This window comes from Acinetobacter proteolyticus (assembly GCF_000367945.1).
Taxonomy (GTDB): Bacteria; Pseudomonadota; Gammaproteobacteria; order Pseudomonadales; family Moraxellaceae; genus Acinetobacter; species Acinetobacter proteolyticus.
The window spans coordinates 779,789-837,459 of record NZ_KB849179.1 but is presented as its reverse complement, the minus strand read 5'-3'; the positions used below and the strand labels follow the sequence as shown (position 1 = coordinate 837,459).

The following is a 57,671-nucleotide window of genomic DNA, read 5'->3' as shown; positions in this document are numbered from 1 at the left end:
TCAGGAAAACTGGTACAAGTAACTTTGGATACAAAAACTGTGGAACCAAGTTATTATCTTGTCAGAAAAAGAACCTCACATTCGAATAGTACAGCCGATAAAACTTGGCAGTGGTGCATCGAATATTTAGGTACGAAGCAAAAATAAAAATAGATACTTATTTGTGATAATTCAGTTAGTTATAATCTTGAAGGGATAATTTATCCCTTCAAATTTTTATTAAAAATCATTATACAGAGCGAGTTAAGCCGCCATCTACTCGGATATTTTGTCCAGTAATATAAGCCGCACCATCCGACGCAAGGAAAGCAACTGTCGCCGCAACCTCTTCGGTTGAACCATATCGTTTCATTGGAACACTATTCGCACGTTCATCTGTCTTTGGTAGACTATCAATCCAACCTGGTAAAACATTATTGATACGAATGTTATCAATCGCATATGTATCTGCACAAATCTTAGTAAAAGCTGCTAATCCAGAACGGGCAACGGCAGACGTTGGAAATAGTGAACTAGGCTCAAATGTCCATGCACTGGAAATATTTACAATCACGCCGTGTTTTTGTTGTTGCATGATCGGAATTACTAAACGAATAGGGCGTACAGCATTGAGAAAATAAGTATCTATACCATCATGCCAATCTTGATCTGTTAATTCTAAAATGCCTTTGCGTGGGCCATGTCCAGCACTGTTGACTAAAACATCTATACGTCCCCAACGAGCAAGCGTTTCATCAATAAGGCGTTGAATATCATCTATTGATTGATTAGATCCAGTAACACCTAAACCATTCAGTTGATTAGCAAGGATTTCACCTTTGCCTGATGAAGATAAAATTGCAACTTTGTATCCATCTGCTGCTAGTTTTTTTGCAACAGCTGCGCCCATACCACTTCCTGCAGCTGTAACAATAGCGACTTTCTCAGCCATGATTTTTACCTTTTAATGTCATTCGGAATATGAAAGAGTTAGCTCATTTTAAAATCATATTAAAGTTCAACCATGTGCTGAGCAAACGATAAATTTTCGTTAAAGCCAGTAGAAAATCTACAGGCTTGATCCGCAATCAAATCAAGTTTAAAAAGATATAGAACGATTTTTAGGTATTATTCTTTATGCTAAATCGACAGGATTGCATTTCATTTAAACAAGCTCAAGCCACACAGATGAGAACTATGTGTAATCCTGAATATGTGCTGTTACAACATGTGTAAATTGCTAGATTCTCTCATGAGATTGTTCCAGTATAGATTTAGATACCCGAATTTTCAGGACAATGATCATGGCAATAAGATATCGTATATTATTAAAATATCTTGCTATTTTAGGTTTTGTGGCAAGTTCATCCGTGATGAGCAGCATAACTTTCGCAAGTTCTGAGCAGGCATGGAACAAACACGATCAGGAAATAAAAGCGGCTTGTATAAAAGCGAGTCAACTTAAAAATGCCAAGATAGTGAGCAATGTCATGCTGTTTGATGATCGTGTTGGATATTCGGCACTCCTAATTGAAGGAAAATATCCTCAAGCACATATGAAAAACAAAACAGGACAAGAGCTTTGTTTATGGAACAAAACTTCGAAGAAAGCCTATTTAACTGAAGTAAACATGAAAGTACATTGAAGTCATAGCCATGCAGAGTTTTGATCGCTACGATTTCTGTTTGGCTTTTTGGCGTAAGACATACAAATATAAACTTTCTACTTTTTCACGTGCCCATGGTGTGGTGCGTAAGAATCGCAATGATGACTTTACACTTGGATCTATGCAAAAACACCTAATTTCAATTTTACGACTTAAGCCTTCAAAGCCACCGTAATAATCCAATAACTCATCCAAAATATTAGCAAGTTTTTTGCCGTGTAGAGGGTCATTGGAGGCGTTCATAATAGATCAACTATATTTGGGGAGACCATCATTATAACCTGAACTCCTTGAAAAATGAGAGGGTTAGCATTTAAGCGTAATGAACATAGAAAATTACAGCTTATCTTCCTATTGATGTGTGCTGAAATAGCAGGAGACATTCACCTAGGTGATTCTAGGCAGCCGACTTGTAAAAATCTTCTGCCATTTAATTTGGTGTCTTAAAATCTAGACCTTTCTTTTTATGTTATGCAATGAGAACCCAAAGTCAGCAACGTGAATTATGATCATAAAGATTCGCATTGCTGAGTTGTGGCAACAAACAGTGTTGTGTAGGCCACAGTCTTGCATACTCCAATTTACTTATGTTCACCTGGAATCTAATTCACAATAAAATTTATTTTTAATAAGTAATTAAATTAATTACTTAGAGTATTAAAATAATTACTTATAAAATATTTGGTTCATGAACCTAGCTATGAATGCATATTTTCCTACTAAAAAGGTCTTAAGAATAGACAAAATATGTCTAGGAGAGTGGTTGCAGTCCACCTCTAATTAAAAGGTGTCTACAAAATCAGTGGCTATTCAAAGTGTCCAAATTGGGGAAGATATAAAGTAGTACAGATGGTAAAAATCTGCCTAATGCAATCAGAATAAGGCTTACTTTATATTTCGTTCTCATCATGGTTGGGCAATAATATGGGCTTTCAATTAAAAAAGCCAAGTCGATTTTAGTCTGCTCAACTTGGCTAAATTATAAAATTACTTTAAGTTTTTAGTAAAGAAATCAGTTAGTTTATCGAAAGGAATTAAATCAACTCGGTCATAAAGATCAACGTGTCCGGCACCCTTGACGTAATATAGCTCTTTAGGTTCACCAGCACGTTTATAGGCATCTTCACTGAACTCTTTGGAATGTGCCTGATCGCCAGTAATAAATAGCATTGGACGAGGTGAGATGGTTTCTATGTCATTAAATGGATAGAAGTTCACAAATCTAACTTCACTTGTTAAAGCTCTATTTTGAGTTTGCTCCAAAGTTTGACCTTTAGGAATAGCTGCTCCGCGCGGTGTTCGATAAAAGTTATGAAATTCACTTACAATAGGGTCGCTATTGGCATCGACTGTTTTAGGTAAATAGTTTATCCATTGTTTTCCTTTACCTTGAAACTCTGAATAACGTTGTTCTGCTGCTGTTTCTAGCATTTTTTTACGCTGCTCAAGCGTCTGCGAGTGATTTAAACCGTTACGTGTTACAGCCCCCATATCATACATGGCAACAGTAGCAATAGCTTTTAAACGAGGATCAAGTTTTGCTGCACTGATCGCAAAGCTACCGCTACCACAAATACCTAATACACCAATACGATTACGATCAATAAAAGTTTGACTACCTAAATAATCTACCGCAGCATTAAAGGCTTCTGTATAGAGTTCGGGGGCAACTAAGTTGCGAGGTTGTCCCTCACTTTCGCCCCAGAAAGGTAAATCAATTGCTAAAGTTATAAAGCCTTGCTCTGCCAATTTCTGTGCATAAAGCATTGAGCTTTGTTCTTTCACCGCTCCCATTGGATGTCCCACAATAATTGCAGGAGCTTTAGTATTCTTATTTAAATTTTTAGGAATCACTAAATTACCGACAACATTCATGTTGTATTGATTTTTGAACGTAACTTTTTGAATCGTGACCTGACTACTTTGATAAAAGTTATCTGCATCTTTTGGCATATCTGCCGCCATTGTTGAAGTTGAAGAAAATAAGCCTATTATGGCAATAAGGGTTGCTGTTAGAGTCGCATTACGAAATTTCTTTATATGTGATTGCATGATTCCTGCTTCCTGTAAAAAGATGATTCATGAATTTAGGGATTGAAATGAGTTTATCTATTCTTTCAGAGAAGTATTAGCCTAAAAAAACAGCATAGACTTATGAATAATATTCATTAATTAGAGGGCATAAATTTTAAGTGGTTGAAAATAATGTGTTTAAATAAAAATTATTTGATTTTTTAAAAGTGTAAGTGCTAAGAACTGCGAAAAATACGATGTTTATACTTTTATGATTCATGAATTATATACATAACTCTATTCGGCTTAAGCTACTTATTCCAGTTGATCCTTATTTTTATAATTACTACTCCAATTTCGAGTAGAGATAGTCAATGCTTAACCCTGAAGAAAAAGAAAGCCTCGTAGAAGCTCCTGCCTACTGGAGTGGGGTTTTTGCAATGACCTTATGTGTTTTTGCCTTGATTGCATCAGAGTTTATGCCAGTGAGTTTACTGACACCGATTGCAACAGATCTGAATGTTACTGAGGGTTTGGCTGGACAAGGAATTGCAATTTCAGGTGCTTTTGCTGTCATAACAAGTTTGACGATTTCTCGCTTAGCAGGAGATATGAATCGTAAAACACTTTTGTTAGTTTTAACGGCTATTATGGCAATTTCAGGTGCAATCGTGGCACTAGCCCAAAATTATATAGTTTATATGCTAGGTCGGGCGTTGATTGGTTTGGTAATTGGTGGTTTTTGGTCGATGTCAGCCGCAATGGCAATGCGATTAGTGCCGAGCTCACAAGTACCTAAAGCATTAGCAATTTTTAACAGCGGTAATGCATTGGCAATGGTGATTGCTGCTCCTTTAGGAAGTTATCTCGGCTCAATCATCGGTTGGCGAGGTGCATTTTTATGCTTAGTTCCTGTAGCTATCATCGCTTTTATTTGGCAATGGTTGAGTTTGCCCTCAATGCCAGCTACTTCGCGTCAAACAGAAAAGCAATCATCCATTTTGGGGTTATTGCGTAATCCAGTCGTTATGATGGGTATGTTAGCGATCAGTTCATTTTTTATGGGACAGTTTTCTCTTTATACCTATGTGCGACCATTTTTAGAAACCATAACTCGGGTTGATATTTCGACCCTGTCACTTATTTTACTGGGGATTGGGGTAATGGGATTTATTGGTACTGCCGTAATTAATACGTTCTTGAAACGTCGTTTTTATGCAACTTTGATCGTTATTCCTATTATGATGGCTGTTATCGCATTGTCACTCGTATTTTTTGGAACTTGGACGATGGTAGTTGCAGTATTACTTTGTTTATGGGGGTTCTTAGCAACAGCAGCACCTGTAGGATGGTGGGGATGGTTAGCACGTACCTTACCCAATGATGCAGAAGCAGGTGGCGGGTTAATGGTGGCGGTGATTCAACTTGCAATTGCTTTAGGTTCAACACTGGGTGGAGTTTTATTTGACCATAGTGGTTACCAGATAACTTTTGTAGCCAGTGCACTTATTTTGGTTATTTCTTCTATTTTGATATCTCGTTTGACGACAAAGTAATCCAATTGAGTCGAATATTCATAAACGAATATGAATAAAGAAATAAGCATTGTCACGAGCAGAATGTTAGATTAGAGCTTATATATTTCTTTTAATAATGAACGTGGTGAGGGAATATGCCATGTTCAAATCTCTTATAGTTTTTAAGAATCATAGATTTTTTATTTTTAACTTCAATTATTTGTCCGAAGCATAACAGATTATAGAAATACGAAAATGTATGAGCAAGGAACTAAAAGGGGATAGAGTCATGAATAGGATTAATAAATCATACGTTTCTAAGTGGTATTATTTAAATATTAACGCTTAAATTACTGAACCATAGAGGATCTAGATGATTACAAAAGAGAACTATAATGATCTATATGCCTTTCTGATGGTGACTCGTGAAGGTAGTTTTACTAAAGCAGCAGGTAAGCTAGGTGTTTCCCAGTCTGCTTTGAGCCATACCATTCGTGGACTGGAAGAGCGTTTAGGGATGTTGTTGCTCACTCGGACTACACGTAGCGTTTCTCCAACAGAGGCTGGTGACAAGCTAAGACAGACGATTGGAGCGAGTTTTGATCATATAGATAATGAATTATCATTACTGTCGAAACTAAGAGATACACCAGCGGGAAATGTAAGAATAAATGCAAGTCATCATGCTATCCGTTATGTGCTATTACCTAAATTAAAGCAATTAACGCAGCTTTATCCAGATATCAATATTGAGCTAACAGCAAATAATGGCATGGTTGATATTGTAGCGGAACGTTTTGATGCAGGTGTCCGTTTTGGTAGTCGGGTAGCGGAAGGAATGATTGCTGTTCGGATTAGTTCAGATGTCAGAATGGTTGTTGTGGCATCGCCTGAATACCTTGTACTAAAGGGCATCCCAGAAAAACCTCAAGATTTGATTCAACACAACTGTATTGGCTATCGATTGTCTACTCAAGGTGGATTATATCAATGGGAATTCTTGGTTGAAGGCATTGAAACTAAAATTAAAGTTTCTGGGCAATGGGTCTTTAATGATTCTGAGCTTATTGCTGATGCAGTATTAGCTGGAGAAGGCATTGCTTACATTCCTGAAGAGCTCATTCAGGACAATTTATTACAAGGGCAATTAATAAAAGTATTGGATGAGTATGCAATAGCATACCCAGGATTTCATTTGTATTATCCTCATCGTAGACAGCAGTCACCAGCTTTGAAACTTGTTATTGACACATTAAGAATAAATTAAATCATTGTTTGTGGCACATTAAGCTTATGGGAGTTCTTGTTATTTCTTTACGAAATGAGACTTTGAGGAAAACTTATTTAACTGAAGCAAATATAAAAGTGCATTTTAGAGGTATAAAGTTATAAAAACTAAAAACCAAGTTCATGAACTAAAAGATTCATACATTAAAAAAGAATATCTGTGTCTAGCATTATCTGACGTTTATTTGACATTTCTGGTTCATAGCAATCCACCGCCATTCCCCCTAAACGAGCAATACATTTATTGCAATACTGGCAAATTGGATAATCAAGCTCTGAATGATATAAGTTATGGTAAAGATAAGGATCTGCGATAAATGCACGGGCACACGATATAGCATCACTATGTCCATTAATTAAAGCATTTTCCATTACCTCTCTTGAGACAAACCCACCACTTGCAATCACAGGTATATCCAGTGCGCGTTTAAAGTGTTTTACATAGGGCATGTTATAACCTTCACCTTTTGGAGCTGACCAAGTGAGAAAGCTTTCAATCATGGGAGACATGGACAAGGCTATTTTCTTCCGAGTAGATGAAAAACCCATTCCCGAACCATGCTCTATATTTGTTTTTAAGAACCCATGATAAGAACCAGACAACATGGGTGGGACAGACTCATAATGAGCTCGACTGATCTCAATCGCATCAACTCCCTCATTTTGTAGAGCAACTGCAAAAGTCACTAACTCATCAGTGGTTGCGCCTCGTCGAAAAGCGAGAGCATCTGTACCATTGACTTTAGCCAAAATCGGAAAATCATCTCCAACACACTGACGAATGGCTTTAACAATCTGTAAGGGTAATCTCATTCTATTATCTAGATTGCCACCATATAAATCTTTTCGTCGGTTGGTATAGGGAGCTAAGAATTGGCTTATCAAATAACCATGAGCAAAATGCAATTGAATACCATCAAAGCCCGCCATTTTAGCCCTAACCGCAGCTCGAACAAAATCATCAATGATCTTTGGAATTTCATTTAGCTGTAAGGCACGAGGCTTTGTACCTAATGATTGTTCCATTACGTTTGATGCAGACACCACAGGATTATCTGCATCATTTGGTCTGACAACTTGACGACCACCATGATTCAGTTGTGCAATCAATTTAGTTTTTTGACCATGTGCGTGTATAGCGTCTACCCAAGTTTTTAAACCTGCGATTTTATTATCTGCATCAATGCTTGCCTGTTTACCAGCTGAATGACCTTGCTTAGAAATACAAAGATTTCCAGTAAAAATTAAAGGGGTCTTTGCTTTTGCCATAGGGAGATAGAAATCGATTAACGCATCTGTAACAAATCCTTCAGTTGTAGCTCTTGTTTCACTCGTTGCAGATTTAAAAACACGTCCAGAAACATTCATTTTACCAATCTTCAAAGGTTGGTATAGAAGCTGTTCTATTTGTTTCTCATGAGACTTATCATTGAATTGTGTCATAGAATATTATCGCTATTTGTTTTTAGTTAACTGAATCTAAAAGTTATTTGAGGGTTTCTATTTCTATCAATCTATACGCGCAAAAATTTATCTTTGATTCAATGTTAACTTTTAGAAAATCTTTAATTCTTTGAAGTAAATATATTTACATACAAGGAGTATCTAATCCTCAGAACAAAGTAGTTAGAGTGAGGATTAGAGTATCCTTCTGAATGGTTGAAATATATTAACTTGAATGGAATATTCTTGCTTTAAGCATGCGATCACGATCTGGTTGCACGTTAGGATTGAAACATCCAACACCTAACTCACCACCTGCACTTCCAATACATAAATTACAATAATCACAAACAGGGGCTTGTGGAATCGGATGGTAAAGGTGATGGAATAAATAAGGATTTGCGATCAAGCCACGCCCTATAGAAACTGCATCTATTCGTTTTTCTCGAACGGCATTTTCCATTGAAGCTTTGTCATTAAAACCACCACAACTAAATACAGGGATAGAAAGTGCCTTTTTAAACTCTTCAGCATAGCTCACATTAAAGCCTTGACGGGCAGGGTAATTATGATTGAGAAATGGTTCAAAAAATATTGCAATCACACGCATAAACAAACGTTGCCAAAATGGGAATGTGGAAGCCATCCCGACCTGAGTTTGCCTTTTTATAAAACCAGACCATTTTCCAGACAATGTACTTGGGATTGTGGAAAAATGTCCTCGAGTAATTTCAATTGCATTTAAACCCTCATTTTCAAGTTGCTTTGCCAATATGATTTGATCTTCAAGCTTAACCCCACCAGGACGATCATCGCATCCGTTTAGCTTCGCAATAATTGGATAATGAGGACCAACTCTTTCCCGAACCGCTCTATATATTTCTAAAGCCAGATTCATGCGTTTTTCAGCATTTCCACCATACTTATCCTTCCTGCGATTAGTGCCAGGCGTCAGAAACTGACTAATCAAATAACCATGAGCCATTTGAATTTGTACTCCATCGCAACCTGCTTTTTGAGCTCTTTCTGCGGCATCTGCATAAGACTTGATGAGATCAGGAAATTCTTCTATTTTTAATGAGCGAGAAATTCCCAGTAGAGTAGGATGTAAGCGGCCAGTAGATGTAACGGGATAATCAGTAATACCTTCAGCAGATGAACGCATTTGAGAGCCACCGTGATTGATCTGGGCGATTAGCTTTGTTCCGTATTGGTGGCACATATCCGCTAGTTTCTTCATCCCCGGAATTTTATCATCATGATCTAAAGCTAACTGTTTACCTCCGGATTTTCCTTGCCAAGAAACAAAAATATTTCCTGTGATGATTAAAGGTAATTTAGACTCCGCCATAGGTCGATAAAAATCTAATATTCCATCGGTCATAAATCCTTCATCAGTGGCTAGAGTCTCATGAGTTGCTGTTTTAAATACGCGTCCTGAAACTTTCAAAGACCCAAAATAAATTGGATTTTCTAATATAAAATTTGAAGACATTTGTTCGACTTCCTTAAAATATGATCGTTCTAATTACCTAAAAATAGCGGTGTCAACAGATTAACGAATGGTATTACTTCTGAAGATTAGAAATATTTAAATTAATCAAATATATGTGTTGCTTTTAATTTCATCACATACAATTTTCAATTCAATATCACTAAAACGTCGAATCTCAGACTCAGCATGTTTTGCAAGCATGTTGCCGATGAGGGGGACATTCACTTTAACTTCCCAGTCAACAATAATTGTCAACTTGCCATTTTCTATTGAGTAACGTGCTTGGTTATTAAAACTACTTGGCATATTCATTTGAAAAGTGGATTTACAAATTAAATGCTCAATATCCCAATGATCTTCACGAACAAGTTTGAATGCTCCATTTAAGAACTTTCTTGCTATTTCTGGGATATTTACATCTAGATTTTGGGACCGTTTAAGGTAATATTTCGAACCCGTAAATTCTTTATTGAGTATCTCTAAATTTTCACATGGTACTTTTGAGCAGACACTTAGATGAAACTTTTGATTTGACAGTATTTTTTGGGCCTCGGCCAATGTACAGGGTACTAACTCCTGTTTTACCGTAAAGCGATGTGCCATTTCCTAACTCCTTTAAGGCTGGGTAGACGTACTGTTCATACACAACATCATCAATGGAATTAAGTTTTACGGCTTGATGGAAAATGCCAAAGAATTGATACTTTGCGCCAAAATATAAAAATGAGTAAAGTATTTAGGAATCAATTATTTTTACGGTTTTATAATTGATTTACACTTACTTGACACCTCTCAGAAAACTATTTGATACTTTGTGCCATATTAGAATGAAACGAGATTATTGGATTGAATAAACCGTTACATAGTAGAAAGATTCCTGAAACATATGTTCGATTATTGTTTCAATATCTTGAGGCACATGGGCATGACCCAGAAAAAATTCTTGGCGAACCTTGGCCTGTAGTCGATTCAAGTGGCTTAGGTGGGATAGATGTTGATCATTGGGAAGAGTTGCTTATTATTGCAAGGGAATATTTGAATGATCCTTTAATAGGTTTACATGTTGGTCAAACGATTACGGCACAACATCTTGGAATTTTAGGTTCAGTTTTTCTAGCTTGTGATAATCTTGGAGCAGTCTTAGAACGTTTTGAACGTTATCATCGCCTTTTATATGATGTTGTTCCCGCATCTGTCCAGATGCATACTGACTATGTAGAAATTTCATGGGAAGTTCAAGATTACCAAGTGAATAGCTTATCTGATGAAACTGGTTGGGCCGTGATAATCCAGTTTTGTCGAAATCTAATAGAGGGCCAAGATAAATTAAAAGCTGTTCATTTTATTCATAAGCAACCCGCAGACATCAAGCCTTATGAAGATTATTTTGGGTGTCCTGTTTTATTTGAACAGCCTATACCTCTCATGCGTTTTGATAGGGAAATGCTAACTATACCGCTTAAAAACTCTGATGCGACTTTAGTTGCTATACTTGAGAAGCATGCGGACACTTTACTTGCAAGTTTGCCACATAATGAAGAAATTATTGAACAAGTTCGAAAGCAGATCGCGTACTTAATCCCTCAAGGTGAACCCGACGTAGAACAACTTATAGAGATATTAAATTATTCACGTCGGACTTTTCAAAGACGTTTAAAAGAGGCGGGAACAACTTTTAGAAAAGAATTAAATTTTGTTCGATACGAGTTGGCAAAATCTTATCTGAGTGATCAAAGATTACAAATTGTAGAAATAGCATTATTATTAGGTTATGCAGAGCATAGTCCATTTACTAGAGCTTTCAAAGAATGGTCTGGTAAAACCCCACAGCAAGTAAGAGATGAGATAAAGATCAGATATCAACGATTTGATTAATTTTTCTATCTAGACAACGAATAGAGCAGTAAATATAATTATAAAAACTCTATAACATGCCTAATATATAAATAATTAGAAAAGTCATTTATTACAAGATCAAGCAAAAGCTGAACAGGCTAATAACTTGAATAAAGTTCAATATATTCAAAAAGGGTTGCAGCAAGTCGGTTCAATCTTTGAATTAAATTATCTTAAAAACTAAGTATCTCTTACTTTGAATGAGTTATTTTTGGATTAAACCTATTGTTCAATCCAAAAATAAGAATATTCTATTTTTTTCAAATCATTTAACTTTATACCAAGTCTGACTTCTGCCAAGTGCAGAAATACCAATGTAACCACGACCACTGAGCTTCTTACCATCAGGAGATAGGGCAGCATTAAAGCTATAGCTCTTACCTGTCTTAGGATCTAAGATTAATCCATTTGTATATTTGTTTCCACCTGAACTTTTTAAATTTTTGACGATAGTCAGACCAACTAATGATTTGTTTTGGTAGGCTCCTTCACATTTGGTACATTTATTCGCCTCACTAGGAACTAGAATTTTTTCGATGGTCGCTGACAGGGCACCATTTTTATCTTCACTAAATCTTACAAGAGCTCTTGGTTGATTGGTTTGATCATCAATCGTTTTCCATACCGTACCATTGAGCTGGTCAGATGCAAATGAATGAACGGAGTAAGATGCTAGTAAACATAAAAATAAATATTTTTTCATAACAATGGATTCTCTACTTAACAAACAGTATGCTTTTGATAGCCTAAATTGATTTTGCCATCACTACTAAAAATATGAGATTCGATCTGATCACCAATTTTCAGATATTGGGAGCGTCGGGACTGGCTTTTGTTAAACAATTGCCATTTGAGCTTCTCAGGTAAAAGCCCTGTCATTTTTATCAGGGTTGTCGATGGTAATCCAAGCGCACATCCAGATGGCGTACCTGTCATCACTACATCACCCACTTCAAAATTAGTAATCTGAGAGAATTCAGTTAGAGTCTCAGCGGGTTTAAAGACTAGATTCTCGGTCGAATCCTGTTGACGGACTTCGCCATTTACTTTCAATTTAAGTTGTAGCTTGTTGAGATAATGCATTTCTGCCTTATTTAATAAACAAAGCACCGGACCAAGCGGACAGAAAGTACGATAGCTTTTTCCTTTATAAAATTGCATTTGTGGAATCTGGATGTCACGCGCTGAAATATCATTGCCAATACATATACCTGCAATATATTCATGTAAATTTTCTGTGGTAACGGTGACACAGCCTTGCGTTTTTTTACCTAAGATTAGTGTTAATTCAATTTCATAGTCTAGTAAATTAACGTGATTTGGTTTTTCAATCCAGCCTGTTGGTCCATGAAGTGATGCCAATGATTTGGTAAAAAACATATTAAATGACTGGGTATCAGGATTGATTCCCGAATCAAGCATATGCTGGTGGTAATTTGCACCCTGACATAATATTTGCGATGGATTGGTGATTGGACTTAGTAGCTCTATCTCATCGAGTAAGTATTTTTCTTTACTCTCCATCGCTAATTTTGCTAGTTCTAGGATGCCACATTGAATAATTTCATGGGTGCTTTCAAAGTCATACAGAAAGGATGTAATTTGATCCTCCTGCATGAGTCCCCAACGTTTTTTATGTTGAGGATCAATAAAATGAACTATATGTAAAGCCATAACAAGTGTCTCAGCAATCCTATTTCGCACGCTTTTTTTCTGCGATTGCAATAATCGGCTGGGTCATCCAGCGTTTAAATTTGTTACCCAAAGATTCATGTTGGTAAATTGGGCGAGGACTGGCTTCTTCATTTGCTTTTTTGTATTGAGGGAACAAACTAAGTGCATTTCCTCTTTGAATTTTATAATGATCTGACTCATTAAAAATGCTTAATTCGCCAAGGGTCTGTACTTGCATATGTGAAACTGGCGCAGGTGCAAATGGAAAATCACTACCAAATAAAATTCTTTCAGTCCCTACGAGTTCTTTTAATGCTGACATAGCGTAAGGAGATGGTGATAACGCAGTATCAAAATAAAAACGCTTGATGTAGGTCATGATCCCTTGAGGCGCATTTTTATTCATTTCAGTCATTAGGTTGCCTAACGAGACTCGCCATGCAATATAAGGTAGGAAACCGCCTGCATGCGCGAGAATAAACTGGATATCTGGATAGCGCTCCATCACGCCAGAAGTAATTAAATTAACTGCTGCACGTGTGGTATCAGGTAAAAATTCAAGAATAAATCCAGGCGTGGTCAATCCTAGATTTTCACTGGTCTCATGCAAATTTGGATGAATAAAAACAATGGCTTTACGTTTGTTGAGTTCAAACATGAGTTCTTCAAAGCGGCTGTCACCAAGAAAAATACCATTAGTACTTCCCAATAAGACAATGCCATCCGCTTTCAGGACTTCTAATGCATATATTGCTTCTGCACAAGCCTCTTGAGTCAATGGCATTGGAAGAACTGCAAAGAATCCAAACCTGTTTGGAAAGTTTTGACGCATTTCAGCCGTATATTCATTACATTGACGAGCCAAGCGACATGCTTCTTGTACATCACCAAAATAGACACCGGGAGCGGATAAAGAGACGAGTGCCGTCTCAGTGCCGATCTGATCCATAATGTCAATTGATTGTGATGGCGTCCAGACAGGTAAGGGAGCACCCGCGACTTTGTCGATACCTTTATTCAGCATCGCCACTCTAAAAACCGGAGGAACAATGTGATGATGCACATCAATTCTTCCTTGCTGAAATATTGTATTTGTCATATCTGATCCTCAGCAGAGCTGTTCGTTTTTAGTTGCTAGTATTTCTAGACAACAAAATATCAATATGCTTATATTAGATCAATAGTGATTAAAATTGAACAATAGTGTTTAATATTTTTGTATTGTTTTAATTGCGAGTACATTCAGTTTTTTGAAAAGATAATTTTAACGAGCGGGGGAAAACGCTTATGAAATCAATAGGGATCTTTTTTATCCAGATTTTTCTATTTAATATTTTTATAGCAAATGCATGGGCTCAAGATATTACAGGGATGTGGAAGGCGATTGATGATAAAAGTGGCTATGCAAGGGCAAAGGTGAATATTTATAAAAGCAATGAAGGACAATACGAAGGAAGAATTGAGGAGATATATCCATTGCCTGGTCACAGTACAGCATTTACCGATAAATGTTTTCGCTGCAAAGGAGACCTAAAAGATACCCCTTTGAAAGGAATGAGGATTCTGTATGGCTTCAAGAAAAATCTGAATAGACCAGATGAGTACCATGAGGGGCATGTCATTGATCCGATGAGCGGTAATATTTATAAAGGTAAAATTAGAATCAATGCGAGTGGTACAAGAATGATTTTACGAGGATATATTGGTACTTCAGCCTTAGGTCGAAGTCAGGTTTGGATGAAAGTGGACTAAGGTTTGATGGCCCAAGCCAACATGATCTTATGATATCGGCTTGGGCTATGTGATTAAAATTTATAATTTAACTGAAGTGAAAAAATATCTGCATCAGTATCAAATGAACCAGTGAGTGTCTGCATCGTTGGTTTACCTGCTACAACAGTTGGACTTTCAATTGTTGCCTCATTGGCAAAAATATGTGAATAGCCCACATCTATACCTAGGTTCTGTGTGACTTGAAAACCTGCACCCACAGAAACCCAAATTCGATCGGTATCTGGAAATCGGACCGTTCGGTCAGAGGATGACTCAACCACAGATTGATCATAGGCCATACCGAATCGGAGTTGTGTTGACGGTGTAATTTGATAGAGAGCACCAATACTTGATCTTAAACCATCTTTAAAGTTGAGTTGTTCCTCGTATACGACAGCATTATTGTTAGGGTTTACTGCACTAAAAGCAGGAAGAACAGACCAATCATACCAAGTGAGTTCTGCAAGTGCAGTCCATTGTGGTGTAAAACGATAGGCACCTGCCAAGCTCGCACTTTGTGGCATGTTAATCTCGACTGTCGCTGGATTAACCAATTTTGCTGTTGGTGTTGTGACGGTCAGAGAACCATCAAGTTTTAAACTTGTTTCAGAACGATAGGTCAAACCTATGTCTAGATTTTCTGTAGGTCTTAAAAAGAACCCTATATTTCCTGCCCAGCCATGTCCATCACCTTTTAATTCACCTTGAGCATCACCTAAATAAACGGGTGGATTGGTATTGATCAGTGGCGCAGCCTTTCTGGTGAGGGTAGCATCAAAATCGAGATAATTTAGCCCCAATCCAATCATAAGCTTAGGATTTATCTCGTAGGCCAATGAAGTATTCACATTAACACCAGTGACTTCGGTTTTTAATCCTTTATAACGTCCAACGAAATCCTCGTTCCATTCTCCTTTGTTTCCGTATAACGGAGACACACTCATTCCCACAGCAAAAGGTTGCTCACTTCGATACACATATTGAGCACTTGGCACGGTAAATTTTCTTTCAATACTGGCTTCTACACTCCCTGTTGGAACGATGGGTGAAATTGATGTGTTTTTTTCCCCTTTGAAATTCGTTTGTGCATCAACATACGATGCTGAACCTGATAAGTAATGGCCTGAATTTAAACCCATCATCGCAGCTGGGTTATAGGCGACCACACTTGCGTTTTGTGCAAGCGCTGATGAACCGGCAAAAGCATAGCCAACGCCAGCGGCAGTCTGAGTATCGACAAAAACACCAGATGCGTAAGTTAAAGAAATAGGGCTTAAAGCAATAAGAAATATGAATTTTGATCTAAGTGGTCCGATCACAACAGTATCCTTGAAATTTACATGAATATACAATATTAAACAAAAGTGTTCAAAAATCAATTAGTCTGTAAAAATTATATTTTTTAAGGTTTTTACCGAATAATTTTTTGTAAAAATGATATCTGACTGAAATATATAGATTTAAATTAAATGAACAAACATTGATTAATTTGAACAGTTGTGTTCAAATTAAATATATAAAGTATTTGAGAAAGAAAAAATGACGAACACTCATACATTGACATCCCAAGTGGTGAAATTTGGTCAGAGACAGATTTTCTTAAGTGAACAGGGTGAAGGTTTCCCGATCCTGATGTTGCATGGCGGTGGTCCAGGTGCTTCTGGCTTATCTAACTACGCTAAAAATATTGATGCATTAGCAACTAAATATCGCGTTCTCATCCCAGATATGCAGGGTTATGGACAATCTTCAAAAGGTGTAAATCGTGATGATCCATTTGGCGATCTAGCCGAGGTCATGCTGGGATTGCTGGATGCATTAAAAATTAAGCAAGTCCATATCATTGGCAATTCACTTGGTGGCGCATGTGGTTTACGCATGGCATTGGAGCAACCAGAACGAGTAGCAAGCTTGATACTTATGGGACCGGGCGGAATTAATACCACCAAAGGTCTACCGACTAAAGGTCTGAACTGCCTATTAAATTATTACGGTGGTAAAGGTCCGAGTATGGACAAGCTCAGAACCTTTATCCGTGAATATCTGGTTTTTGATGGCAGTCAGGTTCCAGAAAGTGTCATCCGTGAACGCTTCCAAGCCAGTATTGATCCAGACGTGGTTGCAGCACCGCCATTAAGACGACCTACAGGATTGAAAGGGGCCATTCGCATGGACTTCACCCGTGATTCACGACTTAAAAAATGCAAGGTTCCAACCTTGGTGGTTTGGGGCGCGAATGATTTAGTGAACCGCCCAAGTGGCGCATTGACCTTGCAGAAAATCATGCCGAATTGTGATGTGTATTTATTTGCTAATACTGGACATTGGGTGCAATGGGAAAGAGCGGATGAATTTAATCAACTCAGTCTAGATTTCTTTGCTAGACAAGCCATGGCTTGAAAAGGTGAGCATATGAATAGCACCACATTAGACCAGAATATTTTTGGTTCAGTCCGTATGGGTTATGCAGTGATTGAATCAAACAAACTAAAACAGTGGAAAGAGTTCCTGCAACAGGGTTTAGGCCTGCATTTTAACGATGAAGAACAGTCAATAAATGAACTTAGCTTTCGTATGGATCATCATGCCAAACGCTTGATGGTACAAAAAGGTAGCGCAGAAGATTTCATTGCACTGGGTTGGCAGGTTGCAGATCAAAAAACACTGGACATTATTTTGACCCGTTTAGCCGACCGTGAAATTACTGTTGAAAAAAGTAGTCTAGCTGAAGCTGAACAAAGAGGTGTCAAGGAATTCTGGCGCATCTTGGGGCCTAAAAAACAGAATATCGAGCTATTTGTTGAAGCGAACTTAAGTGGCGAACCCTTAAATATGTTGACTTCAAGCTTTGTGACTGGTGATGCAGGCATGGGGCATGTGGCCATTACTTCTCGCAAGCCAGTAAAAATGCAGCGTTTTTGGCAGGAAATTTTTGATGCACGCGTCAGTGATTATATTGAGCAAGTCATTAGTGGCGTAACACTGGATATCACGTTCTTGCGACTAAATGAACGTCACCATTCCGTTGCGATTGCTACCACAAGGGGAGTTAATCTTGACCCGATTCGCAGCAAAGTACAACACATGAATTTACAGGGCGCATCTTTAGATGATTTATCCAATGCCTTTCAGCGTTGTAAACAACTTGGCTATGAAATGGCGCATGAGATTGGACAGCATCCAAATGACAAGGAGTTGTCTTTTTATGTGATTAGCCCATCAGGTTTCGAAATTGAGTTGGGCTGGGCACCATTGGTGGTCGATGAAAACACATGGCAAACCACCAAGTATTTTGCAATCAGTTCTTGGGGACACAAGCCCGAGAATCCAAGCAAGCTGTATATGCTCTCAACCAATTTAAATAATTTGAAACAGGGAATCGCAACTGTGATTCATCCTGAATATTCACCCATCTAGTTTTAGAGGTTCTAAACATGACAGGTCAGAAAATTAAAAAAACGACATCACAAAATGTAGATGTAGTTATTGCAGGTCTAGGACCAACTGGATTGGTGTTGGCTCATATTTTAGGAAAGCGTGGACACCAAGTATTGGTGTTGGAACGTGAACCTGTGTTTTATGGCAATGCTCGTGCTGTGTATACCGATGATGAATGTATGCGGATTTTCCAGTCAATTGATATGGCTGAGGAACTGCAAAAAGATATGCTTGTGGATACCCCTGTTCAACTGATTCGTCCAGATGGAACCGTGATTGCACATTACAAGCCGCTAAAACGTCCATTCGGTTGGTCGGTGGTGAATTTCTATTATCAGCCGTATTTGGAAACCTCTTTAACCAATGCTTTAGCCAAATATCCAAATGTTCAAATTTTGCGTGGACGAGAGCTGATTAATTTTAGTCAAGATGTAGACAGTGTCACTGTGATTCATCAGGCAACACAAGTCTATCGTTTTAGTGATGAGACTGATGTTAAAACAGAAGTGCAGGGGGATAATGACGTCCAACAAGTTATTGCACGTTATTTGGTCGGAGCTGATGGTGGGCGTAGTACTGTTCGTGCCAAGCTTGGCATTGAAATGTCAGGGAAAAACTTCCCAGAGCCATGGCTGGTTGTGGATCTAAAACAGAAAGATCGAAATAAGGGCTTACGTCATCTACCGTATTTTAATTTTGTAGTTGATCCAGATCTACCTGTGGTGAGCTGTGTACAGCCAGATGGATTCCATCGCTTTGAGTTTATGCTGAAAAAAGGTCAAACCAAAGAATATATGGAACAACCTGAAACAGTACGTATGTTGTTATCCAAATTCGTAAATCCTGATGACTTTGAAGTAAAACGTAAACTGGTCTATACCTTTAATGCCTTGGTTGCCAATCAGTGGCGAGATAAGCGTGTGCTTCTGGCTGGTGATGCTGCCCACATGACTCCACAATTTATGGGACAAGGAGCAAGTTCAGGTATCCGTGATGCAGGTAATTTAGGTTGGAAACTCAGTGCGGTACTCAATGGTCAAGCTGGAGACAAATTATTAGATAGCTATGAAAGTGAGCGTCATGATCATGCCAAAGCAATGATCCAGGGTTCTGTCTTATTAAAAGACCTTGTTTCAATGACCAATCCAGTGATTGGGAAAATCCGAGATGGTGTAATTAAAGGCGTACTTTCTACCCCAAAATTAAAAGAATGGGGACAAGAAGGTGGGTTCAAGCCAAAACCTATTTATACCAAAGGACAATATTTCGGTTTAGCACGTAAACATCGTTTAAGCCCTGAAGGTGGCTTATCTCCGCAGCCTATTGTCCGTGGTTTTGATGGTCGTCCTGTGCTTTTAGATTCTCTATTGGGTGAAAACTATTCTTTGATTGGGTTATCAGTGGATCCAACATTAGGTTTATCAGGCACATCTAAACAAGTCTTAGAACAAATTGGCTGTAAATTTATCACTTTATATCCATATTCTGATCGACCTCAAGGTCATATCAATCGAGATTTAAATCCTGATGTGCTTGAAGTGGAAGATATTGATGGCGATATGGTGTGTTGGTTTAAAAAGGCATGTAAGACATCACAATCCATTGCAATATTACGTCCTGATAAATTTACATTTGCAGTTGTTGATCAAGTCGAAATTAATTCAACCATACAGCAGTTAAAGCATCAATTGGATTTAACTTCTGATAAAACTGGTTCTCACACAGTTGGCGGGGTGAATGTATGAATGATCAAGAGCGTTTAAATTCTGCGGCTTTGGCATTGCGCCATGCTAGACAATCAGGTCAAACAGTTGGGCAAATATCCAAATCACATCATATTTCTGGCTTAGATGAGGCCTATGCTGTTGCACAAATTAATACTGATTATAAGGTCAACCAAGGTGCAAGAATTATCGGCAAGAAAGTAGGTTTGACTTCAATAGCAGTGCAACAACAGCTTGGTGTGGATCAGCCTGATTTCGGGATTTTATTCGATGATATGGAATACCTAGATGGAGACACTGTGCCTGTCAGCCAACTTATGCAGCCTAAAATTGAAGCTGAGATCGCCTTTATTGTTGGGCGTGATCTCGTTGGACCAATACCATCGTGGGGTGAGTTCATATCTGCATTGGCTTATGCCTTACCCGCTTTAGAGATCGTCGATAGCGCGATTCATAACTGGAAAATCACGTTGGAAGACACGGTAGCCGATAACGCATCTTGTGGTTTGTTCGTTTTAGGAAATCAGCCAATCGAAATAGGCAGCTTAAATCTAGCAAAAGTAAAAATGGAACTTGAACACAATAAAGTTGTGGCATCAAAAGGTAATGGAACCGCGTGTTTAGGTCATCCATTAAAAGCTGCTTGGTGGTTGGCCCGTACCATGTGTGAAAAAGGGATTGGTTTAAAAGCGGGTGAGGTCATTTTATCTGGTGCGCTAGGACCAATGGTCAATGTCAAAGCAGGTGATAGCGTGACTGCCTATATTGGCCGTTTAGGTTCTGTCAGTTGCCAGTTGGTATAGGTGGAGAACATGAATAATCAATCAAAAAATAAAATCAAGGCTGCAATTATTGGTAGTGGCAATATTGGCAGTGATCTCATGATCAAGATGTTACGTTATGGTGAACATCTTGAAATCACTGCTATGGTTGGTATTGATCCAGAATCCGATGGTTTGGCTCGTGCCAAAAGAATGGGGGTTGCAACTACGTCTGAAGGTGTTCAAGGGCTTATTCAACTACCTGAATTTAAGCAGATCGATATTGTTTTTGATGCAACCTCTGCTGGGGCACATATCAAAAATGATGCTTTATTAAGACAAAATAAGCCGAATATCCGTATGGTGGATTTAACCCCTGCAGCCATTGGCCCTTATTGCGTTCCTGTGGTGAATCTGGAACAACACATTGACCAGCTCAATGTAAACATGGTGACGTGCGGTGGGCAGGCAACCATTCCAATGGTTGCAGCAGTCTCGAAAATTGCCAAAGTACATTATGCTGAAATTGTGGCGTCTATTTCCAGTAAATCTGCAGGTCCAGGAACTCGCGCCAATATTGATGAATTTACAGAAACCACATCAAAGGCATTGGAAACAGTCTGTGGTGCAACAAAAGGCAAGGCGATTATTGTCCTCAATCCAGCCGAACCGCCATTATTGATGCGTGATACGGTTTATGTGCTGTCTGAAGCTGCAGATCAGGCTGTGGTTGAAGCCTCGATTGAGCAGATGGTTGCTGAGGTTCAAAAATATGTTGCTGGCTATCGCTTAAAACAAAAAGTCCAGTTTGAGGTGATTCCTGAATCTGCCCCACTCAATATTGCCGGATTAGGGAAATTTTCTGGTCTAAAAACCAGTGTGTTTTTAGAAGTTGAAGGTGCAGCACATTATTTACCTGCCTATGCTGGCAATCTGGATATTATGACTTCGGCAGCGTTGGCAACAGGCGAGAAAATGGCGGCATCACTCCAATCACAACGTGCATCGGATGAGGGCTAAGCGATGGATAAGATCAAAAAATTATATATTTCCGATGTGACTTTACGTGATGGCAGTCATGCAGTCCGCCATCAGTACTCCATTCAAAATGTGCAAGAAATTGCCAAAGCGTTAGATGAAGCAAGAGTAGACAGTATCGAAATTGCGCACGGTGATGGATTGCAAGGTTCAAGCTTTAACTATGGCTTTGGCGCACATACTGATTTGGAATGGATTGAAGCAGCTGCTGATGTACTTACACATTCCCAAATTGCGACTTTATTGCTGCCTGGTATTGGTACCATCCACGATCTTAAAGCTGCGTATAACGCGGGTGCCCGTGTTGTTCGTGTTGCTACGCATTGTACAGAAGCAGATATTTCCAAACAACATATTGAATATGCGAGAGAATTGGGCATGGATACCGTGGGCTTCCTGATGATGAGCCATATGACCACGCCTGAAGCCTTAGCCCAACAGGGTAAACTAATGGAATCTTACGGTGCGCAATGTATCTATGTCGTGGATTCGGGTGGTGCAATGTCCATGAATGATATTCGTGCACGCTTTAGAGTGATGAAAGATGTTCTAAAGCCTGAAACACAAACAGGAATACATGCGCACCATAATTTAAGTTTAGGTGTTGCGAACTCTATTGTTGCTGTTGAAGAAGGCTGTGACCGTATTGATGCCAGCCTTGCAGGTATGGGGGCAGGTGCTGGCAATGCACCACTAGAAGTTTTTATTGCTGCTGCTGAACGTTTAGGTTGGCATCATGGTACTGATTTATTTACGTTGATGAATGCTGCTGATGAGTTAGTGAGACCATTGCAAGATCGCCCAGTACGTGTAGATCGTGAAACACTTGCATTAGGGTATGCAGGTGTCTATTCCAGCTTTTTGCGTCATGCCGAAATCGCCTCCAAACGTTATGGCTTAAATACCGTTGATATTTTAGTGGAACTGGGTCGTCGTCGTATGGTGGGTGGGCAGGAAGATATGATTGTCGATGTCGCTTTAGACCTTCTAAAAAAACAGCAACAGGCAGGATAACAGCATGGCTCAATTTAAATTAAATGGAAAAGTGGCTTTAGTAACGGGTGCAAACTCAGGAATCGGTGCAGTTACCGCAAGAGAGTTGGCATTACAAGGTTATCATGTATTTTTGGCCTGCCGCTCGCAGCAGAAAGCGCAAGCTGTACTTCAGGAAATCCAAAGCTTAAGTTTTGGACGAGCAAAAGCGGAATTTATTGAGCTGGATCTGGCCAATTTAGATTCTGTACGTCAGTGTGCAGCACAATTTCTTTCCCGAAATCTACCATTGCATTTACTCATTGCCAATGCTGGCTTGGCCGGTCAAAAAGGTATGACACAATCGGGCTTTGAACTTACATTTGGTGTTTGCCATGTCGGACATTTTCTCCTTACCCAATTACTCACTGAAAAATTGATTGAATCAAAACCTGCACGCGTGATTGTGGTTGCAAGTAAAGCACACCGACATGCACAAGGTATTGATTTCAATGCTGTATTGAAATCAACCAAAAGTGTTGGTGGTTTAAAAGAATATGCAACAGCCAAACTTGCAAATATTCTTTTTGTGAAAGAACTCGGTCGTCGTTTATATGGTACAGGTGTCACAGCCTATGCAATACATCCTGGTGTGGTTTCGACCAATGTCTGGCGAGGTTTGCCACAACCTTTAGTTAAGCTCATTAGTCGCTTTATGATTAGCCCTGAAGAAGGTGCTAAAACCACACTTTATTGTGCTACCCAACCTCAGCTTGCTAGCGATACGGGGTTCTATTACGAAGATTGTAAGGTCAAAGTTTCTTCGCATGCTGCCCAGAATATTAATTTAGCCAGTGAGCTGTGGGAAAAAAGCCTAAATTGGGCAAAACAATAAACCAAGTTTTAAGAATACAGGGATGTCTTCTAAATTTGATGAGGAGAATAAAATGGACAACTTTGTACCCCCAGAAGAAAACTATGGCAAATGGGGACGTGATTTAGAGCGTTGGTATTTTGATCCAGTCTTTTTAAACTCGGATCAACTTAATATGTCAAAACCTGCGCTATTTGTTGGAAATCATACCTTGTATGGCCTTTTAGATGTGCCATTGTTTGTTGAATACATACGGGAGCAACATGGTATTCACTTACGGTCTTTAGGGGATCGTATGCATTTTAATGTTCCAATATGGAAAGATATACTCACAAAAGGTGGTATGGTCTTAGGATCGCCAGAAAACTGTCATGCCCTGATGGAGAGTGGGCAGTCAATCATTGTATTTCCTGGTGGTGCACGTGAAGTTATGCGTAGGAAAGGGGAAAAGTATCAACTTATCTGGAAAAAACGTACTGGTTTTGCTCGTTTAGCTATAGAACATGGTTACGATATTATTCCATTTGCTTCTGTTGGAGCAGATGACTGCTTTGATATTGTGATAGATGCTAATGATATTCAACAGAATGCAACTGCGCAGAAAGTTCTTAAAGCATTTAAACTAAATGATAAGTTAAGAGGTGGAGATATTTTGCCGCCAATTCCTGTTGGAGTTGGATATTTACCGATTCCAAAACCTCAACGTTTTTACTTTAGTTTTGGAGAGCGAATATCTACTTTGAATGTTGTGGACGATGAACAAGGTATATGGAATATTCGTGAGCAGGTTGCACAGTCTATTAAAGATCAAATCTCAGAATTGAAAAAATATAGATCAACTGATAAAAAACAGAATTGGAGTTGGTTACGGAAGAAACTCACAAAAAACTTTGATGAATAGTATAATCTGTATAATAATGGTCAAAATTGTTCAAATACTTCAATCTTGTTCAAAAGGTTTAAATTGTGCGTTTATCTTCATCACAGCAAAGAATTCATAAAACAGCATTAAAACTATTTGCTGAAAAAGGGTCTACTAATATTAGTATAAGTGAACTGGCCTCAGCATCTGGTGTGGCTCGAGGTACAATTTATAATAATCAGCTAGATCCAGATACATTATTTGAAGATATTGCATCTCAACTCGCGGAAGAAATGAATGCTCGTGTTATTAAAACGCTAGGGGATGAATCTGATGCGGCTATTCGTCTTGCCACGGGGATACGGATGTATGTTCGAAGAGCGCACGAAGAGTCAGATTGGGGACGATTTATATGCCGCTTTGCTTTTAGTTCAAAATCACTAATGGCCTTATGGTCAAGTAGTGATTCACCATTGCCTGATGTAATGGCCGGTTTAGACAGTAAACGATATACATTCCGAGAAGATCAACTACTTTCCATCATGTCTTTGATTGCAGGTTCAGTTTTAACATCTATTTTTCTCGTATTAGAAGGACATAAAACTTGGAGAGATGCAGGTACTGAAATTGCTGAGCTATTGCTATATGCAATGGGCATAGAGCGTGATGAAGCCTATGAGATTGCAAGAAGGGAATTACCACCTTTATTAGAGCTATAACCATTGCGCTAAAAATCAAAAGTCTATCATCAGATAACATTTTAGATATAAAAAGCCCATGTTACTTAATCATGGGCTTCTTTAATGCAAAAACACTTTGGGTGAAAACCATCTGAGAAAAATCGCCACCAAACCAAAATTAAAATAACAAATTCAATAACTTAATACTTAAATATTAGCATCCATTTTAGCCACTCCATATGATTATCAAAAATGCTTTTTTAATAAAATAGGTAATATAAGAAATAACACAGCTCATGGGTACTATGATCAATGATAACTACGATTTCTGTTTGGCTTTTTGGCGTAAGACATACAAATATAAGCTTTCTACTTTTTCACGTGCCCATGGTGTGGTACGTAAGAATCGCAATGATGATTTAACACTTGGATCTATACAAAAACATCTAATTTCAATTTTACGACTTAAGCCTTCAAAGCCACCATAGTAATCCAATAATTCATCCAAAATATCAGCAAGTTTTTTACCGTGTAGAGGGTCATTGGAGGCGTTCATAAATAGATCAACCATATTTTGGGAGACCATCATTATAACCTGAGCTAGTTGAAAAATGAGAGGGTTGGAATTTAAACGTAATTAACATATAAAATTACAGCTTTTCTTCCTATTGATGTGTGCTGAAATAGCAGGAGATATTCTTGGGAGGTTCTAGGCAACAGACCTGTAAAAATCTTCTGCCATTTATGGAATGGAACTCGAAGTCAGTAACGTGATGTATAATCGTAGATCATCTCGTTACTAAGCTGTGGCAACAAACAGTATTGTGTAGGCCACAGTCCTAGATATCCTATTTAACATAATATACATTATGCGAAATAGGTTAATATTAATAATATGATCTGTAAAGACTTTTATAATCACTATTTTCCCTCGAATCTTGATGTATGTTGACATGCACCTAAATATTAAACACAATGCTTTCACTATATAAATGTGTTTATACCAATAACAATGCCTTCGATTTATCAATTAAAACCAGCATTTCAGAATTTACTTCGCCCATTTGTACAATGGCTTTACGCTAAAAAAATCACGGCGAATCAAGTTACGCTCTTAGCCATGTTTATCTCTGTTGTATTAGCCGTTGCACTTTACTGCCTGCATCTTTACCAGCAACCTTTGATTCTATTTTTACTATTTCCTGTATGGATGTTGGTTCGTATGGGTTTTAATGCAATTGATGGCATGCTCGCGCGTGAGTTTAATCAACAATCAAAACTTGGCGCATATTTAAATGAAATTTGTGATGTCATCTCTGATTCTGCGCTGTATTTATGTTTTTTAGGCTTAGTCTTCATTAATTCCTATTTATTAGGTTTGGTTGTTTTTCTGGCAGTTCTGAGTGAATATGCTGGAGTTATGGCACCTTTAATTGGTCAGGAACGTCGTTATGATGGTCCCATGGGTAAAAGCGACCGTGCATTTTGGTTTAGTTTAATTGCTGTGCTTGTCAGTTTTAGTCCGTATTTAGTTAAAAATAACTACACAAATTCAATTACTTACATCTGTAACGGGCTGCTTATTTTTATTGCAGCACTATTGGTTTTGACAACTTATAACCGTATTAAAAATAGTATTCAACTTTAAGGAAAATCAAATGCAAAGCTCACAAAAACATGTATTTACCAGTCATGATGAGACTCAATTAGCCTATCAACATTGGCCAGCAACTGCAGAAAAAGAGACAAAAAAAGCAATTATCTTATTCCATCGTGGTCATGAACACTCTGGACGTATGGCGCATTTGGTCAATGAGCTTAACCTACCAGAATTTGATTTCTTTGCGTGGGATGCACGCGGACATGGAGATTCACCAGGTTTACGTGGCGATGCACCAAGTTTCTCTGCATGTGTGAAAGATATTCAATCTTTTGTACAACATGTTGAATCGACGTATAACATTGTATCAACCAATATCGCCGTCATTGGTCAAAGTGTCGGTGCAGTTTTAGCAGCCACATGGGTACATGATTATGCACCAAAAATCAGAGCTTTATGCTTAGCTTCACCCGCATTTGATATCAAACTGTATGTACCATTTGCAAAAGCAGGTTTAACTGTTTTAAGCAAACTCAAAGGTAATTTCTTTATTACCAGTTATGTAAAAGCCAATATGCTGACACATGATGTCGGGCGCGCAAAAACTTATGATACAGATCCACAAATTGCCAAAGCCATTTCTGTACGAATGCTTTTGGGCTTATATGCAGCATCTGAACGTATCGTCAATGATGCACAAAATATCTTTGTTCCCACACAAGTTTTATGCTCTGGATCAGATTTTGTGGTGTTCCGTAAACCACAACAACAATTTTATGAAAAGCTTCCTCATCCACGTAAAGAATTTCACGTTTTAGATGGTTTTTATCACGATACTTTAGGTGAAAAAGATCGTCATATTGCAATCGAAAAAATCCGCCGTTTTATCTTGCAAAGCTTTGCTGAAGATTATCAGGCACCAGATGTACTCAATGCCGATAAAATTGGTTCAAGCTGTGCAACGGCTGAGCAATTGAGTAGTCCACTTCCCGCTTCTTCAATCAAGAATTTGTTCTGGAACTTAACCAAACGTAATTTAAAACTCGGCAGTAAATTCTCCCACGGCCTTAAAATTGGTGAAGATACCGGTTATGATTCTGGTAGTACGCTAGATTTTGTCTATCGAAATCAAGGTGAAAGCAAAAACATTCTTGGCAATATCATTGATCAACAGTATTTAAATGCGATTGGTTGGCGTGGCATCCGCGTGCGTAAACAGCATATTGAGCAGCTATTGGCGAAATATGCACAGGTTCTGAATAAGCAACGTAAAGACATTCGAATTCTGGATATTGCTGCAGGTCATGGCCGCTATATTTTAGATGCAGTCAGTCAGCTTCCAACACCGCCGAAATCCGTCTTACTAAGAGATTATAGTGAATTAAATGTTGATTCTGGTTCGGCATTGATCCAAGAACGAAAACTGGAAAATATTGCTCAATTTGAACTCGGTGATGCCTTTGACACGGCGTCATTGGCCAAAATTAAACCCAAGCCAAATCTAGTCATTGTTTCTGGGCTTTATGAGTTGTTTAGTGATAATGACTTATTAAGACAATCACTCACAGGTATTCATCAAGCCATGCTACAAGGTGGCTTCCTGATTTACACGGGACAAATTTGGCACCCACAACAAGAGTTTATTGCACGTGCACTTACCTCACATCGTCAAGGTGATGCTTGGGTCATGCGTTTACGCTCACAAGCCGAAATGGATGCACTGGTTGAACAAGCTGGCTTTAAAAAAGTAGATCAATGTATTGATGAATTTGGGATTTTTACAGTTTCAGTTGCTCAAAAAATTTAAATAAAGACCTTTATGCAAAATAATATTTTAAATCGCCAGCCTGGTACTTGGAAATGGGGGCTACTCTGCTTAGTCTTTTTAGCCCCATTTTTCTTCTTAACCTATGGTTTTGCAAACCAATATGCATCTAGCCTCAGCAATGTGCCGAGTATTGTGTTTGAATGGGAGAATCATATCCCGCTTTGGCCATGGACCATTGTGCCGTATTGGTCGATTGATCTTTTCTATGGTTTATCTTTGCTATTATGTTGGAATAAATTTGAATTAAAACAACATTCACTTAGGCTATTTTTCGCCCAACTTATTTCGATCAGTTGCTTTTTAATTTATCCATTAAAGTTTAGTTTTGAACGTACTGAATTAGATGGTTTCTTTGGATTGTGGTTTGATGTGCTCATGGGCTTTGATAAACCCTTTAATCAAGCACCATCCTTACACATCGTTTTATTGGTTATTCTGTGGGATTTTTATCGCAGGCATATCAATGCCAATTACCGTTGGCTAGTTCATGTTTGGTCGTTCCTGATCGGACTTTCTGTCTTGACTACATGGCAGCATCATTTTATTGATATTCCATTAGGTTTATTGGCAGGTGGACTATGTTTATGGCTATTTCCACTTACAGTGAAAGTACCTTATCAAAAAGATGGCTTACAGCAAATTACAGGCAAACATTTTAAATTAGGGTGTTTTTATCTCATAGGTGCCTTCTTGTGTCTTGTACCTGCATTTTTCTTTAAAGGCGCTTGGTTATGGATGCTATATCCAGCCATTAGCTTATTGCTAGTTGCATTGGCTTATTTCACAGTTCGACCACACTTTTTTCAAAAACAACTAAATGGTCAAATGACAGTTGCTGCATGGTTGTTATTAGCCCCTTATTTTCTAGTGGCAAGGCTGAATAGTCGATTATGGACCCATCGTCATCCACAAGATTCTCTGATTCTACAACTCAACGGCGTGGATCTTTATCTTGGTCGTATTCCATCTGCTGAACATAGCAAACAATACAATGCCTTATTTGATTGCTGTGCTGAGTTAGCGGTAAATCAACAGGTACAACACTATGAAAAATTTAGTACACTCGATTTAATCCCTGTCCAAAGCCAGCAATTATTGGTCGCCGCAGCAGCATTCGATGGTTTTATTCAACCTGTTATAGATAGTCGTGAACAACAAAAAATACTGATTTTCTGTGCGCTCGGTTACTCACGTAGCTGTAGTATATTGATCGCATGGTTATTGCAGCAAAACCATGTGGCTAGCGCAGAAGAAGCGATTGCCTTAATCCAACGATCTCGTCCTTGGATTGTTTTAAACGAGACACATATTGCCGAAATTAAACGTTTCCAACAGTTGATCTCTCAGGAGATACAGCCATGAAAATGAATTTTGTTGTAGTGAGCCAACTGCTAAAGCAAAGTCAGACTCTTTTAAAATCAGGATATTTAGCCTTTGTTTTATCAATTGTGAGCTTATTTTTATTTTCAAGTATCCCAATCTTAATCCCACTGTTACTGGTCACTGCTCTATTGGCGATTCACCATTATCTATTTATTCGAATTGAATTTGATCGTGGCCTGTTACAGCATATGGTTGATCAACCAGAGGATATAAACAGTCTTACCCAACAATTCGATCAATCGCTGTTAAACTTGAAACTGATTCCATCCAGTAAAACGGGTCGTGATTGGTCGATACGCTTCAAAGGCTGCTTAAGACTGTTAAAAATACAGATCACCATCGTCTTACTACAATATGCTGTATTCATCATACTGTTTTATAAATTAGCGCATAGATGAAAGTTGAATGAAGAAAAATATAATCACGCAATCCGTTGCTCGTTTTATCGCATTTTTTACCCGTCGAGGCGCTCGCTTATTAACGGGTGCAAGAAGTTTATGGGTTGGTTGTGAGCCAGAACTTAAACAGCGTATCTACTATGCCAACCACAATAGTCATATCGATTTCATTCTATTATGGTCTTCCTTACCCATTCATATTCGCCGACAAACTCGGCCAATCGCAGCTTCAGATTATTGGCTGAAAGATGGGTTTCGACGCTTTCTAATTCAAGATACCTTTTCGGGTGTGACCATTCAACGTAATCGTAGTGATCAGCAAGATCCCTTACAGCCAGTTAAAGATGTCTTAGCTGAAGGCTATTCCATTATTTTCTTCCCTGAAGGAACACGTAACTTAAATGATGATATTGAACTCCTTGAATTTAAAAGTGGTCTGTATCACCTCAGCCAACAGTTCCCCCACGTTGAAGTGGTACCTGTCTGGATTTCTAATTTAAAACGAGTAATGCCTAAAGGTGCCTTTATTCCTTTACCACTACTTTCAACGGTCATTTTTGGCGAACCTTTAGTCCTCGATCAATTCTCAGATAAGCAACAGTTTTTACAACATGCTCAGCAGCAATTATTAAAATTAAAAGAGGCCGAGAATCAATGAGTTTAGACAACTTACAACAAACTTATTTATTGTTTGGCATCTTTGCCGTGATTTTGATTATTGCCTCAAGTATTGGATTTATCCTCAAACAGAAAGCAGGCATAACTCCATCCCCAGTGATTGATAATTTAAATGCGCGTATCAATGCGTGGTGGATCATGCTGATTGTCTTGGCAGCCGCCATTCTATTGGGCAAAACTGCTTTTATTGTCCTGTTTGGTCTTATTTCCTTTTTTGCACTACGTGAATTTATTAGTTTATTACCAACACGTCGTGGCGATTATCTACCTTTACTGATCGCGTTCTACTTCGTTATTCCCTATCAATACTATTTGGTCTATACCAATTGGTACGGACTATTTTCGATTTTCATTCCGTTGTATGTATTCTTACTGATTCCAATTGCCAGTTTAAAGCTGGAAGATACCACACACTTTTTAGAACGCAGCGCCAAAATCCAATGGGGTTTAATGGTCAGCGTATTCTGTATCTCTCATGTCCCTGCCCTGTTAAACCTAGATTTACCCCAATTTAAAGGGGAAAAAATTTGGTTGGCGATTTGGCTGATTATGGTGGTTCAAGCCTCGGATGTGCTGCAATATGTCTGCGGCAAACTCTTTGGAAAACATAAAGTAGCCCCTACACTTTCCCCTTCAAAAACAGTTGAAGGATTGCTAGGTGGCATCATTTTGGCAACAGCGCTGGGTGTGTTGATGTCGGCATTGACCCCATTTAGTTACTGGCAAGCGGCGTTGATTGGTTTAATTGTCTGTATCTTTGGCTTCTTTGGTGGACTAGTCATGTCTGCGATCAAACGTGACCGTGGCGTAAAAGATTGGGGACAATTGATTCAAGGTCATGGCGGTATGTTAGATCGCATCGACTCTATTTGTTTCTCTGCACCAATCTTCTTCCACATTCTACGCTATTGGTGGAGCTAAGCCTTAAAGCGAAGCATGACCAATGCTGACTTCACGATAAAACTTAGGTGTAACATTGGTCCACTTCTTAAATGCCCGTGAAAAATGAGAAATATCGGCATAGCCCAAACGTTCAGCAATCTGCTCAATCGAAAGTTTGGGTTGTTTTAATAGATGTTCGGCTTGTTTGCGGCGTACTTCAGCGACAAGAATTTGAAAAGAAGTTTGTTTGCTGTTTAATTGACGCTGTAAAGTGCGTTCGGAAAGATGGAGCTTCGTCGCAACCTGTTTTAATGATAAGAAACCCTGATGTTCGTCATAGAGTAGCACTTTGACCTGCAAGTCTAAACGGTCTTTTTGATCCCTTTTCAGCGCAAGCTTAGCAGCATCTTGTTCACATTGTTGCTTGCTTAAACGTGCCAATAGCGCATCTGCACTCTTTAAGGGAAGTGATAAAGCCGCTTTGTTAAAGATCAGGCAGTCCTTCTCCCCATTAAAGCGCATATTCTTTTCATTAAATTTTTGAGTGTTTTTATAAAAATCAGGTTTGTCTTGTTGGAACTGAAAACAGATTCCAAGTTTATCTTGGGCCAAGTTTTCCAAAATTTGCGAAAAACCTAAAATCAAAAACATCATGCCGTGTCGATTCAACTTAAACTTTGGTGATGGCTGATCAAAGTCTAAATACGCCATCTCCCCATCAATTTTGAGTTTAGGTTTAAACACAGAACAATGTAAGCCAATAAATTGCTCCAGCACTGCAATCGCCTCTCCCAAGGTTTCAGAAGCCGTTGCCGCAATCCCCACATGCCCATAACAAGACACTTTCATCTCTTCGGCAAGATATAAACTAATTGCAGCTTCATTTGTCAGCAAAGCCGCTCGTTCTAATAAATGATTAAAAATATTAAAGTCGACATACCAAAATGGCGCTGTTAAGGTTTGTTTGGAAATTCCGGTGCCTGCCAAGAGTTGTTCTGAAGGAATCCCCCATTTTTGGATAAGATCAACCAAAAGATTGACGTAACTTCCGGGTAGTTCTGGATTCATTGTCGCTCCATGATTGAAGAATAAATTGGCGTGAAATGGTAAATATTGGCGGTTAATGAACTATGACACCTTTCTTCATTTAAGCATAGTAGAACGATCTGAAAATTCACCGCGATAAGGGATTAAATCATGCATATTTTGATTGTACATGCGCACCCAGAACCATTGTCATTCACTACAGCACTGAAAAATACAGCACAACATACTTTTGAACAGCAAGGTCATAGCGTTGAGGTTTCTGATCTCTATGCCATGAATTTTAATCCTGTTGCCTCAAAGCAGGATTTTGAGAGTTTGAGTCAACCCGATTATTTTAATTATGCACTTGAGCAACGTCATGCCTTTAAACAGCAACACTTGGCACCCGATATCCAAACTGAAATCGAAAAAGTTCAACGTGCCGATCTAGTAATTTTTAGCTTCCCGTTGTATTGGACTTCTGTACCAGCCATCTTGAAAGGTTGGATTGATCGTGTATTCGTATCAGGCTTATTCTATGGCGGTAAACGTTTTTATAATCATGGCGGTATGCGTGGTAAAAAGGCCATGCTGTGTTTAACACTCGGTGGCCGTGAACATATGTTTGGTGAAGGCTCTGTACATGGGCCTTTGGAGCATTATTTATCACCATTGCAACGTGGTACGCTTGCCTATGTTGGTTTTGACGTCCTTCCTCCATTTATTGCCTATCATGTGCCTTATATCAGTCAGGAAGAAAGACAGAAGATTGTGGTTGATTTTGAGCAATATTTGCAAAATATAAATGATCTACAGCCCTTAGCATTTCCATTGCTGGAAAATTTTGACGATAGAATGAATCCACTTTGATCGTTTAATAATAGAAGAAAAAAACACAACTCTCTTTGGACAGTCAAAGCCACTAGACTGTCCTTTCTCTTCCAAATCTCAGTACATTGCTTCCTGCTTCCATTTTGGATTTTCTATTCATATTCATATGAAACGTCAATGAATCGTCATAAAGATGACACGGTGCTGTCATAAGTGCTGTCTAGTGTGTTGACATCTTTAATATGGATGAAGCAGATGTTGAAAAAAATGAAACGATGGCTCTCATGTCTTTATGTGGTTCCCATTTTATTAGCACTCACCGCCTGTAATGATTCAAATGACGATCAGGTCGCAGTGAAACCTGATGATACCAAAAAGCCAGTCATGCGCTGTGCACCATAAACATAAAGAACAATAAGAGGAAATCGCGTGATTAATCGTCGTCAATTTTTAGCAAACACACTTAAAACAGGTTTTGGTGCTGCCGCTTTAACAACTTTTCCAGCAAGTATTCAAAAAGCATTAGCAATTCCAGCCAACAATAAAACAGGAACCATCCAAGATGTTGAGCATGTGGTGATCCTTATGCAGGAAAATCGCTCATTTGACCATTATTTTGGAACTTTAAAAGGTGTTCGGGGCTTTGCTGATCGCCTTACCATTCCTTTACCTAATGGTCGCACAGTTTGGCAGCAACAACGCAGTAATGGCGCACTGTTAACCCCATTCCATTTAGATGGCTCAAGCAATAACGCGCAACGTGCACCCGGTACCAACCATACTTGGGTGGATAGCCAAAAAGCATGGGACAATGGCCGTATGTCCAACTGGCCAACCTATAAAACAGATTATGCCATGGGTTATTTTAAGGAACAGGAAATTCCTTACCAATTTGCCCTGGCTAATGCGTTTACAATTTGTGATGCCTATCATTGTTCCATGCATACAGGGACAGATGCCAATCGTTCGTTCCATTTAACAGGAACCAATGGTGCAGTCCCAACCAGTACCGCATTTGTGAATAATGAATGGGACTGGATTGATGGAGATCCCAAAACGGTTGATGTTGGTTATACATGGAAAACCTATGCGGAACGTCTAGAAGAAGCTGGAATTAACTGGATTTGTTATCAAAATATGCCTGATGAATGGGGTGATAACATGTTAGGTGCATTCCGTACGTTCAGAAAAGCCAATATCGAGTCGGGCTATCCGGTTTCCAGTGGTGGCGCACCCAATAGTCCTTATTACAAGGCCGCGCAAAAGCTGCCTTACAAAGCCTATGATGCAACAACCGATAATGCCAACAATCCACTATATAAAGGCATCGCCAATACCTTGCCAGGTAACTCCCCAGAAGAATTCTTAAATGCGTTTAAAAATGACATCAAAACTGGCAAATTGCCTCAGGTGTCTTGGATCAATGCCCCTTCAATTTATTGTGAACATCCAGGCCCATCAAGCCCTGTTCAGGGCTCTTGGTTTATTCAAGAAATATTAGATGCGTTAACAGCAGTGCCTGAAGTGTGGAGCAAAACCGTATTCCTGATCAATTTTGATGAAAATGATGGTTATTTTGACCATGTTCCATCGCCATCAGCACCGACCTTGCAAGCGGATAATACTTATGCAGGTAAATCAACGCTAAGCCAAGCAGATATGCGCCATGAATATTATGTGCATGATGCACCATTAGGCAGTACCAGCCAACCTAAAAAAGACAATGGTGTTTATGGTCCCGGGCCTCGTGTTCCCCTTTTTGTAATTTCGCCTTGGAGTCGTGGGGGGATTGTTAACTCTCAAGTATTTGATCATACATCGGTATTGATGTTCCTTGAAAAACGTTTCGGCGTTAAAGAAAGCAATATCAGTCCTTATCGCCGTGCGGTGTGTGGAGATTTGACCTCAGCATTCAACTTTAAAAACCCGAATGAGGATGTACTACCAGAACTCAACGGCAAACAAAGTCGTGCGCAAGCAGATCAATTGCGTAACTCACAGCAAAAGTTACCCCATGTCCCTATTCCAAACAATTTACAACTGCCAATTCAAGCCAGCGGTATCCGTCGTTCCAAAGCGCTGCCTTATGAACTCCATACCAGTGCACGCTGCCTAAATGATGGAACAGTCAAACTGCTATTCTCAAATACAGGGACACAAGGTGCCGTCTTTCATGTCTATGACTCCTTAAATTTAAATCGAATTCCACGCCGCTACATTGTAGAGGCAGGAAAAACACTCGATGATGTCTGGAATGTGCAGAAAGACAATCAAGGCTTATACGATCTTTGGGTGATGGGGCCGAATGGCTTTCATCGACATTTCAAGGGTGATCTGAATCGTAATCAAGATTTGCAAATCAATCCTGAGATTCGTGTTTGTTATGATATTGCCAACGGCAATGTGTATGTCGATCTCAAAAACACAGGAACAAAGGATATTGAATTGGTGATTAGCCCCGTGGTTTATCGTACTGACCCACCACTCAAAATCACCGTGAAAGCTGGACAAAATTCTACTCAACACTGGGACTTGAATGATACGGGACAATGGTATGACTTCGCAGTAACCTGCACACAGGAATCCAAATTCTATCGTCGCTTTGCAGGTCGTGTTGAAACAGGGCAAGATTCGGTCAGTGACCCTGCAATGGTTTAGAGCTTAACACCCAATAGCAAGTTTTAATTCCTCGGTTGCAGTGAAAACCGAGGAGTTTTTCTTTTTCAGTATGAATCAACTTTTGTTCAAACTAAATATTCAATCATTCAATTTTTATGCTGTAACTTATAACACTCATCCAAGGCAAGTTCATAATATTCCAAACCTTCTTTTGCAGCCAAAAAAGCTTTTCTTTGCTGCTCAGGGTCTTTATCACACAGTCGCTTGATCAGCTCCATTGCTTCATAGGGATGGAGGTCATCATAATGTGCATGTGCTCTTAACCACGCTAAAGAACGCTTATTAATGTTCACTTCAGGATGTTGCGTATAGGTTTGAATCCCTTTGTAAACCTGAATAGTCCAGTCACCTGTGGCCCATTCAATGGCAAGGTTGGTTGCTGCAATACTTTCAGCTAAACTTCCCCGAAAATTAACGTCCCATAAAAAGTGATTCACCGCATTCATTGCCACAGGTGGTTTCACATTATTCAACATCTCAACGGTTAGACCAAAACCCCCCGCCCAGTCCTGATACCAATTCAAATGCCGTTCTTCAACCTTGATGTTTTGAATTAACCAATCTCTGGTTTCAGTCACACCATCGAGTGAAAAAGCCGTTGCTTTGGCCAAAGACCCCGCCATATAAGAAGGAAAATGTGCAACCAAAGGATAGAAGTTCAATAAGGCCGAACGAAAACATTCAAGGCTTAAAGAACCATTGGCCATATCTAAGAATAGCGGATGTTTACTCACCCGCTCTTTTGAGGGTAATAATTCATCCCAGAATCGTTGAGCCCAACCCGAATGAGGTGTAATTTCTAATTTTGTTCCATATTGATTCATAGCAGTCATTGCGATGCATCCTATTTCGTATGACTTAATCCAACCATGTTCCATGATTGCTGCTTTTTTATAAATTGTATCCTAATACCGTAAAGATACAATCGTTTGTGATTTAGTTTGTAACAGTTTTTATTTCTTGAATCTAATTTAAACTTGAATCATTATATTAGGCAATGACCCTTATATAAAAATTAATATTTTTTTATAATCTAATACACATTCTATTTAAATCAGTGTAACGTAGTAAAAAAATAATCCCTATTTTGACATTTATAAGAACATTTTGGGAGTGGTGAGAGATAAGATGAAGTTGAAAGCTTCCAATATTTTGGGACAAGAACAAATCGACTTGTTAATTTCTCGCGGGCTAAATTTAGTTTGGTTTCCTAAAGAATTAGAAGTGATCTATCGAGATCAGTATAGAAATGAGGCTGCGCATGAGTTCCGCTATCGCGCCCCTATTATTTTAGGTTTATATCTATTTCTAAGCTTCGGTATCTATCAGGTTTTGCCTACAGACCTACGTATTACTTGGATGGCAACCTACGGTTGGGTGGGTATCATCATTACATTGGCATGGTTACTTTCTTTCCTGCCAATCATGAACAAATGGTTTGATCACTACGTTTGTATTGGCTCAACAGGAGCCGTGGCGATTTCCTTCACCATCATTAACGTATTGGAACAAGGTCAGAATAATGTCCTGTTCCATGCTGCCATGATGTATGCGGTGGTTATCATTTATGGCTTTGTCGGAATGCGCTTCTATACAGCGATTATTGCAGGCTGGGTCGGCGGTTTGATTGGTATTGCAGCCAGTACCTGGCTCAGCGGTGCGATTGATTGGACCTTCTTAAATCGGACCTATACCTTCAGTAGTTTCCTCGGTATGGCACTTGCTTATGCCACCGATCGACAACATCGTGAGAACTATTTGCAGAACTGTATGATTGAACTTAACCGTTTAGAACTCATGCGCCAAGCGCAGCAGTTGTCCATTCTCTCTCAACAAGATGCTTTAACAGGTCTCGCTAACCGACGCTATCTGGATGAGGTGCTTGAGAACGAATGGAAACGCGCGACACGTCATGAAATGCCAATTACCATCATGATGATTGATATCGACTTCTTTAAGCTCTACAACGATACCTTAGGGCATATCCAAGGGGATCAGTGTTTGCGACGGATCGCGATTATGCTGGGCTCTATTGCCTCACGTAGTGGTGATCTGGCAGCGCGCTATGGGGGTGAGGAGTTTCTATTACTCTTTGCGATGACCGATCGTGATCAAGCGATTATACAGGTGCAAAGACTGATGGAATTGGTACGTAATATTGGAATTCTGCATCCACGCAGTAATGTATCAAAACATGTGACCATTAGTGTGGGAGTGGCAACTATGGTTCCGAATATCGGTGACAGTCTTTCAGAATTTATTGCACAAGCCGATCATGCATTATATATAGCGAAAAGTAATGGCCGGAATCAATATCATATTGCGACATCAGATAATATGATTTCTGAAGCCTTATAATTTCTTTATTATGATTAAATGAATATTAAACTAATATTTAATTAAATTCTTTTTAAAATGTGATGCAAGCCGCAGATATAATAAATTATATGTGCGGCTTAATATTTTTATTATGGTTCGATTGGTTTAAATGGCGGAATCACATCTGCATTTTGTGCACGATGTCTTAAGAAATGATCCATCAATACAATCGCCAACATCGCTTCAGCAATGGGTGTTGCGCGTACACCGACACACGGATCATGACGACCTTTGGTCAATACATCGGTATTTTCCCGCTCTATGGTAATGGTTTTACCCGGCGTGGTAATACTTGCGGTTGGTTTTAATGCAATCGCCACACGAATGTTTTGGCCACTTGAAATCCCACCTAAGATCCCACCCGCATGATTGGCAAGGAAACCATCTGTCGTCAACTCATCACGAGTCTCATGACCAAACTGCCCAGCAACCGCAAAACCATCACCAATTTCAACACCTTTAACGGCATTGATGCTCATCATGGCATGGGCAATATCTGCATCTAAACGATCAAATACAGGTTCGCCCCAACCCACAGGTACTTTTTCAGCAATGATTTCAAGCTTGGCACCGCAACTGGTGCCTTGCTCGCGTAATGCAGTCACAAGTTGCTCAAAGCGAGGTACCGCATCCACATCACCACAGAAAAATGGATTATTCGGCACTTCTGCCCAATCCAGCTTTTCTGCAACCTCATTGCCAATTTGTGTAACATGTCCACGAATATCAATACCAAATTTTTCAGCAAGATATTTCTTGGCAATTGCACCTGCCGCGACACGCATCGCCGTTTCGCGGGCGCTCGAACGACCACCACCACGATAGTCACGGAAGCCGTACTTTTGCGTATACGTGTAATCTGCATGGCCTGGACGGAAAGTTTGAGCAATATTGCCGTAGTCTTTTGATTTCTGATCCGTGTTACGGATCAATAAACCAATCGATGTTCCTGTGGTTTTACCTTCAAAAACACCCGAAATGATCTCTACTTGATCTGGCTCTTTACGTTGCGTTGCAAACTTCGATGTTCCCGGTTTACGGCGATCTAAGTCTTTTTGCAGATCGGCTTCACAAAGCTCAAGACCAGGCGGCACGCCATCGACAATCGCCATCAAGCCAGCACCATGTGATTCACCACAGGTTGTCACTCGAAACAGTTGCCCAATACTATTCCCTGCCATGCTTTAACCCCTTAATTTTGAACTGATTGCTGAAAGACTTCTTTATAACGGCGGCATTGTTCAGCAGTTAAAGCAAAAATACCAGTACCGCCTTTTTGGAAAGTGAGCCAATGGAAGTCAACTGTATTGAAGTTCTGACGCATTGCCCATTCAGAATTCCCCACTTCAATCACAATCAGACCATCTTCCGTTAAATAATCAGCTGCTTGGGCTAACATTTTACGGACTAAATCTAAGCCATCTTGACCTGCAGCCAGTGCAAGCTCAGGCTCATGTAAGAATTCTTCTGGTAAATCCGCCATATCTTCTGCATCCACATACGGTGGATTACTGACGATCAGGTCATATTGGTTTTCAGCAGGAATTTTTGAGAACAAGTCAGATTCAAGTAAAGCCACTTGATACTGTTTGTCGTGGTGCTCAGTGTTAATTGAAGCCACTTCCAATGCTTCTTTTGAAATATCAGTCGCATCAACTTCTGAATCTGGAAAAGCATAAGCTAACGCAATCGCAATACAACCTGAACCCGTACACATATCCAAGATACGTTGTGGTGTTTTTGGATTGTTATTTTCAGGCAAGTTGTTTAATGCTTCCAACATACGGCCATTTTCATCTAGGCAGTACGGTGCAAAACGTTGTTCAATCAACTCAGCAATCGGTGAACGCGGAATCAAGACACGCTCATCTACATAGAATGGCTTATTGAAGAAATAGGCCAAGTTCAATAAATATGACGTTGGAATACGATCATTGATACGACGTTCTAACAAGCTGAGAAATTCTGCTTTTTCGCTTGGTAAAATTTTGGCATCCAGAATTTCAGCATCCGCTTTCCATTCCAGCGAAAGCGTTTGTAGTACCAATGCAGAACTCTCTGCAAAATAATCTTGAGTACCTTGACCTAAGTGCGCGTCATATTGACGTAGTGCGGTTACCCCAAAACGAACAAAATCTCGAATGGTTACTAGGTTTTCAGCCGCTTCTTGTAAATGTTCAGGGCTGATTGTAGGTCGCTCCACTTAGGCGTCTCCAAAAGTGCTAATTGCAAAACGCTTTATTCTAACGGGATTAAGGTTGATTTAACAATAAAAAAACCGCCTCTCTACAAGAAGCAGTCTATTCACAATGAGATATTCAGTCAGAACTTATAAGCCTAGCTTTTCTGCCACATAATCTGAGTCTTTATCGCCACGTCCAGAAAGATTGACCACGATATTAATGTGCTTATCCAACTTAGGCGCTTCACGTAAAGCCCAAGCCACCGCATGCGAACTTTCCAAGGCTGGAACAATACCTTCAACACGTGAAAGCGTCATAAAGGCATCCAAACATTCCTGATCCGTCGCTGTTTCGTATTGCACACGGCCAAGCTCTTTCAGGAAACTATGTTGTGGCCCGACACCTGGATAATCCAAGCCTGATGCAATCGAATGTACTGGCAATGGTTCGCCGTTGTCATCTTCCAGTACATAGCACGCCATACCATGAATCTGCCCCGGCTTACCCAAGGTCAAAGTGGCTGAGTGTTTGTCAGTATCCAGACCATGGCCCGCAGGTTCTACACCGACTAATTGAACTTCAGGCGTATTTAAAAATGCAGTGAATGCGCCAATCGCATTAGAACCACCACCAACACAGGCAACCACATAATCTGGATTCTGACCAAAACGGTCATTAGACTGGGTTTTGATTTCATTACCAATAATCGATTGAAAATCACGGACCATTTTGGGGAATGGATGTGGACCAACGACCGAACCAATGGCATAGATATAGTTTTTAGGATCTTTTAAATATTCCTCAAAAGCACTATCTACCGCATCTTTTAAGGTCGCTGTCCCTTGGGTCACAGCAACCAGCTTCGCACCCAAGATTTTCATCTTCACGACATTCGGATGTTCTTTTTCGATATCGACTTGACCCATATGAATTTCACATGGAATACCCACCAATGCACAAGCCGTTGCCAAAGCCACGCCGTGTTGCCCTGCACCTGTTTCAGCGATAACTTTGCTCTTGCCCATATATTTGGCAAGCAACGCTTCACCCAAACAATGGTTAATCTTATGCGCACCCGTATGGTTTAGATCTTCACGTTTCAGATAAATCTGTGCACCGCCCAATTGATCAGACAAACGCTTGGCATGGAACAATGGACTTGGACGGCCAACATAGTTTTTGAATAAGTCATTCAGCTCATCCTGAAACTCAGCGGTATGACGAATCTCCTCATACGCCGTGTTAATTTCATCCATGGCTTCTTTTAAATGCGGTGGAATAAACTGACCACCAAAGTTGCCAAAGAAACCTGCTTCATTGGGCAAAGCAACGCCATTAATTTGATGTTCCATGTCTTTTCCTGTTCTTATAAAGTCTTATATAAAGTTTTAACGCGATAGATAGCGTGTCATGTCCTCAAGCCCCTTCAAGGTCATTGGAAACATATGATTCTCAAAAATTTCTTTAATCCAGTTAATGGTCTGGGTGTAATGCCAGTAACCTTCCATTTCAGGGTTCAACCAAGCGGTTTTGTCAAAATGCTGACGTAACCGTCTAAGCCACACTTCGCCCGACTCTTCATTCATATATTCAACTGAACCACCCGCAGATTTTAATTCATACGGCGCCATACTGGCATCACCGACCACGATAACCCGATAATCACGTCCATAAGTATGGAACAGATCCCATGTATTCATACGGGTTGAACTACGGCGATGGTTGTCCTTCCACACATGGTCATATAGGCAGTTGTGGAAATAAAAATATTCGAGGGTTTTAAACTCAGATTTGGCCGCACTGAACAGTTTTTCACACTCAGCGATATAGGCATCCATCGAACCACCAACATCAAACAGCATTAACACTTTAATGCGGTTACGACGCTCTGGAACCAGTTGCACATCCAAAATGCCTTGTTTTGCTGTCTCACGAATGGTGCCATCGACATCGAGCTCTTCAGCCGCACCTTGACGTGCAAATTTACGCAAGCGACGTAAAGCAATTTGCATTTGACGGGTTCCCAAAACCTGATCATCATCCAGATTTTGGTATTTACGTTGTTCCCAGACTTTGACCGCCGAACGTTTACGCCCTGGCCCACCAATACGAACACCTTCAGGATGATCACCAAATGCACCGAAAGGTGAAGTCCCCCCGGTACCAATCATACGATTGCCACCCTGATGTTTTTTATGCTGTTCACGTAAGCGTTCTTCCAGCATTTTCATCAGTTCTTCCAGAGAACCTGCTTTTTGCAATTCTGCACGTTGCTCAGGTGTAAGATGCTTCTCGAGTAGTTCAAGATCAAACCAGTCTTTAGGTAACTTGTGAACTTGTTTCAGCAGCTCATCTAAATCAAAAGTTTCAATACCATCAAAATAATCTTTCATGGCACGATCAAATTTATCAAAAAAACGCTCATCTTTGACTAAAACAGTTTTAGCCAACTGATAGAACTGTTCCTGATCTGCAAACACAAGACCTGAAGCTACCGCCTGATTAAGATCAATGAGCTCACGTGTTGTTACAGGTACGCCATATTTGCGTAAGGTGTAAAACAGTCGCACAAACATTTTTAAACACTCTTAGCGGCGTGACATAAAGGCTAAACGTTCAAGCAATTGCACATCTTGTTCATTCTTAATCAAAGCACCATACAATGGTGGAATCGCTTTGGATTTATCGTGATTACGCAACACCTCTTCTGGCATATCATCTGCCATCAACAGGCTTAACCAGTCAATGAGTTCTGATGTTGAAGGTGGTTTCTTTAAATTCGGAACTTCACGTAATTTAAAGAACACCTGTAAGGCTTCGCTCACCAATGTATTTGAAATATTCGGGAAATGGACCGCAATGATGTCACGCATGGTTGCATCATCTGGGAATTCGATATAATGGAAGAAACAGCGACGCAAGAACGCATCTGGCAGTTCCTTCTCATTATTCGAAGTAATGATCACGATTGGGCGTTGTGTTGCGGTAATGGTCTCACCTGTCTCATAAACATAGAACGACATTTTGTCGAGTTCATGCAATAAGTCATTTGGGAATTCAATATCTGCCTTGTCGATTTCATCAATCAACAATACACAACGCTCTTCGCTGGTAAATGCTTCCCACAATTTACCGGGTTTAATATAGTTTTTAATGTCGTAGACACGATCATCACCTAACTGGCTATCACGCAAACGTGATACAGCATCATATTCATACAGACCTTGCTGGGCTTTGGTGGTTGACTTGATATGCCAAGTAATCAGCTTTAAACCCAAACTTTCAGCCACTTGCTCTGCAAGCAATGTTTTACCTGTACCAGGCTCACCTTTCACCAATAATGGTTTCTGCAAAGCGCGGGCAGCTTTCACTGCAAGCTTTAAGCTATCAGTTGCAATATATTGATCTGTACCAGTGAAGTGTTGTGTATCAGCAGACATTTTAAAACCTTATTTTTCTATATTTAACGTTGTATCTAAACTGAACGTGCAGTTTTATTTGCAGTGTATTTTGACCAGCAGAAGCCGATCAGTAACCCCGTACCAATGACAAATAAAATCAATGATAAGTTAGACCAGACTAAGCCATGTTCTTTGGTGAGGACACCAAAAAGCAAACCAAAAATGGCTGGTGCTAAGGCTGAGTTGGGACCTTCTGAAATTGTTGGCGTTGCAAGAACGGCAAAAGCGACAATCCAGAGGATGCCACCAATTGGATTGGGTAAGCGTGACATCAAACGATACCAGCACCACAATGCAATGAGCGTCCCTGTAACATAAACAATGATCGCAACATTTTCTTCTGGGAATTGATCCAGAACCGAAAGAATGTTAGACCATATCGCTGTTAAAGTCTCAAGCACCACGTAAGCCCTCTGGTTCTACCGCATTCGGATTAATTAATCCTTCTGGTGGCATCTGAATAAAAAAGCCTTTGGTATTTAATGAATCTAACACATGTAAAACGTTAGCACGTGCAAGTTTACGCTCATTATGAAGTTCTAAATGCATGACAAAAGTGGCTTTGCCAAATGCTTGTAAAACGGTTTCTGGAACACCTTCAAATGGGTTTTCTTGTTCCTTGTCATCAGGATAATTTGGACGAGCAATATACATATACATTTCATCTTTTTTGCTCGATCTATAAATATCGCAGTGCATGTTGACTCACATCTATTAACAATCAAAGACAGCATACATGAAAATAAAAATGGATACATTAACGATTGTTAACGCTGGAGTCGTGTTTTGCGGTCTTCAAACAATAAGCACAAAACGAAAAGGTAAAACAACTCATCAAAATAAAAAAAAGCGAATCATTGATTCACTCTTTTATATTTATCGTGCAACTTTCATTTGTGTGGCTAGATACTCAATGTCTTCCCTTAATAGACTAATCAGGGGCTGTGTCAGAATGTCAAAGCGCCAACCCATTAAATAACTCGGTAAGGACTGCTCATCTAAATGGAATACCACATGTTCATAGATCGCATTCATCCATTTCTTACGCAATAACACTTCTTTCGGAATACCAGTTTGTAAAACCACACTTTCAATCAACGCATCAATTTTAGGTGCAACTTCTTTGGAATTACTCTTGATTGGTTTCGCCATACGTAATGGCCATTCTTCCTCTGGCGGTAAGAACTTGAGTAAATCCAAAATAGTCTTGCCATGTTCGCGTACAATATGCGGACGAATATCTTTAATGCGCGCCAACTGAAAATTATTGCGCGGATTCTTTTCCACCAAATCAATCATAGTAGAGTTTCTAAGAATAAAGCTACGTGGCTGATTCAGTGCCTTGGTAATCTGTTCTCGCCAAATGCTAAGTTGTTGCAACTGCATCAGCTCACGGCGCGAATGTCGATAATTACCGATATCGGTATACAATTCCGCTAATGGTGTTTCCATCGCAATTTCTTTGGTGAGATTTTGACAATCTTCCAATACGTATTGATACAGCCCTTTTGCTTTCAGATCTGTTTTCAGTGCATCTGCAAGTTTACTTAAATAGATCACATCATTTGCTGCATAGCACATCTGCTCTTGGCTCAATGGCCGAGCAAGCCAGTCTGAACGAGTCTGATCTTTTTCAATCTCAATATTTAAACAGGTCTTCAGTGCATTTTGATAACTGACTTGAAGGCCATGTCCGAGAAATGCCAACGCAACTTGCGTATCGAATACATTATTTAATGGTTTTTGATCTGCATAATGATAGATCAGATCAATATCTTCACCACAGGCATGAAAAATATTTTGTTGAGCCGCGAAAATCTTCGGCCAAAAATTGCTGAGATCTAATGCTGCGCCATCAAGCAACAGAATCTGACCATTCAAATTGATTTGGCAAACACCAAGTTTAGGATATAAGGTATCGACCTTAATAAACTCGGTATCAAGGGCGTAGACAGAACACTGTTCCATCTGCTTGAGGAGAACAGCTAAATCTTGTTGCTGTTGGATAAACTGAAACATGTGTGCTCAAGTAAAATAATAAAGAACCATGCGCAATAAAACTGCCCAATGCCAGTCATTGCTCAACTGAAAAATACAAAAAAATTAATTGGTATTCCATATACAAGACATGAAATTACTCCTCTTCCATTCATCAAAAAACGAAAATCCTTTTCGCCCGTCAATAGTGCCACAAATCACAATAAATAGATCTACGATAATGTTAGACAAAATGTAAAATTTAATTATTTGTTTAAATTAACAGCATGAATTTAATATAAATATAAAAAAATGCGAATGAAGCCTATTATTTCATTCGCATACGGTTGTGTACGGCTTGGCTTAAAGTATGACTATCAACATATTCCAGTTCACCACCTTGTGGTACACCTTGTGCAATTCGGGTCATGTGAATCGGTAAATGTTTGGTTGCTTCAACCAAATAATGTGCAGTCGCTTGGCCTTCCACCGTAGCATTCGTGGCTAAAATCACCTCTTGAATCTGTCCTGCACTCAGACGTTGAATCAGATAAGGAATACCAATCTCTTCTGGCCCGATACCATCCAATGGTGATAGATGTCCACCAAGCACATGATATTTTCCACGAAAACTGCCACTTTGTTCAATCGCCATCACATCGGCTGGTGATTCAACCACGCATAACAATTGTTCATCTCGCTCCACTGAGGCACAAATATCACAGATTTCATTTTCTGTTAATGAATGACAAATATGACACTCATGAATATGGCTAGATGCTTCATGTAAAGCATGAGAAAGCGCAAATGCACCTTCACGGTTTTTCATTAACAAATGTAATGCCATACGCTGTGCTGATTTTGGACCAACACTTGGCAATATACGTAATGCTTGAACTAATTGTTCAAATCGTTCACTAAACACAAATCAACTCTCATAATCTCCCCTAACCCCTCTTTAATAAAGAGGGGTACTCCTCCCTTTAAAAAAGGGAGGCTGGGAGGGATTTAAAATAAACCAGATAAACCCGGTGGCAAGCCCATACCGGTGTTCGCACCTTTTAACTTCTCTTCAGAAATGGCTTCTGCTTGACGTGCGGCATCATTCATCGCTGCAGCAATCAAATCTTCAATCATATCTGCTTCGTCTTGTAATAAATCAGGACTAATTTCGATACGCTTAACCACATTACGGCAAGTCATGGTTACTTTCACTAAACCACCGCCAGCTTCCGCATGAACTTCAGTTTTTGCAAGCTCTTCTTTGGCTTTTTTAAGATTTGATTCCATATCTTTTTGCATGCGCTGAGCTTGCTGCATGAGCATATTAATGTTCATAAGTTTCTCTCGTTAAATTAAATCTAAACCGCGTGATATGTCGCGAATAATATCATCAATGTCTTCTAAACCAACAGACACACGAATCAAACCTTCTTCAATTCCTGCAGCTTGTTTAGCTTCGGCCGACATTCTACCATGCGAGGTGGTTGCTGGATGCGTAATTGTTGACTTAACATCCCCAAGATTACTGGTAATCGACAAGAAACGGGTGTTATCGATCACAGTCCAAGCACCTTCACGCTGGCCTTTCACCACAAAAGAGACAACACCACCAAAACCTTTTTGTTGTTTTTTCGCCAACTCATGTCCAGGATGATCGACCAAACCTGCGTAGTACACCTTTTCAACTTTTTCATGTTGATGCAGCCATTCCGCAAGTTTTTGTGCACTTTCACAATGCGCTTTCATACGAATGCTCAGTGTTTCCAAGCCTTTCAAGAAAATCCATGCATTGAATGGACTCATCGAGTTACCCAAAGTACGAATCACACCATTTACTTCTTCGAGTAGGTCATGTTTTCCAACAACTGCACCACCAAGCGCACGACCTTGCCCATCAATATACTTGGTTGCTGAATAAAGCACTAAATCGGCACCAAACTTAATCGGTTGTTGTAATACTGGTGTACAGAAACAGTTATCCACTGCAAACAAAGCACCATTGGCATGGGCGATATCAGCAATGGCTTGCATATCACCCACTTGTGCCAATGGATTCGACGGCGTTTCAATAAATAAGATACGTGTGTTTGGACGAATCGCCTGTTTCCAGCCTTCAAGATCATCTAAATCGACAAAAGTCACTTCAACAGCAAATTTCGCGACATATTTTTCAAATAAAGCGATGATTGAACCAAATACCGCACGAGAACAAATGACATGGTCGCCCGCTTTTAAATAGGCCATGCACATTGCATGTACCGCTGCCATACCAGAACTGGTCGCAACTGCACGTTCTGCACCATCCAATACGGCTAAACGTTTTTCAAAAGCTTGTACCGTTGGATTGGTATAACGTGAATAGGTATTACCAGCGATTTGCCCTGAGAATTTTGCAGCAGCATCAGCCGCACTGTCGCACACAAATGATGAGGTCAGAAAGATTGGCTCACTATGCTCACCTTCAGAGGTACGATCATGCCCTGTGCGAATTGCCAGTGTTTCTAGTTGGTATTCTAAATCATCGCTTGGATTCATCGTTCTGTATGCCTTATGATCATAATGTCGAAATGTGCCAATATTTTGAGCGCCTAAGGTATTTAAGGTCAAGGCATAAGATGAAATTATCGCTTAGACTTCGTGCAATCTTGACTCATGATGAGACTTTCTAAGATGAAATCGCTTGTGGAACAGCAAAAAATAAATTTTAAACATCTGGCTATGCGTGTCTTCGATGCCGACAAACTGGTTTTATCTCAATCGACACCGTATCAAGTGATTGCTCAATTTAAACAAACTCGTGTCCGTTTCTACGCTTCAGAGAACAAACGCTATAAAGAACCATTGGTGTTCGTTGCACCTTTGGCCATTAATATGGATATCTATGATTTATATCCTTATCGTTCGTTGGTAAAGCATTTTCAAGAAAGTGGTTTTGATGTCTATCTGATTGATTGGGGTAAGCTTACATATAAGAACTACCAGATTAACTTTCTATCTTTTATAGATAACTTTATACCTAAATGTATTGAAGCGATTCAACAACATTCTAAATCTGAAAAAATTTCACTGCATGGTTGGAGTATGGCGGGGATTTTCGTCACCCTTTACACCGCACGCCATCAGCCAAGTGTAGTAAAAAATCTTGTGGTCTTAGGCAGCCCGATCGACAGCTATGCTTCGGGTTATATTGGCAAGTTATACAAAACTTTGGCTTATCTGACTAACCGCAATCCAACCATTAAAGATTACATCTATAACCGTTTACCGAAATTAATGATTCATTCACCAGGCTTCCTCAACTCGCTGGGATTCAAACTGTTAGATCCTAAAGGCTGGATTGATGGCAATATCCAGTTATTGAAAAACTTGGACAATCTAAAGCTGGTACAAGAAGATGCAACCCTGAGTCATTTCTTAAATAACATGATTGATTATCCGGGTGGTGTGAACCAAGACATGCTGTTTAATGTATGGTTGCAAAACCCATTAAAAAATGGCGCTATTCAGCTCAAAAATAAAACCATTGAACTCAAAAACATCAATTGCTCTTTATTTGTTGGCGCTGGAAAAGGTGATCAACTGGTAACTTCTGAATCTGCATTTCCGTTGACCCAGTTGACAAGTAGTCAAGATGTCACGTTTACTCTTATCCCGGGTGGGCACTTGGGTTTAATGTCCAGTCAAAACAGTTCAATAGAGTTCTGGCCAACACTGACAACATGGTTAGCCGAACGATCGACACAAATCAAAAGGTAAAGTATGACTCAATCTGTTGCATTCATCGGTTTAGGGGCTATGGGCTATCGCATGGCAGCACATTTGCCTAAATATTTCGAGAAGGTCTATGTCTGGAATCGAAATTTTAGTAAAGCTGAACAGCATGCAACAGAATATGGAACAACCGCTGTTGAGCTTACTCAAGCGGTTCAGGCCGATATTATCTTTTCTTGTTTACCGACCAGCGATGACGTTGAAGCATTAATCGAAGGTATTGAAATTAAGTCGGGCTCGATCTGGATTGACTGCACCAGTGGAGTGCCCGAAGCAGCGCGCCGTCTGGCTGTGAAATTAAAAGCTCAAAATGTGGACTTTTTGGATGCACCCGTCAGTGGACAAACAATTGGTGCTGAAAATGCAACCTTAACCGTCATGGTGGGTGGCGATGTCAATGCCTTTGAGCTTGCTTACCCTGCAATGGCAGCAGTCGGTAAATTGATTCAGCATGTCGGTGAATCTGGTGCTGGTTTCGCGGTAAAAGCCATTAACAATATGCTACTGGCTGTGAATTTGTGGTCAGTTGCCGAAGGGTTTAGTACTTTAAAAGCGCACGGTGTCAATTTGGATGCGGCACTGAATTGTATTAACGCCTCTAGTGGCAAAAGTCTAGTTACCGAAACCATTTTCCCGCAGCGTGTATTAAGTCGTGAGTTTCCTGTGACTTTTGGACTTCCATTACTCGCGAAAGATACAGGTATCGCGCTTGATTTAGTTAAAGATGCCAAGCTCCCTGCTCCGATTTTGTCCTTAACACAAAGCTTGATTCAAGCAGCAAATTTAACGGCTGAGCCCAATAGTGACTTCTCAGCAGCAGTTAAAATGTATGAGTCGTGGAGTAAAATTACGCTGAATTAGGATTTATTCTATATAAAACTTTATCTGTAAAATATTAAAAACCGCTCTATTGAGTGGTTTTTAATATCATAGGATCTTGTTATTTATAAATTTTATATATCATATTCTCTTAAAAACAACCTCATTCACTGAGGCACAAATCCTAATTTCATCACCAAGCGACCACTCTGCTGCTCTGGCTGCCATCGCAGCAGCTACACCATGCGATCCTGGCCCTGCTGGCACGTCATATGTTGCATGGGCGTCATGTGGTAACAATACGTCATAACCAAGCTCTAATGCGGCACGTACAGTTGCTGCAACACACATTTCGGATAGAACACCACATATTGCGAAAGACTTGATCTCATGATTGTCCAATATCTGTTGAAGTAGGGTTGCACTAAAACCATTATCTTGATTTTTTCTTATGACATACTCATTCGGTTGTGGCTGGAAAAAAAGCTCCCAACCACTTTGATATGGCTCATCTAAAGCACCCATCTCTCCATCATTTTGCAGGAAGATTACAAGTACATTAGCCAGACGAGCTTTATAGAGTAAAATACTGATCGATGAAGTGAGTTGTTTATAATCAGGTATAGCTTTTGTACCTGATACAAAAGCATTTTGCACATCGACCACAATCAATGCCTCTACTACATTCATTCGAGTTGAGATAGCTATCCCCTCATGATTAAAGCTTAATTCGATTATTGATCTGAATTATTTATTATTCACATCAATTTTAAAAATCATCCCATTACAGACCCAGACGGTGTATATCTGCATATCAATCTCATAGACATATTCTGCAGCCTCACATAAGCGCCGACCTTCTTTATGTATAAAATATCTTGCAGACGTGTTGCCCATTTTTCTAAGCAAATCACTTTCACTATCTCCCACGTTAATCAGCTCATAGGATGTGCGCATTGACTTTGTTTCCCTACCAAGGGTAGTTGTTGATATTAGAACTGAAATTATACCTAGTATTAAGTATTTCATTTTGTTAAGCCATTTGTTATTAGTATAAATAATTTACCAAACGGTTAAAATAAAGTCATTCATTAGAGGCTGCTAAATAAACGCCCACATCAATCTTTTAAGTCTTCTAAATTTTGTATAGCAAGCTTTACTGAATAAACACCGTCCTCCTCATTAATCACAGCGGCTACTTTCTTATCCATTGAAATTTCAGCAAATTGCTGAGCATCATTTCTACTCAAATAGCCAACATTTAAACCGTTTATTTGGACCTTAATCGCATTCTTATCAAACTTATTTGATGGCTCTGATATCAGATTTGCGGTCACTTCTATTAAATTTTCTTTAGCTTGTGAATCTACTATCTGCTTTAAGTTTTGCTGAAATGATCTGACAGCAACGATTTCAAAGGTATATAGAACATTATCAACAAATGATTCATTTTCAGATACGAAAGATGACAGATGATTTGTATTTTGAAATTTCCGAGCAAATAACAAGATCAACAAGCCAATGATTAGGGTAAGTATTAGAATCCACATACCGATACTCCTTACCCTTCGAATCAGTGCTTAACCTTAGTCAACAATCTTACTTTATGCTTTAAGCCGCCATTTTTCGGCATTCAATTGCACATTGACGACATGCTTCGGCGCATTGGAGACAATGCTGATTGTTATGTTTTCTACACTCTTCAGCACAGTGATCACAAACTCGGGCACAAAGTGTACATATATCGACTAAAAAAAATGATTCCCTTTGATTTGATCGCGCACAAAGATCACAAATTTCAGCACATGCTATACATCTTTGAATACATTCACGCATCATCTCCACATCGATTTCTTTAAGACATAGATTTGCACAAGTTGAACACGTTAAAGAACAGAAAATACATGTTTTTGTGCATTCAGAGAAATTAATTGTATTCATGTCATTCTCCTTACCAACTCAAGACTGGTTAACTACCAAGCTATGCATAAAAAGTGATATGAAACAGGAACATTAAGTTATAAAAAGTAAGAAGTGTAAGATTGAGTTAAACAAACAACGCTTTCTTTGGAGCTTTCTTACAAATAAATCTTTTAATTAATCCGTTTAAGAATCCAGCTCTATTGTATATTTTGAAATAAAGTTTGAATAAAAATGATAACTTACTCTATAGTTTTGATCTAAATTATCCATATTTTTTGCAAATTCTACATCACCTGAGCATAGATAAATATAGAATTTGTGCACACCAAAGCCACCTAAAAAGAATGCAAGTAAAGCTACTGCAACTCTACTTTTTACCTATAGTGATTGTTTGTTGTCTAACCCCACATTTCTGACAGATCTCAGCTCGACTATCAATTCCCTTCCCGCATGCAAAGCAAAATTTCGTTTGACTGATTAATTTAATCCAATCATTTATTTATTGTTCCGCGATTCTCTCACTCTACTAACCAATATTCAACATAAGGTTATTTACTCATATAAAGTTATTAATCCGAATTATATTTGATTATTATATAAGCTTCTTCAATTTTAAGGCCTTCTAGAATAGTCAATTGACCTCCCGAAGGAGGCCTCTTTAAAGTGTTGTTCCACAGATATCTTTTGTTCCTGTGGGGTAGATATTTGAAAGTTTTGTGTGATCAGTAATAAACTCTACGGATAAGTTTTGTCCAACAACTGAAGCCGATGTCGCTATAGCTCCAGTACCTCCACCAGCTATAAATGATAAAGCCAAACCACTATTGTCATAGCCAGACACATAGCCTTTGTTTACACCATTAAAAACATATCCGATCTGTTTACTATTTTGATTCACATAAAAACCTAGAGTCTGATAACCATCAGCAGTATTTTCAGGTTTTAAGGTCAATACACCAGATGACTGCGTACCACCATTAATCAAAAGCAGTATATTATTATTTGTATTTGTGCCCTGACCATTCACATGAATTAAAGCGATATTAAAGGCATTCTGATTACCATTTGTTGCAGCAATCTGAATTGGGAAAAAAGTTATTGTTTCACCTGCGGGTAGAACATAAGTTGGAATTTTTAACTTGATTTCAAAAGCAACTGTACCACCAGCAAAAATTACCTTATCTCCAGGCACATCTTGAAAAGCAAGATTTGGATAACTAATTTTATTATTCGCGAAAGCATTACTCATGGCCATATAGGATTTCACACTGCTACTTGCCTCTACATTAAAACTTGCTTTTGCACCTAGTATGTTTGGAAACCTAGTCATGGTTGAATCAATTTGTGATAGCTGGGCCTGTGTGGCATCTAAATCATAAGTACAAGCAGCAAAGCTACTCCCCGTAATCATTACATTAATAAAGGTCCCTAAAATTATCTTTTTCATATACTAATCCTTTTTATAATAGAACATTCAGTATACATTTTTTATTAAATTAGTCAGTAAAAACAGATAAATGGGTCAACTAGCGTTTTTCTGTTGTCAAAAGAAAGAATAAAAACCCACGTCTAAGCGTGGGTCAATGTCTTCAATCTATGGTAGATGAATCTACGCCGCCCCGACATACCGGTAAATACTGCCATCTTTAGGGTTTTCAAAAAGTAAATCTATATTAGGTAGAAGAATCTCCCCCTCTACTTCGATATGTTCAATTCGTTTAAAGAAGGGAATTTCTTGATCATTAACAGCTTTTACTTTGGCTGTGGCGATCTTCTCGGACTCAAATTGATCCTTTACTTTAATTTTTATAGTGTTCATTAAAAACTCCAATTTTTAAATTTTAAATACAACAGCAAAACAAAATTTAGAACGATGAAATCGCTGAATAAGCCAGAGGCATCGCAAAGAAAGTTAAAACAAATGCTGCTGAACGTTGTAGGTTGCGTTGATTCAGCCAAGAAATTTTGTTGGAAATTAGAATAGATCCAAATGCAATCCATAAAAAAGCAATTGGGGTAATCAATGCTAAGAATGTTCCCATATGAACAATATATTCATGTGGGTTGAGCCAAGCAGTGTGTGGAAAAATGGCTGAAGCGAATAATAAAGCTTTAGGATTCAGTAAAGTCGCAACAAATAAAGCCTTAGATGTGATCAAAGGTTGGCTCAAATCAAGTTCTTTTGTAGAAGTAATCCACAATTTAATTGCCAAATAGATAATAAAAGTGGCACTCAGTAGTTTGATTAACGGTGGCAACCAAGGCACATAGTGTGAAACAGACTCAAGTAAAAAGCCCCATGTTGTAATGGCAATGAAATAACCAATCACCTCCGCAGGGATCAATTTCAATGAACGTTTAATACCTGTCTGGATTCCAGATGAAGCCAATAATGTATTCGTTGGACCTGGTGTTAGCAAGATCGTAATAATCAAACCAATAAACAGAAATGACACCATAGACAAATACCTTTGCTAAGTTTCGCAAACGCAATATGGCAAACTAGATCCAGTCTTGTCGACAAAATGGTTGTAACCAAAAATATTGGTATTAATATTTTTCAATAAAAATCAACAATTTGATTTATTTTAAAGTTTATTCTAAATTTAATTTACTCTTCATAAAGTTGTGATAAAAATCACAATTTTTCAATAATTCCATATATATAGCCCTACTCCAATTATAATAATCCCTAAAAGCTCTATAAAAATTTATAGATAAAATAAAAGTATAAAAACTACTTTTCTCTTTACAGACTTAAGTATACAAGGCATTGTTTTTTCTATATAACAGGGATTCAACCTTCAAAATGAGCATATCTAATGAAGTCTGTAAGGCTTTTATACGTAAGCAAAATTAAGAATATTGACTCCAACTTAAAAACAGATTTGATTAAAATCCTCGATGAAGCTGTAGACTTTAATTATCGCAATGATATTACAGGCGTTTTATATTATGGCCATGGCTATTTTGTACAATGTCTAGAAGGTCAAAAGAGTGTGGTTGACAATTTATTTTATAACAAGATTGTCAAAGATGAACGCCACATCAATTGTGAAATTCTCTATTATACCGAATGTGAGAACAAATTTTTCTCGCAATGGTCTATGAAGTTTTCACCTATCAATCAGAACATTTCAGAATTTTTCATGAAGTACCATTTAGAAGAGTTTAATCCTTATTTGCTAACAGCTGAAACCGTCGAGAAATTCGTTTCTGTTTTAGCTGGTGAACCAGAATATAATGTCCAAGCATATGTTTCTTGAATAATTAAAATTTTTCATAGAAATGCGCTAAAAAGGTATCTATTTGGGATGCCTTTTTACCAATTGGAATAAAATTTAACAAAAATAAATTGAAGTGATCAGCTTAAAGTGTTTAGATGTTTCTTGAAGAGGACGACCTCTTTATATTCAAATTTTCAAGCTTTAGGACGACCTAAATATTAATAAAATGAGGTGTCGAAATGGCTTGGGCTTATCTTCTATTAGCTGGTATTTTTGAAATTGTATGGGCATATTCTATGAAAATGTCCGACGGTTTTACCAAGCTTACGCCTAGCATCATTACTATTGTTTTTATGATTTTAAGCTTCGGTTTGTTAGCTGTTGCAATGAAAACACTGCCTTTAGGCACTGCTTATACAATTTGGGTAGGTATCGGGGCTGTTGGTGCATTCCTAATCGGGATATTCTTTCTGCATGAACCTATGGGATTTTTACGTCTTTTAGCTGCAGCATCCATCGTATTCGGTGTGGTATTGATGAAAGTGACTACACCCTAATTTTTAATTTTATAAAGCCCTCAGCTGAGGGCTTTTTTATACTATTTTTTCAGAAATAAGGATCTTTCAACTTGGCGACGATGAATTAATCCTTTTAAAACTTTGCCACCACCTTTATTCCATACCAGAAACTGATCTGCAGCATCTTGGAAAGCTAGTGCATTCAAATACTTTAGCAGTGTCGAATTTTTAAAAGCATTGCTGCCGATATTATATGCTAATGAAACTAGAGCATCGAACTGATTTTGTGAAATTGGAACCCTTACAGCTTCATTAACAGTTTTCTCGAAGCGCCTTAAATCATATTGGAAAAAAGACTTTGCTTGTTCTAAAGTACAACGTTCACCTTTTTTAACCCTAGCCTTATTTGGATAAACTGTAGTACCAAAGCCAATAGTCCATATGCCTGTACCATCATCGTAAGCGTTTAGTTTTAAATCCTCAAAGCTTGTAATTAGATTGATACCATGAGCACTTATAGACATTTCAAAATCAAAGGCTGCACCTAACATATCGCCGGTATCATAAGCAGTTGCAACATTCATTTGCTTATCTTTAGCATGGTTCCATTTTTGAGAGTGCCTAACATCAATGAGCTTGCGGAAATAATCCAAGATAGTCTTCATGATTTCTCACTTACCATTTTCACATCATTCGATCCAACCAAATAAATCCACAATATCATTTATAAAGATTGAAAACCGCATATTAACGCTAAATACATCAAAGCACTGACAATCCTTAACGCTCAACATTTGCATTACATCATCTCTAACCAATCGATTTAAACGTATTGAATCTAACAATACTCTGAATAATCACAATGTCTCTTTAGTCAACACTACTCATAGCCTACTAATCAATCTTCATTAAATTGCTTTCAGCCAACATACTAACTAAAATTATTCTTGCGGGAGCAAGGACTTTCCGATGGATAAATTCGTACTTCACAGGGTTCCTGCCGTTGGAGCAG

Annotated in this window: 61 protein-coding genes and 1 pseudogene (1 of these 62 cut by a window edge); 29 read left to right on the top strand and 33 right to left on the bottom strand. The window is 39.0% G+C overall.

Going from position 1 to position 57,671, the window contains the following annotated elements:
- Positions 1 to 147: the 3' end of a LysR substrate-binding domain-containing protein gene (locus tag F993_RS12930; RefSeq protein ID WP_004653465.1), read on the top strand. Its footprint begins 732 nt before the window's first position; the window shows 147 of its 879 coding nt (coding positions 733-879); the start codon falls outside the window, past its left edge; the stop codon is at positions 145 to 147.
- A gap of 82 nt (positions 148 to 229) precedes the next feature.
- On the opposite strand, the gene F993_RS12935 is transcribed toward F993_RS12930, so the two are convergent.
- Complete coding sequence (locus F993_RS12935) at positions 230 to 931, bottom strand: SDR family oxidoreductase (RefSeq protein ID WP_004653464.1); 702 nt, start codon at positions 929 to 931, stop codon at positions 230 to 232.
- 352 nt (positions 932 to 1,283) lie between these two features.
- On the opposite strand from F993_RS12935, the gene F993_RS12940 reads away from it, so the two are divergent.
- Positions 1,284 to 1,625 carry a hypothetical protein gene (locus tag F993_RS12940; RefSeq protein ID WP_004653463.1) on the top strand — a complete coding sequence of 114 codons (342 nt, stop codon included), beginning with the start codon at positions 1,284 to 1,286 and terminating at the stop codon, positions 1,623 to 1,625.
- 27 nt (positions 1,626 to 1,652) lie between these two features.
- On the opposite strand, the gene F993_RS12945 is transcribed toward F993_RS12940, so the two are convergent.
- Positions 1,653 to 1,889 (bottom strand): VF530 family protein, encoded by a 237-nt coding sequence (locus tag F993_RS12945; RefSeq protein WP_004653462.1) that lies wholly within the window; start codon positions 1,887 to 1,889, stop codon positions 1,653 to 1,655.
- A gap of 744 nt (positions 1,890 to 2,633) precedes the next feature.
- Complete coding sequence (locus tag F993_RS12950) at positions 2,634 to 3,698, bottom strand: alpha/beta hydrolase (protein ID WP_004653460.1); 1,065 nt, start codon at positions 3,696 to 3,698, stop codon at positions 2,634 to 2,636.
- 335 nt (positions 3,699 to 4,033) lie between these two features.
- Between F993_RS12950 and F993_RS12955 the strand changes: the two genes are divergently transcribed.
- Positions 4,034 to 5,215, top strand: a complete 1,182-nt coding sequence (locus tag F993_RS12955; RefSeq protein WP_004653459.1) for an MFS transporter — start codon at positions 4,034 to 4,036, stop codon at positions 5,213 to 5,215.
- A gap of 334 nt (positions 5,216 to 5,549) precedes the next feature.
- Complete coding sequence (locus F993_RS12960) at positions 5,550 to 6,443, top strand: LysR family transcriptional regulator (RefSeq protein ID WP_004653458.1); 894 nt, start codon at positions 5,550 to 5,552, stop codon at positions 6,441 to 6,443.
- A 164-nt stretch (positions 6,444 to 6,607) separates the two neighbouring features.
- On the opposite strand, the gene F993_RS12965 is transcribed toward F993_RS12960, so the two are convergent.
- The 3 genes from F993_RS12965 to F993_RS12975 all read right to left on the bottom strand — a co-directional run bounded on the left by F993_RS12965 (position 6,608) and on the right by F993_RS12975 (position 10,004).
- On the bottom strand, positions 6,608 to 7,906 hold the full coding sequence (locus F993_RS12965) for an NADH:flavin oxidoreductase (protein ID WP_004653457.1): 1,299 nt from the start codon (positions 7,904 to 7,906) through the stop codon (positions 6,608 to 6,610).
- A 226-nt stretch (positions 7,907 to 8,132) separates the two neighbouring features.
- A complete protein-coding gene (locus tag F993_RS12970) occupies positions 8,133 to 9,401 on the bottom strand; it encodes an NADH:flavin oxidoreductase (RefSeq protein WP_004653456.1) in 1,269 nt (422 codons plus the stop codon).
- Between the two features lie 105 nt (positions 9,402 to 9,506).
- Positions 9,507 to 10,004 carry a DUF2505 family protein gene (locus tag F993_RS12975; protein WP_004653455.1) on the bottom strand — a complete coding sequence of 166 codons (498 nt, stop codon included), beginning with the start codon at positions 10,002 to 10,004 and terminating at the stop codon, positions 9,507 to 9,509.
- Positions 10,005 to 10,238: 234 nt separating this feature from the next.
- Here F993_RS12975 and F993_RS12980 point away from each other — a divergent pair, with 234 nt between their 5' ends.
- Positions 10,239 to 11,276, top strand: a complete 1,038-nt coding sequence (locus F993_RS12980; protein ID WP_032812448.1) for an AraC family transcriptional regulator — start codon at positions 10,239 to 10,241, stop codon at positions 11,274 to 11,276.
- Between the two features lie 286 nt (positions 11,277 to 11,562).
- Here F993_RS12980 and F993_RS12985 read toward each other — a convergent pair whose 3' ends face one another.
- The 3 genes from F993_RS12985 to F993_RS12995 are packed head-to-tail and all read right to left on the bottom strand — an operon-like array spanning position 11,563 to position 14,070.
- Positions 11,563 to 12,000, bottom strand: a complete 438-nt coding sequence (locus tag F993_RS12985) for a DUF2147 domain-containing protein (RefSeq protein WP_004653452.1) — start codon at positions 11,998 to 12,000, stop codon at positions 11,563 to 11,565.
- Between the two features lie 17 nt (positions 12,001 to 12,017).
- Positions 12,018 to 13,022, bottom strand: coding sequence for a fumarylacetoacetate hydrolase family protein (locus F993_RS12990; protein ID WP_228254112.1), 1,005 nt, complete (start codon positions 13,020 to 13,022; stop codon positions 12,018 to 12,020).
- Positions 12,991 to 14,070, bottom strand: coding sequence for an amidohydrolase family protein (locus tag F993_RS12995; protein ID WP_004653450.1), 1,080 nt, complete (start codon positions 14,068 to 14,070; stop codon positions 12,991 to 12,993). Before F993_RS12995 ends, F993_RS12990 begins: the two co-directional genes overlap by 32 nt.
- Positions 14,071 to 14,258: 188 nt before the next feature.
- Here F993_RS12995 and F993_RS13000 point away from each other — a divergent pair, with 188 nt between their 5' ends.
- Positions 14,259 to 14,723: a DUF2147 domain-containing protein gene (locus F993_RS13000; RefSeq protein ID WP_004653449.1), complete on the top strand. Its 465-nt coding sequence runs from the start codon at positions 14,259 to 14,261 to the stop codon at positions 14,721 to 14,723.
- A gap of 53 nt (positions 14,724 to 14,776) precedes the next feature.
- Here the strand turns inward: F993_RS13000 and F993_RS13005 are convergent, their stop codons facing one another.
- Positions 14,777 to 16,063 (bottom strand): OmpP1/FadL family transporter, encoded by a 1,287-nt coding sequence (locus F993_RS13005; RefSeq protein WP_004653448.1) that lies wholly within the window; start codon positions 16,061 to 16,063, stop codon positions 14,777 to 14,779.
- A 220-nt stretch (positions 16,064 to 16,283) separates the two neighbouring features.
- Between F993_RS13005 and F993_RS13010 the strand changes: the two genes are divergently transcribed.
- The 9 genes from F993_RS13010 to F993_RS13050 all read left to right on the top strand — a co-directional run bounded on the left by F993_RS13010 (position 16,284) and on the right by F993_RS13050 (position 25,132).
- The gene (locus F993_RS13010; protein WP_004653447.1) at positions 16,284 to 17,144 is read left to right on the top strand and encodes an alpha/beta fold hydrolase; all 861 of its coding nucleotides are present in this window, start codon (positions 16,284 to 16,286) and stop codon (positions 17,142 to 17,144) included.
- Between the two features lie 12 nt (positions 17,145 to 17,156).
- Complete coding sequence (locus F993_RS13015; RefSeq protein WP_004653446.1) at positions 17,157 to 18,161, top strand: VOC family protein; 1,005 nt, start codon at positions 17,157 to 17,159, stop codon at positions 18,159 to 18,161.
- 17 nt (positions 18,162 to 18,178) lie between these two features.
- Positions 18,179 to 19,927: a bifunctional 3-(3-hydroxy-phenyl)propionate/3-hydroxycinnamic acid hydroxylase MhpA gene (gene mhpA / locus F993_RS13020; RefSeq protein ID WP_004653445.1), complete on the top strand. Its 1,749-nt coding sequence runs from the start codon at positions 18,179 to 18,181 to the stop codon at positions 19,925 to 19,927.
- Positions 19,924 to 20,709 carry a 2-keto-4-pentenoate hydratase gene (locus F993_RS13025; RefSeq protein ID WP_004653444.1) on the top strand — a complete coding sequence of 262 codons (786 nt, stop codon included), beginning with the start codon at positions 19,924 to 19,926 and terminating at the stop codon, positions 20,707 to 20,709. Before mhpA ends, F993_RS13025 begins: the two co-directional genes overlap by 4 nt.
- Positions 20,710 to 20,718: 9 nt before the next feature.
- Positions 20,719 to 21,687, top strand: coding sequence for an acetaldehyde dehydrogenase (acetylating) (locus F993_RS13030; protein WP_004653443.1), 969 nt, complete (start codon positions 20,719 to 20,721; stop codon positions 21,685 to 21,687).
- A 3-nt stretch (positions 21,688 to 21,690) separates the two neighbouring features.
- Positions 21,691 to 22,719, top strand: a complete 1,029-nt coding sequence (dmpG, locus tag F993_RS13035) for a 4-hydroxy-2-oxovalerate aldolase (protein ID WP_004653442.1) — start codon at positions 21,691 to 21,693, stop codon at positions 22,717 to 22,719.
- Positions 22,720 to 22,723: 4 nt separating this feature from the next.
- Positions 22,724 to 23,572: an SDR family oxidoreductase gene (locus F993_RS13040; RefSeq protein ID WP_004653441.1), complete on the top strand. Its 849-nt coding sequence runs from the start codon at positions 22,724 to 22,726 to the stop codon at positions 23,570 to 23,572.
- A 22-nt stretch (positions 23,573 to 23,594) separates the two neighbouring features.
- Positions 23,595 to 24,452, top strand: a complete 858-nt coding sequence (locus F993_RS13045) for a lysophospholipid acyltransferase family protein (RefSeq protein ID WP_228254111.1) — start codon at positions 23,595 to 23,597, stop codon at positions 24,450 to 24,452.
- 65 nt (positions 24,453 to 24,517) lie between these two features.
- Complete coding sequence (locus tag F993_RS13050; protein ID WP_004653438.1) at positions 24,518 to 25,132, top strand: TetR/AcrR family transcriptional regulator; 615 nt, start codon at positions 24,518 to 24,520, stop codon at positions 25,130 to 25,132.
- Between the two features lie 280 nt (positions 25,133 to 25,412).
- Here F993_RS13050 and F993_RS13055 read toward each other — a convergent pair whose 3' ends face one another.
- Positions 25,413 to 25,649: a VF530 family protein gene (locus F993_RS13055; protein ID WP_003651786.1), complete on the bottom strand. Its 237-nt coding sequence runs from the start codon at positions 25,647 to 25,649 to the stop codon at positions 25,413 to 25,415.
- Between the two features lie 456 nt (positions 25,650 to 26,105).
- Between F993_RS13055 and F993_RS13060 the strand changes: the two genes are divergently transcribed.
- The 6 genes from F993_RS13060 to F993_RS13085 are packed head-to-tail and all read left to right on the top strand — an operon-like array spanning position 26,106 to position 31,901.
- Positions 26,106 to 26,741, top strand: coding sequence for a CDP-alcohol phosphatidyltransferase family protein (locus tag F993_RS13060; RefSeq protein WP_004653436.1), 636 nt, complete (start codon positions 26,106 to 26,108; stop codon positions 26,739 to 26,741).
- A 10-nt stretch (positions 26,742 to 26,751) separates the two neighbouring features.
- Positions 26,752 to 28,500: a bifunctional alpha/beta hydrolase/class I SAM-dependent methyltransferase gene (locus tag F993_RS13065; RefSeq protein ID WP_004653435.1), complete on the top strand. Its 1,749-nt coding sequence runs from the start codon at positions 26,752 to 26,754 to the stop codon at positions 28,498 to 28,500.
- A gap of 12 nt (positions 28,501 to 28,512) precedes the next feature.
- The gene (locus F993_RS13070) at positions 28,513 to 29,883 is read left to right on the top strand and encodes a phosphatase PAP2/dual specificity phosphatase family protein (protein ID WP_004653434.1); all 1,371 of its coding nucleotides are present in this window, start codon (positions 28,513 to 28,515) and stop codon (positions 29,881 to 29,883) included.
- Positions 29,880 to 30,302 carry a hypothetical protein gene (locus F993_RS13075; protein ID WP_004653433.1) on the top strand — a complete coding sequence of 141 codons (423 nt, stop codon included), beginning with the start codon at positions 29,880 to 29,882 and terminating at the stop codon, positions 30,300 to 30,302. The genes F993_RS13070 and F993_RS13075 overlap by 4 nt, the downstream gene beginning before the upstream one ends.
- Before the next feature lie 7 nt (positions 30,303 to 30,309).
- Positions 30,310 to 30,960, top strand: coding sequence for a lysophospholipid acyltransferase family protein (locus F993_RS13080; protein WP_004653431.1), 651 nt, complete (start codon positions 30,310 to 30,312; stop codon positions 30,958 to 30,960).
- A complete protein-coding gene (locus F993_RS13085) occupies positions 30,957 to 31,901 on the top strand; it encodes a phosphatidate cytidylyltransferase (RefSeq protein WP_004653430.1) in 945 nt (314 codons plus the stop codon). The genes F993_RS13080 and F993_RS13085 overlap by 4 nt, the downstream gene beginning before the upstream one ends.
- A 3-nt stretch (positions 31,902 to 31,904) precedes the next feature.
- On the opposite strand, the gene F993_RS13090 is transcribed toward F993_RS13085, so the two are convergent.
- Positions 31,905 to 32,930 (bottom strand): AraC family transcriptional regulator, encoded by a 1,026-nt coding sequence (locus tag F993_RS13090; RefSeq protein WP_004653429.1) that lies wholly within the window; start codon positions 32,928 to 32,930, stop codon positions 31,905 to 31,907.
- 129 nt (positions 32,931 to 33,059) lie between these two features.
- On the opposite strand from F993_RS13090, the gene F993_RS13095 reads away from it, so the two are divergent.
- The 3 genes from F993_RS13095 to F993_RS13100 all read left to right on the top strand — a co-directional run bounded on the left by F993_RS13095 (position 33,060) and on the right by F993_RS13100 (position 36,377).
- Positions 33,060 to 33,758, top strand: coding sequence for an NAD(P)H-dependent oxidoreductase (locus F993_RS13095; protein ID WP_004653428.1), 699 nt, complete (start codon positions 33,060 to 33,062; stop codon positions 33,756 to 33,758).
- A gap of 216 nt (positions 33,759 to 33,974) precedes the next feature.
- Positions 33,975 to 34,121, top strand: a complete 147-nt coding sequence (locus F993_RS20485; RefSeq protein WP_004653427.1) for a hypothetical protein — start codon at positions 33,975 to 33,977, stop codon at positions 34,119 to 34,121.
- Positions 34,122 to 34,148: 27 nt separating this feature from the next.
- The gene (locus tag F993_RS13100; RefSeq protein ID WP_004653425.1) at positions 34,149 to 36,377 is read left to right on the top strand and encodes a phosphocholine-specific phospholipase C; all 2,229 of its coding nucleotides are present in this window, start codon (positions 34,149 to 34,151) and stop codon (positions 36,375 to 36,377) included.
- A gap of 107 nt (positions 36,378 to 36,484) precedes the next feature.
- On the opposite strand, the gene F993_RS13105 is transcribed toward F993_RS13100, so the two are convergent.
- Positions 36,485 to 37,231: an iron-containing redox enzyme family protein gene (locus F993_RS13105; RefSeq protein ID WP_004653424.1), complete on the bottom strand. Its 747-nt coding sequence runs from the start codon at positions 37,229 to 37,231 to the stop codon at positions 36,485 to 36,487.
- Positions 37,232 to 37,526: 295 nt separating this feature from the next.
- On the opposite strand from F993_RS13105, the gene F993_RS13110 reads away from it, so the two are divergent.
- Positions 37,527 to 38,756: a GGDEF domain-containing protein gene (locus F993_RS13110; protein ID WP_004653423.1), complete on the top strand. Its 1,230-nt coding sequence runs from the start codon at positions 37,527 to 37,529 to the stop codon at positions 38,754 to 38,756.
- 110 nt (positions 38,757 to 38,866) lie between these two features.
- Here F993_RS13110 and aroC read toward each other — a convergent pair whose 3' ends face one another.
- From aroC to F993_RS13165, 11 genes are all read right to left on the bottom strand, one after another.
- Positions 38,867 to 39,958, bottom strand: coding sequence for a chorismate synthase (gene aroC, locus F993_RS13115; RefSeq protein ID WP_004653422.1), 1,092 nt, complete (start codon positions 39,956 to 39,958; stop codon positions 38,867 to 38,869).
- 11 nt (positions 39,959 to 39,969) lie between these two features.
- Positions 39,970 to 40,980 carry a 50S ribosomal protein L3 N(5)-glutamine methyltransferase gene (gene prmB, locus F993_RS13120; RefSeq protein WP_004653421.1) on the bottom strand — a complete coding sequence of 337 codons (1,011 nt, stop codon included), beginning with the start codon at positions 40,978 to 40,980 and terminating at the stop codon, positions 39,970 to 39,972.
- A gap of 126 nt (positions 40,981 to 41,106) precedes the next feature.
- A complete protein-coding gene (trpB, locus tag F993_RS13125) occupies positions 41,107 to 42,312 on the bottom strand; it encodes a tryptophan synthase subunit beta (protein WP_004653420.1) in 1,206 nt (401 codons plus the stop codon).
- 36 nt (positions 42,313 to 42,348) lie between these two features.
- Positions 42,349 to 43,536 (bottom strand): vWA domain-containing protein, encoded by a 1,188-nt coding sequence (locus tag F993_RS13130; RefSeq protein ID WP_004653418.1) that lies wholly within the window; start codon positions 43,534 to 43,536, stop codon positions 42,349 to 42,351.
- 12 nt (positions 43,537 to 43,548) lie between these two features.
- On the bottom strand, positions 43,549 to 44,400 hold the full coding sequence (locus tag F993_RS13135; RefSeq protein ID WP_004653417.1) for an AAA family ATPase: 852 nt from the start codon (positions 44,398 to 44,400) through the stop codon (positions 43,549 to 43,551).
- A 35-nt stretch (positions 44,401 to 44,435) separates the two neighbouring features.
- Positions 44,436 to 44,822 carry a hypothetical protein gene (locus F993_RS13140; RefSeq protein WP_032812443.1) on the bottom strand — a complete coding sequence of 129 codons (387 nt, stop codon included), beginning with the start codon at positions 44,820 to 44,822 and terminating at the stop codon, positions 44,436 to 44,438.
- A complete protein-coding gene (locus F993_RS13145; protein WP_004653415.1) occupies positions 44,815 to 45,120 on the bottom strand; it encodes a YcgL domain-containing protein in 306 nt (101 codons plus the stop codon). Before F993_RS13145 ends, F993_RS13140 begins: the two co-directional genes overlap by 8 nt.
- A 177-nt stretch (positions 45,121 to 45,297) precedes the next feature.
- Positions 45,298 to 46,440 carry a ribonuclease D gene (locus F993_RS13150; RefSeq protein WP_004653414.1) on the bottom strand — a complete coding sequence of 381 codons (1,143 nt, stop codon included), beginning with the start codon at positions 46,438 to 46,440 and terminating at the stop codon, positions 45,298 to 45,300.
- 286 nt (positions 46,441 to 46,726) lie between these two features.
- Positions 46,727 to 47,323, bottom strand: a complete 597-nt coding sequence (gene recR, locus F993_RS13155; protein WP_004653413.1) for a recombination mediator RecR — start codon at positions 47,321 to 47,323, stop codon at positions 46,727 to 46,729.
- A gap of 83 nt (positions 47,324 to 47,406) precedes the next feature.
- On the bottom strand, positions 47,407 to 47,736 hold the full coding sequence (locus tag F993_RS13160) for a YbaB/EbfC family nucleoid-associated protein (RefSeq protein WP_004653412.1): 330 nt from the start codon (positions 47,734 to 47,736) through the stop codon (positions 47,407 to 47,409).
- A 12-nt stretch (positions 47,737 to 47,748) separates the two neighbouring features.
- A complete protein-coding gene (locus tag F993_RS13165; RefSeq protein ID WP_004653411.1) occupies positions 47,749 to 48,936 on the bottom strand; it encodes an O-succinylhomoserine sulfhydrylase in 1,188 nt (395 codons plus the stop codon).
- Positions 48,937 to 49,071: 135 nt separating this feature from the next.
- Between F993_RS13165 and F993_RS13170 the strand changes: the two genes are divergently transcribed.
- On the top strand, positions 49,072 to 50,157 hold the full coding sequence (locus F993_RS13170; protein WP_004653410.1) for an alpha/beta fold hydrolase: 1,086 nt from the start codon (positions 49,072 to 49,074) through the stop codon (positions 50,155 to 50,157).
- A gap of 3 nt (positions 50,158 to 50,160) precedes the next feature.
- A complete protein-coding gene (locus tag F993_RS13175) occupies positions 50,161 to 51,033 on the top strand; it encodes an NAD(P)-dependent oxidoreductase (RefSeq protein WP_004653408.1) in 873 nt (290 codons plus the stop codon).
- 99 nt (positions 51,034 to 51,132) lie between these two features.
- On the opposite strand, the gene F993_RS13180 is transcribed toward F993_RS13175, so the two are convergent.
- From F993_RS13180 to F993_RS13200, 8 genes and pseudogenes are all read right to left on the bottom strand, one after another.
- Positions 51,133 to 51,681 (bottom strand): isochorismatase family protein, encoded by a 549-nt coding sequence (locus F993_RS13180; RefSeq protein WP_004653407.1) that lies wholly within the window; start codon positions 51,679 to 51,681, stop codon positions 51,133 to 51,135.
- A 57-nt stretch (positions 51,682 to 51,738) separates the two neighbouring features.
- A complete protein-coding gene (locus F993_RS0119615) occupies positions 51,739 to 52,020 on the bottom strand; it encodes a hypothetical protein (protein WP_032812441.1) in 282 nt (93 codons plus the stop codon).
- Positions 52,021 to 52,109: 89 nt separating this feature from the next.
- On the bottom strand, positions 52,110 to 52,541 hold the full coding sequence (locus tag F993_RS13185; RefSeq protein ID WP_004653405.1) for a hypothetical protein: 432 nt from the start codon (positions 52,539 to 52,541) through the stop codon (positions 52,110 to 52,112).
- A 61-nt stretch (positions 52,542 to 52,602) separates the two neighbouring features.
- Complete coding sequence (locus F993_RS20025) at positions 52,603 to 52,932, bottom strand: four-helix bundle copper-binding protein (protein WP_081401966.1); 330 nt, start codon at positions 52,930 to 52,932, stop codon at positions 52,603 to 52,605.
- A 165-nt stretch (positions 52,933 to 53,097) separates the two neighbouring features.
- Positions 53,098 to 53,259, bottom strand: a pseudogene (locus F993_RS20695) (hypothetical protein); the annotation flags it as partial.
- A 313-nt stretch (positions 53,260 to 53,572) separates the two neighbouring features.
- Positions 53,573 to 54,361, bottom strand: coding sequence for a DUF4882 family protein (locus tag F993_RS13190; protein WP_004653404.1), 789 nt, complete (start codon positions 54,359 to 54,361; stop codon positions 53,573 to 53,575).
- A 162-nt stretch (positions 54,362 to 54,523) separates the two neighbouring features.
- Complete coding sequence (locus F993_RS13195; protein WP_004653403.1) at positions 54,524 to 54,733, bottom strand: hypothetical protein; 210 nt, start codon at positions 54,731 to 54,733, stop codon at positions 54,524 to 54,526.
- Between the two features lie 46 nt (positions 54,734 to 54,779).
- Complete coding sequence (locus F993_RS13200) at positions 54,780 to 55,373, bottom strand: LysE family translocator (protein ID WP_004653402.1); 594 nt, start codon at positions 55,371 to 55,373, stop codon at positions 54,780 to 54,782.
- A gap of 363 nt (positions 55,374 to 55,736) precedes the next feature.
- On the opposite strand from F993_RS13200, the gene F993_RS13205 reads away from it, so the two are divergent.
- On the top strand, positions 55,737 to 56,180 hold the full coding sequence (locus tag F993_RS13205; RefSeq protein ID WP_004653401.1) for a BLUF domain-containing protein: 444 nt from the start codon (positions 55,737 to 55,739) through the stop codon (positions 56,178 to 56,180).
- A gap of 200 nt (positions 56,181 to 56,380) precedes the next feature.
- Positions 56,381 to 56,698: a DMT family transporter gene (locus F993_RS13210; protein ID WP_004653400.1), complete on the top strand. Its 318-nt coding sequence runs from the start codon at positions 56,381 to 56,383 to the stop codon at positions 56,696 to 56,698.
- Between the two features lie 41 nt (positions 56,699 to 56,739).
- Here the strand turns inward: F993_RS13210 and F993_RS13215 are convergent, their stop codons facing one another.
- Complete coding sequence (locus F993_RS13215) at positions 56,740 to 57,324, bottom strand: lysozyme (RefSeq protein WP_004653399.1); 585 nt, start codon at positions 57,322 to 57,324, stop codon at positions 56,740 to 56,742.
- Between the last annotated feature and the right edge of the window lie 347 nt (positions 57,325 to 57,671).

Excerpts from the sequence above, each read along its gene's own strand:
- F993_RS12935 (WP_004653464.1), bottom strand. The coding sequence starts at position 931 with ATGGCTGAGAAAGTCGCTATTGTTACAGCTGCAGGAAGTGGTATGGGC.
- F993_RS12940 (WP_004653463.1), top strand. The coding sequence starts at position 1,284 with ATGGCAATAAGATATCGTATATTATTAAAATATCTTGCTATTTTAGGT.
- F993_RS12945 (WP_004653462.1), bottom strand. The coding sequence starts at position 1,889 with ATGAACGCCTCCAATGACCCTCTACACGGCAAAAAACTTGCTAATATT.
- F993_RS12950 (WP_004653460.1), bottom strand. The coding sequence starts at position 3,698 with ATGCAATCACATATAAAGAAATTTCGTAATGCGACTCTAACAGCAACC.
- F993_RS12955 (WP_004653459.1), top strand. The coding sequence starts at position 4,034 with ATGCTTAACCCTGAAGAAAAAGAAAGCCTCGTAGAAGCTCCTGCCTAC.
- F993_RS12960 (WP_004653458.1), top strand. The coding sequence starts at position 5,550 with ATGATTACAAAAGAGAACTATAATGATCTATATGCCTTTCTGATGGTG.
- F993_RS12965 (WP_004653457.1), bottom strand. The coding sequence starts at position 7,906 with ATGACACAATTCAATGATAAGTCTCATGAGAAACAAATAGAACAGCTT.
- F993_RS12970 (WP_004653456.1), bottom strand. The coding sequence starts at position 9,401 with ATGTCTTCAAATTTTATATTAGAAAATCCAATTTATTTTGGGTCTTTG.
- F993_RS12975 (WP_004653455.1), bottom strand. The coding sequence starts at position 10,004 with ATGGCACATCGCTTTACGGTAAAACAGGAGTTAGTACCCTGTACATTG.
- F993_RS12985 (WP_004653452.1), bottom strand. The coding sequence starts at position 12,000 with ATGAAAAAATATTTATTTTTATGTTTACTAGCATCTTACTCCGTTCAT.
- F993_RS12995 (WP_004653450.1), bottom strand. The coding sequence starts at position 14,070 with ATGACAAATACAATATTTCAGCAAGGAAGAATTGATGTGCATCATCAC.
- F993_RS13000 (WP_004653449.1), top strand. The coding sequence starts at position 14,259 with ATGAAATCAATAGGGATCTTTTTTATCCAGATTTTTCTATTTAATATT.
- F993_RS13010 (WP_004653447.1), top strand. The coding sequence starts at position 16,284 with ATGACGAACACTCATACATTGACATCCCAAGTGGTGAAATTTGGTCAG.
- F993_RS13015 (WP_004653446.1), top strand. The coding sequence starts at position 17,157 with ATGAATAGCACCACATTAGACCAGAATATTTTTGGTTCAGTCCGTATG.
- mhpA (WP_004653445.1), top strand. The coding sequence starts at position 18,179 with ATGACAGGTCAGAAAATTAAAAAAACGACATCACAAAATGTAGATGTA.
- F993_RS13025 (WP_004653444.1), top strand. The coding sequence starts at position 19,924 with ATGAATGATCAAGAGCGTTTAAATTCTGCGGCTTTGGCATTGCGCCAT.
- F993_RS13030 (WP_004653443.1), top strand. The coding sequence starts at position 20,719 with ATGAATAATCAATCAAAAAATAAAATCAAGGCTGCAATTATTGGTAGT.
- dmpG (WP_004653442.1), top strand. The coding sequence starts at position 21,691 with ATGGATAAGATCAAAAAATTATATATTTCCGATGTGACTTTACGTGAT.
- F993_RS13040 (WP_004653441.1), top strand. The coding sequence starts at position 22,724 with ATGGCTCAATTTAAATTAAATGGAAAAGTGGCTTTAGTAACGGGTGCA.
- F993_RS13045 (WP_228254111.1), top strand. The coding sequence starts at position 23,595 with ATGTCTTCTAAATTTGATGAGGAGAATAAAATGGACAACTTTGTACCC.
- F993_RS13055 (WP_003651786.1), bottom strand. The coding sequence starts at position 25,649 with ATGAACGCCTCCAATGACCCTCTACACGGTAAAAAACTTGCTGATATT.
- F993_RS13060 (WP_004653436.1), top strand. The coding sequence starts at position 26,106 with ATGCCTTCGATTTATCAATTAAAACCAGCATTTCAGAATTTACTTCGC.
- F993_RS13065 (WP_004653435.1), top strand. The coding sequence starts at position 26,752 with ATGCAAAGCTCACAAAAACATGTATTTACCAGTCATGATGAGACTCAA.
- F993_RS13070 (WP_004653434.1), top strand. The coding sequence starts at position 28,513 with ATGCAAAATAATATTTTAAATCGCCAGCCTGGTACTTGGAAATGGGGG.
- F993_RS13075 (WP_004653433.1), top strand. The coding sequence starts at position 29,880 with ATGAAAATGAATTTTGTTGTAGTGAGCCAACTGCTAAAGCAAAGTCAG.
- F993_RS13080 (WP_004653431.1), top strand. The coding sequence starts at position 30,310 with ATGAAGAAAAATATAATCACGCAATCCGTTGCTCGTTTTATCGCATTT.
- F993_RS13085 (WP_004653430.1), top strand. The coding sequence starts at position 30,957 with ATGAGTTTAGACAACTTACAACAAACTTATTTATTGTTTGGCATCTTT.
- F993_RS13090 (WP_004653429.1), bottom strand. The coding sequence starts at position 32,930 with ATGAATCCAGAACTACCCGGAAGTTACGTCAATCTTTTGGTTGATCTT.
- F993_RS13095 (WP_004653428.1), top strand. The coding sequence starts at position 33,060 with ATGCATATTTTGATTGTACATGCGCACCCAGAACCATTGTCATTCACT.
- F993_RS20485 (WP_004653427.1), top strand. The coding sequence starts at position 33,975 with ATGTTGAAAAAAATGAAACGATGGCTCTCATGTCTTTATGTGGTTCCC.
- F993_RS13105 (WP_004653424.1), bottom strand. The coding sequence starts at position 37,231 with ATGACTGCTATGAATCAATATGGAACAAAATTAGAAATTACACCTCAT.
- F993_RS13110 (WP_004653423.1), top strand. The coding sequence starts at position 37,527 with ATGAAGTTGAAAGCTTCCAATATTTTGGGACAAGAACAAATCGACTTG.
- aroC (WP_004653422.1), bottom strand. The coding sequence starts at position 39,958 with ATGGCAGGGAATAGTATTGGGCAACTGTTTCGAGTGACAACCTGTGGT.
- trpB (WP_004653420.1), bottom strand. The coding sequence starts at position 42,312 with ATGGAACATCAAATTAATGGCGTTGCTTTGCCCAATGAAGCAGGTTTC.
- F993_RS13130 (WP_004653418.1), bottom strand. The coding sequence starts at position 43,536 with ATGTTTGTGCGACTGTTTTACACCTTACGCAAATATGGCGTACCTGTA.
- F993_RS13135 (WP_004653417.1), bottom strand. The coding sequence starts at position 44,400 with ATGTCTGCTGATACACAACACTTCACTGGTACAGATCAATATATTGCA.
- F993_RS13145 (WP_004653415.1), bottom strand. The coding sequence starts at position 45,120 with ATGCACTGCGATATTTATAGATCGAGCAAAAAAGATGAAATGTATATG.
- F993_RS13150 (WP_004653414.1), bottom strand. The coding sequence starts at position 46,440 with ATGTTTCAGTTTATCCAACAGCAACAAGATTTAGCTGTTCTCCTCAAG.
- F993_RS13160 (WP_004653412.1), bottom strand. The coding sequence starts at position 47,736 with ATGAACATTAATATGCTCATGCAGCAAGCTCAGCGCATGCAAAAAGAT.
- F993_RS13165 (WP_004653411.1), bottom strand. The coding sequence starts at position 48,936 with ATGAATCCAAGCGATGATTTAGAATACCAACTAGAAACACTGGCAATT.
- F993_RS13170 (WP_004653410.1), top strand. The coding sequence starts at position 49,072 with ATGAAATCGCTTGTGGAACAGCAAAAAATAAATTTTAAACATCTGGCT.
- F993_RS13175 (WP_004653408.1), top strand. The coding sequence starts at position 50,161 with ATGACTCAATCTGTTGCATTCATCGGTTTAGGGGCTATGGGCTATCGC.
- F993_RS13180 (WP_004653407.1), bottom strand. The coding sequence starts at position 51,681 with ATGAATGTAGTAGAGGCATTGATTGTGGTCGATGTGCAAAATGCTTTT.
- F993_RS0119615 (WP_032812441.1), bottom strand. The coding sequence starts at position 52,020 with ATGAAATACTTAATACTAGGTATAATTTCAGTTCTAATATCAACAACT.
- F993_RS13185 (WP_004653405.1), bottom strand. The coding sequence starts at position 52,541 with ATGTGGATTCTAATACTTACCCTAATCATTGGCTTGTTGATCTTGTTA.
- F993_RS20025 (WP_081401966.1), bottom strand. The coding sequence starts at position 52,932 with ATGAATACAATTAATTTCTCTGAATGCACAAAAACATGTATTTTCTGT.
- F993_RS13190 (WP_004653404.1), bottom strand. The coding sequence starts at position 54,361 with ATGAAAAAGATAATTTTAGGGACCTTTATTAATGTAATGATTACGGGG.
- F993_RS13195 (WP_004653403.1), bottom strand. The coding sequence starts at position 54,733 with ATGAACACTATAAAAATTAAAGTAAAGGATCAATTTGAGTCCGAGAAG.
- F993_RS13200 (WP_004653402.1), bottom strand. The coding sequence starts at position 55,373 with ATGGTGTCATTTCTGTTTATTGGTTTGATTATTACGATCTTGCTAACA.
- F993_RS13205 (WP_004653401.1), top strand. The coding sequence starts at position 55,737 with ATGAAGTCTGTAAGGCTTTTATACGTAAGCAAAATTAAGAATATTGAC.
- F993_RS13210 (WP_004653400.1), top strand. The coding sequence starts at position 56,381 with ATGGCTTGGGCTTATCTTCTATTAGCTGGTATTTTTGAAATTGTATGG.
- F993_RS13215 (WP_004653399.1), bottom strand. The coding sequence starts at position 57,324 with ATGAAGACTATCTTGGATTATTTCCGCAAGCTCATTGATGTTAGGCAC.